The following is a 57,671-nucleotide window of genomic DNA, read 5'->3' as shown; positions in this document are numbered from 1 at the left end:
GAGGTGGGCGGCTATTGATTGGCGGGACAATACCCGGTTCTTATTCACCACCAGGTATAACAACAGCTCAAATTCCTTCCGGGTAATGTCCAGCACAATATCGTTCACCGTCGCTTCCAGCGTATCGGTATTTAAAGTGATCTCGTTAAAGGATACCATGTTGCTGCCGGCCAGCCTGTTACGGCGGTAAATGGCCCGCAGGCGTGCGTGCAGCTCCGGCAGGTGAAAGGGTTTGGTAATGTAATCGTCCGCACCGCCTTCCAGGCCGCTTATTTTATCATCCAGGGCGTCTTTGGCAGAAAGGATCAGCACGCTGCTTTGGATCTGTTCCTTTTTGATGAATTTTAACAGCTCCAGCCCGTTGCCATCCGGCAGCATAATGTCCAGCAGAATACAGTCATAGGTGAACAGCGCCAGCTTTTCCCTGGCTTCCTCGAAACCATAGGCCAGCTCACAGATGTACCCTTCTCTCGAAAGAAAATCCCGAATGCTCACGGCTATTTCCCGGCTGTCTTCTACTGCTAGTACTTTCATACGGTAGCGAAGGTAGGATGGAATTTTGAACCAATTTTGAAGTTTTGGGAAGCGGAAAGGAGAAAGGATAAAGCAGAAAGCTCCTAATGAGCTGAAAGCAGAAAGCGTAAAGCAGAAAGCTCCCAATGCAGCGTATAACAGGCATAGGTCCAGGCCCTCAGCATTTGGGGAAAGCAGAAAGCATAAAGCTGGGAATGCCCCAAATAGCTGGCCCTATCCGCTGCATTAGGCTTTATGCTTTCTGCTTTTTGCTTTCTGCTCACTCTTTAGCCAGCACCGGCGCAGTACTTGCCCACGCCCCCACATCAATCCTGTAAATAACCGCATCAGCCGCCGGTACTGTTACAGTCAGGTTGCCGCTAATGGAGCTGAGCGTACCGCTGAACAGTTCTTTCACGGCAGCATAGGTGCCTCCCCCATTAAGGCCAATACGGCCCAGATTCACCGTGTACGTTTTGGCGCCGGCGCCGTAATTAAGAATGGCCAGGTACTGGTAACCTCCAATGGTGGCGGTAAACAGCTCGTTAGGCTGGTTGCCGGTATTTCCTTCTACCGGGCGAAAAGCTTTGCCATTACCGTTTCTGGCAATATCCAGCAGGTCGGCATTTTGCAGCAGGGATTGGGCTGCGGTGGTCCAGGCGCCGGTGGCGGAATAATCGTCGCCGGTAATGAGTGTGCCGGTTACCAGCCCGGAGGTAAGCCGGGCGCGGTTTTCGCCAATGGGTTCCGTGCCAAATACAATATGGTCAGCGTCTATGTACTTGTACAAATTCTTCTGCCACCAGCCATAGGTGGTGCTGTTAAGGGTATAGCCCGTTTCGCTGATGTCCTTATAGGCATCACAGGCAATGCGGCGCATGTGCACATAACGGCCGGTGGCCAGGTTAGGGCTAATGGCTGCATAGGTGAGCATAGTGCCTGCCAGCTGGTCCACTACGTACTCCATGCCTTTGCGGAAAGCCTCCATACCGGTATGCACGCTGTTGTCATAATAGCTGTCGGCCTCCAGGGTAGCATGGCCCAGAAAATCCAGCTTGATCATCTGAAAACCACAGGCTTTGAACTTGCCTACCAGGTAAGCAATACGGCCGCGGGTGGCCGGGTGCGTAGGGTCCATGGCGCGGGCGCCGTCCAGGTCCATGGGTGATCCGTTCACTTTTGTCCAGCAGTCCTGGTATTGATAAGAAGTACCTTCTACCATGCCGGTTGCATTCTTGCCCCAGTCTACAAAAGGCGCCCAGTAAATGCCGGGTTTAAACCCTTTGCTTTTGCAGTAATTGGCAAAGCTGGTCAGTTGGCTGAAATCGCCTGTCCACCCGCCGGATGCGAGGTTATCCCAATAAGAGTCCAGGTCTATGTACAAGGTATTATCGCTGTTACGGAAACCGGTGCAGCTATTGGCGAAAAAGTCCACCACTGCATTGGCTTTAGCCAAAGTAAGGCTGGATTGTATAGCGCCCCAGCTGTTCCATCCAAAGGGAGTGCCGCCAGTGAAGCTGCTGATGTAACGCGGCTCTGCCAGCAGGTTTGCGCTGCCATAGGTTTCAAAAGCCGTGCGCCAGTCGCTTTCATAATCTACCAGTATCTTCGGTGATTTACAGGTACTGCCGCCCACATTTACCCAGCCATGCCCGCGACCATCATGTGTAAGGGTACCATCCGTATAACCACCGTAAGCAGAAAGAGTGGATAAGGTATTATTTCCATTAGCCGTTACCGTTATCCCGGTTTTCCAGTGCATATGTTCTACGGAGCCTATCACTAAACCATTGCGGCTGGTATTATCGTACAGGGCGGCCACCTCCGAACCGGTGAAATTGGCGGCGCTGAATGTTTGCGCATCATACCGGATCCAGGCATCATTATCAAACGGCACCTTTAACGCCCGCATATCCCCGGAGCCCGGCACCCAGGCGGTGCTGGTGGTTAAGGGCGACATACGGTAACAATTTGCGCCTGTACCATTCAGCAGCACTTCTGTAAAGAAATAATTTTTACCCGCATAGGTATAAAACACCTGCTGCATGGGTATTAAACCGCCGCCGCTGAGCGTAATGGTATGTTTGGTGCCGCTGCCAAAAGCATCGCTTACAGGCGTGGCAGCATATACACGGCTGGTATAACCTGTATGGCTATAGTAAATATTGTTGGAATTACAGCTGGCATAGGCATCGGTAATTACCAGGTTATTATTGAAATATACATTGTATTTACCGGTGGCCAGGTTGTAATAAATATAGTTGCCTGCGCCAAAAGTAATAGTGGTAGCGGGCTGCAGGGTTACTCTATCAATATTGGGGCCCCAGCCTCCGCTGCCGTTATCCAGCCGGATGGTGTTGCTGCCGGCGTTTAAGGATACATTGATACTGGTGCTGCCAACGGTTGTCCACCCGCCGGAGGGCGCGCAGTTAATACCGGTATAGTTACCATTATTAGGCGTTACATAAATTACCCGCGGATCTGCCGTGCAGTAATAAATAGTAAGGTTGTACATGCCGGCGCTGCTAACATTCACCGGCACTACTACCGTACCATTGGAAGGGCCGCCTAAGTTGCCCACCATGGCGCTGCCGGAACAGCCGCTGCAGCTTTGTATATTGGCGCCGCCGGTAAGGACGCCGCTTTCCGCTTCAACGGTTTGTGCTGCTGCAGAAAAAGTAAAAAACAGGCTAATGATACTGCTGAAAAATGTGACGTGGAGGGTTTTCATACGTGGAAGCTTTTAGTGGCATTAAGGGAATTAAAAATAGAGGGTTCGGATAAATGTAAAAATAGCATATCCTGTTTTTATGATGGATTATCCATTGATTTTAAAAAAAGAAAGATTAATTTCATTAACGTAAATCCCAAAAACATAACCCCATGCAACGTAGCTCCTTTGTAAAATTATTACTAACGGCAGGTGCTGCCATTACCTCTCCTGTTACATTAGCAGCTAAGTATCTTTCCGGCAAGCGTACCGGCAAAGGCTTTATGGTAGCCGCAGGCAAGGACCGTAACGATCACAGTATTTCCCTGATGGAAGGTGACACCTTTTTTACCAAGATCAGTACAGCCGATACCGGCGGAGGCATGTACCTGTTTGAATCCATCCGGGTAAAGGAAGGCGGTCCGGCACTGCACGTACATCCGGAGCAGGATGAATGGTGGTATGTGCTGTCCGGTGAGTTCCTGATCAAAGTTGGAGAGGAAACTTACACCGCCAAAGCAGGTGACAGCGTATTTGGCCCACGCGGCGTACCCCATGCCTTTACCAAAGTAGGCGAAGGAGAAGCCAGGCTACAGATCCTTTACCAGCCAGCCGGTAAAATGGAACATTACTTTAAAACCGTTAGCGAAGGAGCAATGACTAAAATGACACCCGCTGAGCAGGATGCTTACCGCGAAGCGCATGGCTTTAAACGGGTGGGCCCACCCATAGGACATTTAAAACAGTGAACCGTTTTGCCAGGATCAATGTTAATATTAGTAGCAGCAAACAGCTGCGCCATAGTAGATATCTAACCTATAAAACTTGCACAGGGGCTGGCCCGGAACTCTTCTGGCCGGCTCCTTCTTTTTATCTAGCTCCATTACTTTATGTCGTAAAATCCCCTGTAGATTGTCGTATTTATACCATTAATAATCCATTGGAGAATGTATATTTGCAATACAATGCAAAGAAAAATCTTCATCGCCATGAAAATTGCCAGAACCACCAGCAACGCCGCAAGGTAATGCACCACTTCTCCTGTTAGCACAACACAAGCCGGTGTTTACCTCAAGCCTGGGGCTGTTTATGCCCGCGGGGTAACTATCTTTTCCCTGATCCGTTTAATTATTGTTTTTTAAAAATTTCTGTATGTCGCAACAAACCGTGTCTACCAATAGGGTATCCTATATTTTTTCATTTATAAAACAGGCCATTAAGGGCGAGGAGATGGACTATACCACCGGCAGCCTGCGTAAAGCAGTGTTCCTGCTGGCCATTCCCATGATCCTGGAAATGTGCATGGAGTCTGTATTTGCCGTGGTGGACCTCTACTTTGTAGGGCACCTGCCGGATAGCAGCCACGCCATACAAACCGTGGGCCTTACAGAATCTGTGATTACCATTGTATACTCCCTAGCCATTGGTATTAGTATGGCAGCTACCGCGCTGGTAGCGCGCCGCGTGGGTGAAAAGAACCCCGATGCGGCTGCCTATGCCGGTGTGCAGGCCCTGTGGCTGGCCATTTTTGTAACCGCCGCAGTAAGCGTAACCGGGATGATCTTCGCCGCGGATATTTTACGCCTCATGGGTGCGGAACCTACTACCGTGGCAAAAGGTACAGCCTATACCCGCCTCATGATGGGTGGCAGCCTGGTGATCATGCTGCTGTTCCTGATCAACGGTATTTTCCGCGGGGCAGGTAATGCCGCCATGGCCATGAAAAGCCTGTGGCTGGCCAATATCTGCAACATTATCCTGTGCCCCATTTTCATTAACGGGCTGGGACCTATACCGGCCTTTGGCCTTACCGGGGCTGCAATGGCCACCACCATTGGCCGTGGCATTGGTGTGGTGTACCAGCTGTATCATTTATTCAACGGCAAAAGCCAGGTGAAAATTAAAAATCATCACCTGAAGATCGATTGGACTGTAATTAAATCGGTGATCAAAATTGCATCCCCGGGCACTTTCCAGTTTATTATCGGCTCCTGCAGCTGGATCTTCCTGGCCAGGCTGGTGGCTGAAACCGGGGGCGATCATGGCTCTGCCGGTTACCAGACAGCCATCCGTTTGCTGATCTTCTTTATTATGCCTGCCTGGGGCCTTAGTAATGCCGCCGCAACGCTTATTGGACAAAACCTGGGCGCGGGCCAGCCTGACCGGGCAGAGGAATCGGTACTGAAAACCGCCAAATACAATTTTATATTCATGGCCGTTGTAACCGTACTATTCCTCACCAGCGCAAAGTTCTTTATTTCCATGTTCACGCAGGACCCGCAGATCCAGGAAATTGCAGCCAATGCGCTGCGCATTATGAGCCTGGGATATGTTTTCTATGGCGTAGGCATGGTAATGATCAATGCCTTTAACGGCGCCGGTGATACCTGGACGCCCACCTGGATCAACTTCATTGGTTTCTGGCTGTTCCAGATCCCGCTGGCTTATACCCTGGCCAAAGCCCTGAACATGGGTCCCCTGGGTGTATTCATTGCTATTCCCGTGGCGGAAACTGCTATTTCTATTACTTCGTTTATCTTATTTAAACGGGGTAAGTGGAAGCAGGTGAAGATCTGATTAATAATGAAGAATGAATAATTAATAAAAGTGCAGCGATACTATTGTAGTATCGCTGCATTTCTTTTATAACAATCTGATAGTTGATCAATAGGTACATCAATAACAGGCACAACACAGATCACAAACAATACGCATCACCCCGACACAACACAATCTATTAATTATTAATTGCTGCCGGTGCGTTGCCTTTCTTCTTTAGTATGAGCGCGCTAATCAGCGCAACCGCCAGCCCAATCGGTAAGATCTCAAAATAGGTGAAGAGCACTACAAAAAGCGGGTTCTTATACATTTCGTGCATGCTGGTCAGCTGGCGGGTCTCCTTTTGAATTTCCTGCAAGCTGGCGCCACTGTCCTGTTTTACTTTGATCATGTGCGCGGTATATTTATCCATAAAGTCGGGGACAAACACATAATACTCCACCAGCCATACCAGCACATAAATGGTAGAGGCGATGAGCGTAATATACAGGCCTATCCTGAAAGCCTTTCCAAAGGATATTACGCCGCCGTTATATTTATCCCTGAAGTTTTTAATAGCTACAAAGATCGTAGAGAAAGCCAGGATCATGGAGGCATATCCCAGCACCATGTTACCTTCAAAATCGGGCTCACTATAACATCTGGCCACGGAATAGATCATCATGGCGGTTACAATCAGGCCGGATATCAGGCCAAAGATCCATACATTCTTTTTCATGCGGTAAGTTTTAGGTTTATACGCCAGGGGCGTGCCTTAGGTTGATGAGCACAAATTTGGGGGTTTAGGGGCAAACGGGCTTCATACTTTAGGATGATTTTTGCATTTTCCGGTTAAAGGATCATCACCTTAAGGTATGATCCGCAGGCGTTTAGCCTTTTCCACCGCCTGGGTACGGCGCTTTACATCCATTTTCTCGAACAGCCTGGAAGAATGGGTTTTGATGGTGTTTAAAGACACAAATAAACGGCCGGCAATTTCCTGGTTGCTCAGTCCAGCTGCCATTAGCTGCAGCACTTCCAGCTCCCGGTTGCTGAGGCCCAGCTGCTGCAGCTCCCGTTCGTTCGGGGTAAATTCACCTTCATGCTGAATGTATACCTCCTTCTCCACGATCACCGTTCTTACTTTTGGTTTGGTGAGCTTCAGCGCCAGCCAGATGCCTAATGCAGTGAAGATCACTGCAATGGCCCCAATGTATACCTCAAAAGCGTGGTTAATAATGATCAAACGCAGCTCCAGCCATTTTAGTAAAAATAGCAGCAAGGCCAGGCAAACGCCATACAGGATAATATGTTTGTGTTTTGACAGAAAGGAGGCTGCCATCAGTTATACAGTTGAGGTTTTATGTTAAGGCAAAAATAACATTTTAAATAAGTTTCGTTATCTTATATGATCATTTCAAATTCCTCAAACCCAAACTCAAATGCCATGAAAAAAGCCCTAGTATTGTCCACCCTGTTATGCCTTGTATTTTGCCTGTGCCATGTTAACGTAAGTCATTCTGCCAGTAAACCCATTGCCAAAGGAGCCGACAAAAGATGTGATTATTATGATAGCAGAGGTGATAAGTATTACTGCGTGGAAACCAGCGCCGCCTGTAATATTGCACATGCCTATGTAAGTGAGGCCGGCAGCACGGCCGCCCCTACCCTGGTGGTGCTTTCACTGTTCAGCACCTCCGGCAGCTGTAAAACGTATGAAGGCAGCCTTACATTGCCCTCCGGTAACATTATGGTGATCGATGTAATTACCTGCGACTGCGGCAATACCCTTACCACGCACGTGCGTTTTGTAAGAGACTAAACCACCGGCATTATCTAACTGCAAAACCCGCTCCTGTAGCGGGTTTTGTTTTCATAACCGGTTAACACAAATAAACCGGGCAAATGCCGGCCTTTTGCTAATTTAACTGCCAAACATTTCTACATGTTACGCAAAACGGCATTGTTGTTATTTATACTTTTCTGTGTACATACGGTAACCCATGCGCAAAAGCATATCCGGGTGCTGATTGTAGACGGCTTCAGTAACCACAACTGGCAGCAAACCACGCAGCTCACCAAAGCTATCCTGGAAGAAAGTAATTTGTTCGATGTATCGGTTTCCACCACGCCATCCACTGCCCATGATCCGCGCTGGGCACAGTGGCAGCCCAACTTTAAAAACTATGATGTGGTGATCCAGAACACCAATAACATCAATGATACCGCCATGCGCTGGCCACGCGCTGTTGAAATAGAGCTGGAGCAATATGTAAAGGCTGGCGGCGGCTTATACATCCTGCATTCCGGCAACAATGCATTCCCGCACTGGAAGGAGTATGATAAAATGATAGGCCTGGGATGGCGTCCTAAAACAACCGGCATTGCGCTCATTATTGATCCCAATGGTCATATACAGCGCCTGCCACCCGGCCAGGGAGATGCCACCAACCATGGCGACCGCTTTGATGCGGTGATCCACATTCTGCAACGCCATCCCATTAACAAAGGTTTTCCGGATGAATGGAAAACCGCTTCCATGGAGCTGTACCGCTACCCGCGCGGCCCTGCAGAGTACATTACCGTGCTCTCTGCTGCATACGATAGTATCAGCAACAAAACATGGCCGGTGGAGTGGGTGGTAAAGTATGGAAAAGGCCGGGTATATAATTCCAGCATGGGACATTTATGGAAGGGTGATGTGTACCCGCTCAGCTATCGCTGCATTGGCTTTGAAACCACTATGATCCGCGTGGCGGAATGGCTGGGCAGCGGTAAGGTTAGCTACCCGGTACCGGCTAATTTTCCCACTAAAAACGCCGTGAGCTTGCGGGAGCCTACAGATGTGCCCAGGGGGCGTTAAAAGAGGAAGGGCGGCTGAAGACAGCACGCCCTTGTTTATTAGAATACGCAATCGAGAGAGTTATTTTCTTTTCTTCAGCTTTACTTCCTGGGTAGCCGTCATAAGGGTGGTGAAAGTAATACCTGAAGCCTGTTGTGAGGAGGTATAGGCAATTGCGCTGTACAGGACCAGCGTATCACCTACCCAGGTCACTTTTGCCGTGTTAGGCGTAGTAGGTGCAGTACCCGAATTGTCCGGCAGACTAATGAAGCCCTTTTCAAAGTAAATAGAATCCGTTCCCTTCATTTTATAGGCAGCAGTACTGCCGGATGCCGGAGCCTTAAACATGAAAGGTATCTCAATGGTTTGCATTTCTTCTCCTTCTGTATAAATTTCGGCCTTAACGGTAGTATCAACGGTGTAGGCAAAATTGCTGGAAACCACTTTGCTGGCATCAAAAACAACCGTTCCCTGGTTTTCTTTACTGTTGTAAGAGCTATAGGTGATCGTTTTATCTGTTGAGGAATTATCCGTAGCGGTACTTTTGCTGGTAACCTTCATACCAACAAAATCATAAGTACCCAGGATCTCACCGGAATTGTTTCCACCTTCAGGCGTGGTTTCATCTTTACTACAGGCAACAAACGCAGCAGCCATGGCTGCGGACAAAAGGAGTTTTGAAAATTTCATAGCTATTTTAGTTCGTATAGGAATAGGCCTGCAAGTTACCACCGATAGCCGTAAAATACATAACATTTTAATGTCATATATTTATACGAAATGAAAAAGGGAGCCTCGCAGCTCCCCTTCCGGCGGAAGGATGGTACATTACAGTATATGGGTTACCGTTATTGACGGCGCAGCCACTGTTCCATATCAACAAGTTGTATCCCGTTCTGTGCGCGCAAGGCGGCCCGCACGCCATGGCAGTTCTCTATTCCTATTAATACCAGTATACGTTTGCCGGGGTGCGCGTTGGCCGCCTGCAGCGTTACATTTACAATGTTCTGCGTCCAGCGCCGGTCGCCGTCTATATCTACCGGCCCTATAAGCTGGTCTTCCAGCGCGCGTTTGCCCGCCAGCGCTTTATCGGTACGCTGCCCGTTCACATCAGCAGGTGTTTGCCATACTATTTTCAGTACATTAAACAGGCTGCCGGTATATTGTTGCAGTGAGCGGGAGGCATCAGCCCGGGTGCTGTCAAACTCTTTATGTGCTTTGATCACAGCCTGCACTATTTCCGTAAAAACAGGCTCCGGTGGCTCTGCAGCGTAAGCCGGGCGTTGCATTTCATTTACCAGCGGGAATATTACACCGGGATACTCTATCTTGGACGGATACACTTTCTGCTCCTTTAATTCCTTCGGGTTTACATCCAGCACAAATACCTGCGGATCAATGGCGCTAATGATTCTTTTCAGCGTATCCAGGTTATACACCGGTGTGCTGTTATGGCGGCGGTATAAGGTAGCCAGCACAAATACCTCGCTCTTATTATTCACCGGTGTTTCTTCCGGCAAAACCTGCGCAAGGAACAAGCTACCCAGTATAAATACCACTGGCAGAAAAGTATATTTCATACAGGTGATCATTTTACAAGGGGTTTAAAAATGTGTCAGTACATCCGGCATAAAGGCCGGCAGCTTTACTTTACAGCGGTACATGCCGCCATACACATCTTCCTCTTTCAAAAATTCATGCTCCTTTTTACTGATCCAGAAAGTTTGCGTATAGTCAACACCTTTATTGTTACCGGTGGTCACCAGCTTCCAGCAATCCACGCTTTTGTTATCCAGCGTGGTAAGCGCTTCGATGCCGCTTACTTTATAGATCACGAATTCAGGAAGGTCCAAACCGGCATCATAAAAGTTAATGGCAAATGTTTTACCCGCAGCTAATGGCAGCATTTCAAAAGTTTCCACATCCAGGTTCCAGTTAAAGTTGGGCCGGTCAAACTGCAGGGTAAATCCTTTCTTTGAATTATCTGCCACCGTATCTGCGCCGCTAATACCGGCTGTTCCCCAGTTATAGGCTGCCAGGCCACTTTTGGCTGTTTCCTGGTGGTAGACGGGTGTAAAATCCTTTGCGCTGTTCACAGAAAAGTAAGCCCGGTAACTGGTAGTATCAGCGCCATACCAGTGCTGGCTGATGGTGAATACCGGCTCCCCGTTACGGGTAGCTGTTTTAATATCGCGCAGCCAGTACCAGCACCGCAACATTTTAGGGGCTTGCGGATGCTGGTAATACACCAGGTACTGGCGCAGCCCGGGTTTCAGCAAACGGGTGTTCAGGATCCGGCTGCCCGGCGCCACCGTATCAGTAGCCTGCGCATCCAGCACCAGGGGCGCCAGTACACCGGCCATAATGGTGATCAATATTAAAATGCCGATAACAATGTTATTTTTCATAGCTGTTGTATTGGAATAATAAAACAAATGTCTGCCGCCGCTGCTGCTTATAAAAATCAATTCAATTATTCACGCACATACTTTAGCCGTACCCGCATAGCGTTCAATAACGGCAACGGTTGAATTTTACGGGTGAACGGTTGAAAACAGGTGGCAGGCAGCCTTAAAATCTTTGTACCTTTAATTATGAAGATATTTTCCGGCCAGGCTAGCCCCGTGCAGCTGCAATGGCTGCTCTGGGGTTTTGTGTTCCTGATCAATTTCATTTCCATGCTGCCAATGGATGGCGTGGTGCAGGCAGGCGCCTTTACCGCCATCAGCACTGCGTTCTATGCCATTATAATCTATGGCAACATCCATTTCCTGTTACCGGTGTTTTATAAAAGAGGACAGTTAATGCCTTATGTGCTGGCATCTGTTTTTTTTCTTGCGCTGATAGGCATTGCCCGCAGCTATCTTTCCCAATACATCTACAATCAATACTTTTCAAAAGAGTACCTGCCCATTACTACTAAAAGCATTATTTATGTAAGCGCCGCCTGTGTAGTGATCTATGTGCTGAGCTTTATATTCCGTTTTGCGCTGGACTATTTTAAGCTGAAACGGCAGGCAGAGGAAATGATTGCCGAAAAAAGCCTGGCAGAGCTGAACCTTCTGAAATCACAGGTGCAGCCGCATTTCCTGTTTAATACCCTTAACAACATTTATTACGAAGCCTATAAGGAAGCGCCCCGCACTGCCATGCTCATTGAACGCCTGTCAGAGATCATGCGGTACTTTGTGGATGAAAGCCCCCGGGAAGAAGTAACCCTGGGCACAGAGATCCAGTTCCTTGAAAATTATATTGCCCTGGAAAGGATCCGTATCCGGCACGAGATATCCATTACCTTTATTCAGAACTGCCGCAAAGAGGCCAGCATTCCGCCAATGTTATTAATGACCTTTGTAGAGAATATTTTCAAACACGGTATCGATAAATCCAATCCGGAAAATGCCGTTACCATTTCACTGGTACAGGAGAACGGGTACCTGCTTTTTCAAACCCAGAACCTGCTGCACGATAAACAAACCGTAACCGGGCAAAGTGGCTTTGGCATCCGCAACCTGCACAAAAGGCTGTCGTTATTATTTGGCAGCAATTATGAGCTCAGCGCCCAGCCGGCAGGTAAATATTTTAATGCATCCCTGAAAATTCCGTTACAATGAACCTGCGCTGTATTATTATAGACGATGAGCCCAATGCCGTGAACCTGCTGGAAATGTTCATTCGCCAAACCACAGAATGGCAGCTGCTGGCCAAGTGTTACGATGCGCTGGAAGCGCTGGCCTTTCTGAAAGAGCAAACCGTAGATTTTATTTTCCTGGACATTAACATGCCACAGCTTACCGGCATGGAGCTGGCCGGCCTGCTGCCCAAAACCACCCATATTGTATTCACCACCGCTTATTCAGAATATGCGGCAGACAGCTACGGATATACCACGCTGGATTACCTGCTGAAACCCATTACATTAAAACGTTTTTACGCTGCTGTACAAAAAATAGAAACCCATTTCCATTTAAAAGACCGGGGCGTAACCGTTCCCCCGTCCGCACCTGCAACAGAAGAATATTTTTTCATTAAATCCGGCAAAACATTTCACAAGCTGCTGCTGCACAACATTCTCTATTTTGAAGGCGAAAAAGAGTATGTACGGCTGGTAACCAGCAGCGAGCAATTGCTGGTGTACCGCCGCCTGAAAGATATTGAGGAACAGCTCTCCCACCCTTTCATACGCGTACACCATTCCTATATTGTGAACATTGCACAGCTGGACAAGATCCAGGACAATCATATTTTCATAGGCGACAAACAAATACCCGTAAGCGAAAAATTCCGGGAGCCTTTTATGGCTGCTATCCGCCAACGGATCTTTTAATTATATTTGTTGGCAATTATTTCATGCCCTATGAAAAGATCCCTTGCCGCTTTGTTTTGCGCATTCGCTTTTGCGGGTTGTTCCTCTGCTCCGGACAACGCCGGCACCACTACAGCCGATAACTCCGACAGCGCCACTTTTGTGCAGGCCGATACTGCTTACCGGACTTTTTCACCAGCCGGTAAAGAGAACCGCTCTGTTGAAATAGACAGCGCCATGCGCGAAAGATTAAGCTGGGCCGATGTGCTGGTTACACAATACATTTCCCTGACAGATAATACTGCCGTACAAAATGCCGCCAAAGACAGCTCCATTGCCTGGTTATGGGACCAGCTGCTGGATACCGACAGCGCAAAATACATGGTATGCCACCTGGGCCATGATTATGAAGATGATTATGGGAAACGCTTTATTACAGACGGCTGGTTGTACATAGATACGCTTACGCACCAGGTATATGAATATGATGTGCCGGACGACAGCTTAATTGTATGGAATCACTAACGTTAACACCAGTACGGCAATTATTCTGCGTCTGTAATATCCAGTATATCACCGGGTTTACATTTCAGGATCCTGCATAAGGCCTCCAGCGTGTCAAAACGGATCCCTTTTACCTTGCCGGTTTTCAGCAAAGACAGGTTCGTAAGGGAAATGTCTACTTTCTGTGCCAGCTCTGTTAAAGAGATCTTGTTCTTTGCCATCTGCACATCCAGGTTTATGATGATCGCCATTATACAAAAGATTCGTTATCCACTTTTAACTGGTAGCCTTTCCGGAAAACTTCTGACAGCACCAGGATAATAAGCCCTGTAATAACCGGCCAGAAACCCAGCACTATTTTTATATGGTAGATGCCTCCTGCCTGCTGCAGCTGAACTTTGAACAGTGCATTCTTTACAAACGCATCTATAAAATTGATAACCGCCATAGCAATTACAAACAGGCCAATATAACGCAGGCGCTTTACATTTTCCAGGTTAAAAGGCACTTCCGCTTTCAGCGATTGAAAAATACGGCGGGTGTTGTAAAGCACACTGCCGAACAGGAACATAGATAAAGAAAAGAACACAACCACGATAGCAGATAACAGCGGGGTAAGCTGCACTTTGAACTTCATTAAACCTTCTACATCCCGCAGGGAAGATACCTGCGCCTGCGCCGTATCCATACCCGTAACAGGCAGGTGTTTAGCGGCATTTATGGTAACAGGTACGTCCCATTCCAGCTTATGGGTGGTGAACATTTTAATGCAGATGCCAATAACAATAATAACCAGGAATACCCAGAACAGGTACCATACAATGTTGGTAAGGATATACAACCCGCGAATAATGATCCGGTTCATAAAGGATGAAATTTTGTTTCGATCCAAATGTACGCAAAACATTTAATTTTTTACGTAAAACATAAAATATTTTAAATAATAGGTAAATGGGCATTTTAATAACATCTCTGGTCTATTTTTTTATTTACCGTTTTATCACATTTTTGTCCCAGCTATGAAATATATACTATTTATCCTGCCCCTTTACCTCTTGGGCTGCCATGCGCCTGTTACCACAGATCATAAACAAACAGTGGATACCACCGCTGCCACGCCCCTTCCCGCCGTTCAACAAGCTTACACACAGCTTATACAGGCAATGCCGGATACCGCTATTGCTTATGACGATTTTAATGGCGATCAGATAATGGATACCGCCTACGGGGTATTATTTAAAGATCACAGCGACGAAGAAGATGGCCAGAATGAATACATTGTACGTTTTTCTTCAGATAGCATAACCCCGTTATACGCCAGCTATGGCGCAATGAGACTGATCAATGAAGGAGATCTGAATAAAGACGGCCGTGATGACATTTCCCTTTTTCAGGAACCACACCATGGCTGCACTTACCATATGAGCACCTGGACATATGCAAACAATAAGTGGAAAGAAATTGGAAAACCATGGCTGACATTAACTGGATGCGAGCGTGTAAGCGATGAAGACCTGCAAAAAAAGATTGTATTGGAAAATGATACTGTATATTATTATGAGGAAGATGTGAGTAATGATAGTTTTCAGCTGCAGAAAAAAGTGATGATATTGTACTAACCTTCCTGCATAGCTCCGCCACGCGGCTAACACAAACGGACGCCAACAGAACAACTAAAGAAGCATATACAGGACGGCGCCTGCAGAAAAAGGATCAAATTACCCGGGGCTGCCCTGCATTACCTTAATGATCCCTAACAAATCGTCCACTACTTTTTGCTTGGCCTGCAGCTCCTCCTGCAATAGCACAATAACATCCTGGCAAAATGGTAAAGCGCTGTCTTTTTCTTCAGGCTCCGTTTGATAGTTAAATAACAGGGGCAGCGGCGTATCTAAAATAGCCGCAATTTTCTGCAAGCGGTCAATAGTTAATTGAACCTGCCCGTTCTCAATCTTACAATAAGCATTCTGTGAAATGCCCAGCTCCAGGGCTACATACTCCTGGGTGAAACTTCGCTCCATACGGAGCTTTCTGATAGTGTCCGAGATCATGGGGTACAACAATTTTTGAGGTTAACAGTTAAAAAACAAACAAACTAAATCGTACAATAAAATTAGGAATAAATTAAACACGCACGCTATTGGCAGGAATAATTTTAATGTTCAACTTTACACCCGATCTACAGCAGATCTTTTGTTGTTCTGTTCTTCTTGTTACACCCCAAAAATCGCACTTACACAGAGGATCAGCCCAAACAGCATGAGCACACCTACTAACCGATTGCAGCAATGTCTGCCATTGCGCAACGCTAGTAACCCATTGTTGATTTCTTCATTTCAATAACCTCAAAAACTTAAACGTCATGATCCGCATTTTCAATGCAAAAACAGCCATTGTTGCCTGCCTGGCAGTTACTACTGTTACCCTGTCCAGTTTCAGCCACACCAGCGCACCTGCCTTATTAGGCAGCAACCAGGCCACTAACCTGCAGCTGGCCGATGCTCAGAATGTAAGCGGCGCAAAAGCTGCTGCTTACCTGACCCCGGTACCCACTATTTATGTAGTGCCCCTGCCGTACACCCGTCTTATTACAGCTACCCGTTACATTACCCAAACGGACCTGCTGACCGCTACTGCAAATGCTACCATTATCACCCAGCCGGGCGGAGGTATTCTGAAACCTGCACAGCAAGTGCAGAACAAATTGAACAGCCTCGATTAATCACAGTTTTAGTTAGTAGTGTAAACTTTGAAGGTTGAAGCAGAAGGCTGAAGAACCGGGCTGGGCAAGCTATGCCCGCTATTCAGCCTTCTCTTAACCCTTATATTTTACACTATCCCGCTTCAACCCTTCAAACCTTCAGCCATGAATATTTTACGCCCGATTATATACCTGGCATTCATCAGCTATTTTGCAGCCACCTTCTTATTCACCATGCCGGATAATTATGTAAGCCTGCAGTTCTATCACCAGCAGCAGGTGTTCCAGCAATGGCTGTTCCAGCGCTGGGGCTTCTTTGCACCGCCCCCTAATTATGATGAGCGCCTGTACTATGAGTTCCGTGATAAGCTTACGCGCCAAACCAAAACCTTTGAGGTAATGGAACCGATTGTAACCCTCAAACAACAGAAAGCGCCCTTTAACTGGCATGAGGATATTGTAGACTACCTGCTTTCCGGCAGCATGACCGGCATTGGCGATGACCTGCACGATATGCGCCAGGACCTCATCTACCGGAACAAACAAGCCGGGAAAAGCGCAACAGATACCAGCGGTGAGCATATACTGCGGGAAACCATCCAGCATGGCATCAGCTTTCAAACCCTGCGGAACTACGCAGCTATTGTAGCGCAAAAGAACCGGCTGGATACAGCCCGGCATGAAGTACGCCTCATCCTCTCCCACGTAATGCTACCCAAATTTGCCGACCGGTTCAGCACCAAACCCCGCCGCGAAGAAGCTTATTTTATCAGCGATTATGTTACCCTTAACCGCTAAAACCGTACACCATGGCACTGTTTAAATACCTGCTCAGTTTAGAGGAAAAGAACCGCTATTCCTTTTACCTCGCGGTATTCCGCATCTTTGTTTGTTTTCATTTAATTAAAACCATCCTTTTCCAGTGGGCCTACCTGGATATCCTGTATGGCGCCAATTCCTTTGTATCGCCGGTACCTACCTTTATTACAGAGCTGCTGGGCATCCCCACCCATTTTTTGCGGGAGCATTACCAGTGGTTCATTACCGCCTACCTGCTGATCATTGTATTATACCTGTTTGGTATAGGGAAACATTTTACCGCCCTGCTGCTGTTCCTTTGTTATGAAACCCTGCAGCGCATGTGCAACCTGGTGCTGAATGGCGGCGATAACCTGATGAAGTTTATTATGCTGTACATGGTTTTTGCCGACAGCTACCAGTACTTCAGCATCAAAGCCGGGCAGTTTAAGAACCAAACATTGCGGCAGCTGTCGAACCTAGGCAGCAACCTGTGTGTGCGGGCCATTACCCTGCACTTTTGTATGATCTATTTCTGGTCGGCCTGGCATAAGATCCATGCCGAGGTATGGTTCAATGGTGTGGCCACTTATTATACTTTTAGCATTGGCCGTTTCAAGGGTACGCCCTGGAACGATTTCCTGGCCAAGAACGGCGTATTCGTTACCATCTCCACATATTTTACCCTGATCGTGGAAGTGTACTTCCCTGTGCTGGTATGGTTTAAAAAGACCCGCCTTGCTGTAGTGCTCTGTGGCATTGCCCTGCACCTGGGTATTTATGTGTTTATGATGATCTATGGGTTCGAGATCATTTTCATCATGACCTATGGCTTCTTTTTTAAAGATGAGGAATGGCAGGCCTTCCTGAATAAGCTGATAAGCCGCATAAACCGGAAAGCCAAGTGGAAATTACCTACCTTTGCGGAATTTCATCCTGAACCGCAGGTATATGCAGGCAGATAAGATCATATTATTCGATGGGAGCTGTGCCTTTTGCAACGGCTTTATACGCTGGGTTATCCGCATGGACCGGGTACATTTCCGCCTCTGCGACCAGCAAAGCGCCTGTTTTCAGGCCCTGGCCCGGCAGCATGGGCTGCCCCTGGCCACCGGTACAGACGCCGGTACCATTTACCTGGTGCAGCATGGCAAAGCATATACCCGGACGGCTGCCATAGCCCGTATTCTGCGCGGGTGCCGGCAGCCGTTCGGCCTGGCCGGCTGGCTGCTAAGCTGCATTCCCGCTTTTATCAGCAACCCGGTATATAACTGGATAGCCCGGCGCCGCCACCAGCTGGTACGCAGGCAGGCCTGCGCCCTGCCCACCCTTGAAATGCGGGAGCGGCTGGTGTAATTGAATTACGAATTATTCAATTACGAATTGTTGGAAATGCTTCAAAATATTCTTAATTCGTAATACTTAAATATCCCTCTGCCCGATCCTTCGCTGCATTAATTCGTAATTCGTAATTGACAATTCGTAATTTTCCTATTTTTGCCCTGCACTTTTTTGGACAAGCATTATTCTTACAGCCAGGTTTTATTTTACAGCATGCAGATATTAATTAAAAAAGCAGTCGTTATCGCCCCGAATGATCCTTTCTCAGGGCAGCCGATGGACATTTTAGTAGCAGATGGCAGGGTGAGCAAGGTAGCCGCAGAAATTAAGGCGGATAATGTAACAATCATTACAGGCAATAACCTCCACGTATCTATGGGCTGGATGGACGTTTTTGCCCATTTCTGCGATCCCGGCCAGGAGCATAAGGAAGACCTGCAAACCGGTTCACTGGCAGCAGCCAGGGGCGGTTTTACCACGGTAATGATAGTGCCCAATACCCAGCCCGCCCTGCACACTAAACCGCAGATCAGCTATGTGCTCAGCAATACCAGCCGTGGCCCTGTACAGGTGCTGCCCATAGGCGCCATTACCAAAAACCTGGAAGGCACCTCTCTGGCGGAAATGTACGAGATGCAGGAAGCCGGCGCCGCTGCCTTTTCCGACGGTATTAAGCCCGTACAATCCCCCGGCCTGCTGCTGAAAGCCCTGCAATATGTAAAAGCCTTTGATGGCACCATTATACAGCTGCCGGATGATCAGAGCATCTCCGCCCATGGCCTTATGCACGAAGGCATCCACTCCACCCAGCTGGGCATGCCCGGCAAACCCGCCCTGGCCGAAGAGCTGATCATTCAGCGCGACCTCGAGCTGGCACGGTATACCGGTTCTAAGCTGCACATTACCGGCGTAAGCACTGCCAAAGGTATAGCGCTCATTGCCCAGGCAAAGGAAGAAGGTATAAAGGTTACCTGCTCCGTTACACCTTATCACCTCTCTTTTACAGACGCAGACCTCCGGAACTACGATACCCATCTTAAAGTAAACCCGCCCCTGCGCAGCGAAGAAGATGTTGCCGCGCTGAAAGAGGCCGTGGTGAATGGCGTGGTGGATTGTTTTGCCACCCACCACCAACCGCAGGACTGGGATGCCAAACAGCTGGAATTTGAATATGCAAAGAATGGAATGATAGGATTAGAGACCTGCTTTGGGGCGATCCGTAGACATATTCCCCAGCTGCCCCTGCCACAGCTTATACAAATGCTCACCATAAACCCACGCCGCATCTTTAACCTTCCCATACCGGAATTTAATAAAGGAGAGCTGGAAAACCTCACTGTATTTGAACCGGATACCAACTGGACGTTCACCAGCGCGGATATTGCTTCCCGGTCTAAAAATTCACCGTATATTGGCGCGGAGTTAACAGGCAAAGTGAAAGCGGTTATCAATAATAATCAGGTACTGTTTTCTTAATCCTTATAAACCTTACTACTATGCACAAAAGCAACCATCTTCAGTATGGATTGGTTATCAGCGCAATCCTTATTCTGTTATCTGTACTTTTTTATGTGCTGAACCTCAGCACAGAGAGTTGGGTAAAATGGGTAAGCACGGTTGTAATATTTGTTGGCGTTATTTTTACCTGCACCCAATTTGCAAAGCTGAATGACGGGAATGTGACCTTTGGCAACGTTTTTGCAAACGGGTTCAAAACCACGTCCCTTATAGCACTGGTTACCGTGCTGTTCTCCGTGGTGTTCATCCTTATTTTCCCGGATATTAAGGAAAAGGCGCTGGAGGAGGCCCGCAGGCAGATGGAAAAACAGGGACAGTCAGATGATGTGATAGAAAAAGCCATTGCCATGACCAGTAAGATGTTCATGGTATTTGTATTAGCCGGCGGTATTTTCGGTACCCTGTTCTTTGGCGCCATTGCATCCCTTATAGGTGCAGCCGTAGCCAAAAAGAACCCGAACGTACAACAGCCGCAGTTATAGGAATACGCTGAACGCTGAACGCCTGATGCTTAACGCTGATTATGTTATGTCCGGGTGCGGACCTACCGCCCCGCTGCATTAGCGTAAAGCATTCAGCATTCGGCGTTCAGCGTAATTAAAAAATATCCAGACTATGAGTTTAGACATATCCGTTATCGTTCCATTAAAAAACGAAGAAGAATCTTTGCCGGAACTTGTTGCCTGGATTGATCGTGTGATGCAGGAAAACAACTTCACCTACGACATATGGATGGTGGACGACGGTAGCACGGATAGCTCCTGGGAAGTGATACAGCGCCTGGCAGCCGCCGACCCGCAGCATATTAAAGCCATCCGCTTCCGCCGTAACTATGGCAAGTCCGCCGCCTTGAATGAAGGCTTCCGCGCAGCACAGGGCAATGTGATCATTACCATGGATGCCGACCTACAGGATAGCCCCGATGAAGTGCCGGAACTGTATCGCATGATAGTGGAGGATGGCTACGACCTGGTAAGCGGCTGGAAAAAGAAACGCTACGATAACGCACTCACCAAAAACCTGCCCAGTAAGCTCTATAACTGGACCACCACAAAAATGAGCGGAGTAGCGCTGCACGATATGAACTGCGGCCTGAAATCCTACCGCAAAAAAGTGGTGAAGTCTATTGAGGTGTATGGAGAAATGCACCGCTATATACCCGTGATCGCCAAATGGGCCGGCTTTAGCAAGATAGGCGAAAAGCCTGTAGAGCACCGCGCCCGCAAATACGGTGTTACCAAGTTTGGACTGGAACGTTTTATTAATGGTTTCCTGGACCTGGCCTCCATTATGTTCATCGGTAAGTTTGGGAAACGCCCTATGCACCTGTTTGGCGCGCTGGGCACCGTGTTCTTCCTCTTAGGTTTTGGGATTGCCTTTTACCTGGGCTTTGCCAAAATTGCTTTTGACCGGTACAACATGACGGACCGGCCTATCTTTTACCTGGCCATCCTGTTCATGATCATAGGTTCACAGCTCTTCCTCACCGGTTTTATTGGCGAGCTTGTAGCCCGCAATGCTCCGGAACGGAATACATACCTCATTGAAGAAAAAATTAGTTGAAAATAATTACGAATTGGGGCTGAATGCAAAATGCTGAACGCCGAACGCCAATGTAGCCGCCCGTATATCCGCGCTCAACAAACCTGACATAATCAGCGTTAAGCATTCGGCGTTAAGCGTAATTCGTAATTGATAATTGTAAGCTTTGAATAAATCGAAGATCCTCATACTCGGCACCGCCTACCCCTTCCGGGGCGGCCTGGCAGCTTATAACGAAAGGCTGGCCGAAGAGCTGCAGCAAACAGACGATGTAGATATCTGGACCTTCACCGTACAGTATCCTGGTTTCATGTTCCCCGGCAAAAGCCAGTATTCAACAGATCCTCCGCCCGCACACCTGCGGATCCGCCGTATCGTAAACTCTGTTAATCCGCTGAACTGGTGGATCACCGGCCGCAAAATACGCCGCTTCAATCCTGACATTATTATTGTAAGATACTGGCTGCCCATTATGGGGCCCTGCCTGGGCACTATATTACGCATCGCTAAAAAAGGCAGCAATATCCGTATAGTGGGTATGCTGGATAACGTAGTACCGCATGAAAAAAGGTTCGGCGATGTAGCCTTTACCCGCTACTTCCTGAAACCGGTGGATGTATTTGTAGCCATGAGCCAGTCTGTGATCAACGACCTGCGGCAGTTTGAGCCCGTAAAAAAGGCATCGCTCATCCCCCATCCTATTTACGACAGCTATGGGGAATTAATACCTAAATCCGCTGCCAGGGCTCACCTGAAGCTGGATGCCGGTAAACGGTACATCCTGTTCTTTGGCTTCATACGCCCCTACAAAGGGCTGGACCTTTTACTGCAGGCTATGGCAGATGAACGCCTGCGTAAGCTGGACATTCATTTAATAGTAGCCGGGGAGTTTTATGAAGATGCCGCCCCCTATCATCAGCTGATCGCACAACACCAGCTGGGCGATAAGGTGCTGCTGCATACCGACTTCATTCCCAACGACGATGTAAAGTATTATTTCCGTGCGGCCGACCTGGTGGTACAGCCGTATAAAAGCGCCACCCAGAGCGGCATTTCACAGATAGCCTACCACTTTGAAAAGCCCATGGTGGTGACCAATGTGGGCGGGCTGGCAGAAACCATCCCGGATGGCAAAGTAGGCTTCATTTGTGAGCCGGAACCGGCCTCCATTGCAGCTGCCGTAGAAAAGTATTATGTAGAGGACCGGGAAGCTGCTATGACAGCCGGCGTACAGGAAGAAAAACAAAAATACTCCTGGAGCCGCCTGGCCGCTGAAATACATGCACTTGCGGAAGGTGTAAAGCCGAAAGCATAAAGCGTAAAGCACAAAGCCGAAGGCTAAAAGCCTTAAGCATATGGAATAAAACAAACAGCATTAAGCTTTCAGCTTTGCGCTTTAGGCTTTTCCCAGGAACACATAACAAAAATACTGCACATAGCGTTAAACATACAGCAATTGAACAGAATGCAGGCAGCGTTAAACATTCAGCACATTACACATAAAACAAACGGCATTAAGCTTTTAGCTTTCTGCTTTAAGCTTTTTGCTCCATCAAACGGCATTAAGCTTTTTGCTTTCTGCTTTAAGCTTTTTGCTCAATCAGTTTGCCTCCTGCTAATAGGGCTCTTCACCTGTATAGCCGCAAAGGCGCAGCACCTGCGCCCGGCAGACAGTACCCTGCTCGCAAAACAGCAGGATTCCCTGCAGCGGGTAGCTGATACTATTTTAAACGGTAAAACAGAAGACATACGCCAGCGGGCCAGCGACCAGTTCATACCGCAGCTGGTGCGCGCGCTTAAAGCGCCCTACTCTTTTGAGTTCCCCTTTGATTCCCTGCAAAGCATCAGCATACAATACCCGCAGGATAGCACCTTCCGCATTTTTACCTGGGGCCTTGAGAACGATAATGGTTTTTACCGCCACTACGGCGCCATACAAATGAACAGTAAGAACGGGCAGCTGAAGCTGTTCCCTCTTTTTGATAATTCGGACTATACCTCCAATGTAGATACCGTAGGCGATAACAAAGCCTGGTACGGCTGCCTCTATTATAAAATAGTACAGCAGCATTTCTTTAACAGTGAATACTATACGTTATTTGGCTACGACGCCAATAACCTGCGCAGCACTAAAAAACTGGTGGATATGCTGCAGTTTAAGAACGGCAAACCCGTATTTGGCGGGCCTTTCTTTAGCTACGCAGAAGACACCGTCCCTAAGCCTACCCGCAAACGCTTCATTATAGAATACAGTAAAAAAGCCACCATCAGCCTCAGTTATAACCCCGAAATGGATATGATCGTATTTGATCATCTGGTATCGGCAACCAATGAGCCGGGAAAACCGTATACATATGTACCTGACCTGGATTATGAAGGGTTTAAATGGAAAGGAGGAAAATGGGTACATATAGAAAAAGTGTTTCACGACGCCCTGCCCCAGGGCAAGTTTCCGCTGCAGCAGCCGCAGGATCAGCGGAAAAAGAACCTGATGCGCCCACAAACCGCAGAAGAAATGGAAGCAGAAAAGGCGTCGAAGAAACGCAAAAACAAGTAACACGGTTTTTTTGTTATATTCATTCAGGGGCACTATTTGCCGTTTAATCAGAGCACAATGAAAAGATTTACTGTCACGCTGACGGCTGCAATATTTTTTGTAGCATCCGCCTTCACGTATGTTGCCACCAGCTGGAAAATTGCAGATGGCTACACCATTAAATTTGATGGCAAAGGCGCTTCGGGCACCTTCACAGGTTTAAAAGGGGACATTATTTTTGACGAGAATGACCTCCCGGGCTCAAAGTTTAATGTAACCGTGAGCACAGCCTCTATAAATACCGGCAACGGTTTAAAGAACAAACACGCCAAAGGCGAAAAATACCTGTATGCCGATAAGTTTCCCCTGATCCGCTTTACTTCCAGCGCTATTAAAAAATCTGACAAAGGGTATACGGCCACCGGCACCCTGGAAATACGCGGGGTTAAAAAAGAGATCAGTCTGCCCTTTAACTACAGCAAAACCGCCAGTGGCGGCCTGTTCACCGCAAACATAGAAGTGAACCGGGAAGACTATAAGGTAGGCGGTTCCAGTTTCATCCTGGGTAGCGATTTTAAAGTAGATATATCGGTACCCGTAAAAAAATAAGCGCCCTGCATGCTACAACCCTCCACAATACAATTGCTGCGTTTTCCTTTCTCCTACTTCCTCATGCCGGTGTACTGGTTTGCGCTGAGCTTTGTACCAGCTATTAACTGGCCCAAAGCCATCCTGATCTTTATACTGCTGCATGTGCTGTTATACCCCTCCAGTAATGGTTATAACAGCTATATGGACCGGGATGAAGGCAGCATTGGCGGTGTGGCCAAACCCATGCAGCCTACCCGGCAGCTGTTTTATGTAACAGTGTGGATGGATGTAGCAGCTTTTCTACTATCATTCCTCGTATCTCCCTGGTTTGCAGTGGCTTTAGGTTGTTATATCCTTTGCTCCCGGGCTTATAGTAACCGGCGCATCCGTTTAAAACGTTTCCCGGTCATCGGTTACCTGACCGTGATTCTGAACCAGGGCGCACTGGTATTCTGTATGGTGTATTATGGTTCCGCAGTGAACAGTGATCTGCCCTTTCCCTGGATACCGGCCATAGCAGCAGCCTTCCTCATAGGCGGCTTCTATCCCATTACACAGGTGTACCAGCATGAGGCAGATGCAAAGGACCAGGTAACCACCTTAAGCATGAAGCTGGGCAGGCGTGGCACTTTTTTGTTCTGCGCCGGCATGTATGCCATTGCCTTTGGCCTGTTGTTTGTTCATTATCAACAACAACAGCAGCTTCGTCACTTTGTGATATTGCAGCTATTTTTCATCCCCGTTATCCTCTTTTTCATACGCTGGCTCATACAGGTGTGGAAGGATGCTTCCAGGGCGGACTTTAAGCGTACCATGCAAATGAACGTATTGGCAGGTACCTGTACTAACATGGCTTTCATTGTATTACTAATTCTGCATCATTTTGGCTGAAATCATTTCCATAGGCACAGCGGTACCCGCTTATCGTCACCAGCAGGATGACATCCTGCGTTTTATGCAACAGGTACACCAGCTGGATGAAACCGATAAGCGTAAGCTGTCTTTTTTATACCGGCACAGCGGTATTCAAACCCGCTATTCCGTATTACCGGATTATAGCCTGCCGGAGGAAGAATGGACCGTTACCCAAACCGCTGCTGTTAGCGCCAACGGCACCTTACTGACGGTAGATAAGCGTATGGCCCTGTATAAACAGGAGGCCCTGCCCCTGTCACTGCAAGCCATAGAACAGTGTATGGAAGGGGTTATGGAGGTAACAGCCGTTACCCATCTTATTACCGTAAGCTGTACCGGCATGAGCGCACCCGGCCTGGACCTTGAGATCATAGAAGCGCTGCAGCTGTCGCCCGGTATTTTTCGTACATCCGTAAACTTTATGGGCTGCTACGCCGCCGTACATGCGTTAAAGTTAGGGAAGATGATCTGCGATACGGAACCGCAGGCCAAAGTAATGATCGTAGCTACAGAGCTGTGTACCCTGCATTTTCAGCAGGACTATACGCCGGATAATGCTGCCAGCGCCCTGCTGTTTGCCGATGGCAGCGCAGCGGTGCTGATGGCTAACCAGCCTGCGGGTACTGCCACAGGCAGCAAACCAGCGCTGAGCATTGATGGCTTTTGCGCCAACATAGCCTTTAAAGGCAAGCTGGATATGGCCTGGGGCATCAGCAACAAAGGTTTCCTGATGTCGCTGAGCAGCTATATCCCGCATCTTATTAAAGAAGATATCAGCGGGCTGGTACAGGAAGCCCTGCAAAAGAGCAACATTAACCAGCAGGATATTACCCATTGGTGCGTACACCCCGGCGGCCGTAAGATCCTGGACGAAATTGAGCACCAGCTGGAGCTGGACGCCAATGACCTGTGCTTTTCCCGTAAAGTGCTGGAAGATTATGGTAACATGTCATCCGCAACTATTTTATTTATACTAAAGGATATATTAGCAGAGCTGCAGCATACCCCCCAACCGGCAAAGATCTTTGGAGTGGCATTTGGCCCGGGGCTTACAATGGAAACATTTATCGCTTCCGTAAAATGAACCTCGCACAACGTTCATACAAACCGGAATTACTGGATGGTGACAACATTCCGTTCAAAGATATTGAGCAGAACCTGCGGGAGCTGGATAACATCAACCGCTGGCTGGGCGGGCACCGTATTACCATCCGCGGCCTGCAGCAGCTGCTGAACGGCCGCACCCGCATTCATGTATGTGAAATAGGCTGTGGCGGCGGCGATAACCTGGCAGCCTTGCTGCAATGGTGCAAACGCAAGCACATCAGCGTAACCTTTACCGGTATTGACATAAAGGATACCTGTATTGAATATGCAGAGCAAAAGCAAATATTGCAATCCCACACCCGCTGGATTGTGAATGATTACCGGGAAGTAACGTTTACGGATAAACCGGATGTAATTTTTTCCAGCCTTTTCTGCCACCACTTTACTGATGCCGCTTTAATTGAACAGCTGCAATGGATGCAGCAGCACTGCAGCACCGGCTTTTTTATTAATGATCTGCACCGGCACTGGCTGGCATACCACTCCATACGTGTGCTCACTAAATTGTTTTCCCGCTCTTACCTGGTAAAGAATGATGCGCCGCTAAGTGTGGCCAGGGGTTTTAAAAAGCGGGAATGGCAGGGTTTACTGGCACAGGCCGGGTTACCGCCGGCCGGCGTGCAATGGCAATGGGCTTTTCGTCACCTGGTTACTTTTAAGCACCATGAATGATAACCGGTACGATATTGCTGTGATAGGGGGCGGCCTTGCGGGGCTAAGCCTGGCTATTCAGTGTGCCGGCGCGGGATATACCGTGGTGCTGCTGGAAAAAGAGCAATACCCTTTTCATAAAGTATGCGGGGAATACATTAGCCTGGAAAGCCGGGGCTTCCTGGAAAGGCTGGGCGTTCCGGTAGGAAATATGAACCTGCCGCAGATCCGGAAGCTGCTCCTCTCCGACCCGCACGGCCAGGCCTATACGACTGATCTGCCTTTAGGCGGGTTTGGCATTAGCCGTTACCTGCTGGATAATGCCTTGTATGAAATTGCTCAGAAGAAAGGCGTACATGTGCTTACCCAAACCAAAGTGCAGGACGTACAGTTCAGGAACAACCGCTTTGTCATTAATGCCGATCAGGGAAGGCGTATTACAGCCTTCATTGCAGCAGGCGCCTTTGGCAAGCGCAGCAACCTGGATGTAAAGTGGAAACGGCCTTTTGTACAACAGCCGCCCGGCAAGCTTAATAACTATATTGGTATTAAATACCACATTCAATACGATCACCCTGAAGGGCTGATAGCCCTGCATAATTTTGACGATGGCTACTGTGGTATTGCCCGTATTGAAGATGGTAAATGCTGTCTTTGTTACCTGACCACCGCCGCTAACCTGCAAAAGCATAACAACAGCATTCCGCAAATGGAGCGGGAAATATTATACCGCAACCCGCACCTGAAAAAGATCTTTACGGAAGCCACTTTCCTGTATGAGCAGCCGCTGGCCATTTCCCAGATCAGCTTTTCCAAAAAGGCCGCTGTAGAGAACCATATCTTAATGGTGGGCGATGCCGCTGGCATGATCACTCCCCTTTGCGGCAACGGCATGAGCATGGCCATGCACGGCGCCAAGCTGGCCTTTGACCAGATCCATGAGCTGCTGCAGCAAAAGATCACCCGTAAGGAAATGGAACGTTGTTACCGGCACCACTGGCGCAAGCATTTCACCTCCCGCCTGTTCATGGGCCGTGTCCTCCAGGCCTTCCTGGGTACAGAAAGCCGGGCCACTTTTTTGGTTGGCTTAATGCGGTATATGCCGGGGTTAGCGAAGCAGATCATAAGATCTACGCATGGGAAACCGTTTTAATTACGAATTATCAATTACGAATTACGAATTATTTGAAATACTTCACCATCAATCATAATTCATAATATGCACAAATACAAAAGCGAAAGGTTTGAAGCAGGCATTATAACCTTTAACTTCAAACCTTCCGCTTTTATTAATATTCTCAATTACAGCTATCAATTCATCCAATCAAACTCAATCTCCGCTGCATTCCAATTCGTAATTGATAATTCGTAATTAAAACAACTCTCCCTGCACATTCTCTTCCGGGTCCGGATCCTCATCTTCAGACAGGAGCTCCACACTTACCAGGTCTTCCCCGGCAATACGTGTACCTACTGTTTTCCAGCCGGTTATTTCCACAAACTCACCCAGGTTCACTTCCTCTTCTTCCGGGTTGCGTTTTTTGCCCGTTTTCAGCAGCACAATAGGATCGGAGTGCGTAGTGGCCAGCTCCAGGTAGTTACCGGCGCCTTCTTTAATGAACAGGAACTTGTTGTTCATTGTTTGCGTTTCAATCTTAAAACGTTTAGCGTTGAACTGTTTCTTATCTGCATCAAAGTAAATGGCGGTCACTATCTTTTCCGGGTTGAACTTTTCGATGTAAATCACATCATCCGGCTCATAGCGGTTGGTAAGCTCAAAGTTGGTAAGTACGTAAGTTCCGTTCTTATACACCACAAAGATCTTATCTTCTCCTTCAAAGCTGCCAATGTACACGCCGCGTTCTTCGGTGTTCAGGCGGCCTACGGCAACATCATACCAGATCTTCTGGCCGGCCAGGGTAGATACGCCTTTCTCCTTAAACTTCACGCTGCGGATGGGGTATTTGGTTACCTGGTTGCCCTGCGAGTTACGGCCTTTAATGGCAATAGTTTCAAAGAACAGGTCAAACTCCTTGTTACGCGCCGGGCAGTTGGGGCTCAGCTTAATGGTTACCACTTCTGCCTCGCCATTGGCGTTGGCGGTAAAGTAATGCACCTTGGAGTTCTTTTCTCCTTTAATGGTCAGGTCATATTCCTTATCGCGGGTAATACCGGTTACGTTAAAGCGTTTGGCATAGCTGATACCGCTTTTGCCATCCACGTAGATCATGTTGTACGTGGTGCGCTCATCGCCCTTACGGAAAATATCCACATGAATAATATCCTTACCTACAAAGGTTTTATCAGATACTTTGGTGATCAGCATCTTACCATCCCTGCGGAATACGATAATGTTATCCAGGTCAGAGCAGTCTGCTACAAATTCATCTTTCTTCAGAGAGGTACCAATGAAACCATCTGCACGGTTCACGTAGATCTTGGTATTGGCAATAGCCACCTGCTGCACCTGTATGGTATCAAAAGTTTTGATCTCTGTGAGCCTTTCGCGGCCTTTACCGTATTTCTTCAGCAGGTTCTCATAATAACCCACGGTATAATCCACCAGGTGGTCCAGGTCGTATTTTACCTGTTTAATATCCGCATCAATTGCTTTAATCTGTTCATTCAGCTCATTGATATCCAGGCGGTAAATACGGCGTACGGGCTTCTCCGTTAGCTTCACAATATCTTCCCGGCTGATCTCCCGCTTCAGCTGTTTCTTATACGGGCCAAAGCCTTTGTCAATGGCTACCAGCACGGCTTCCCAGTCCTTATGTTTTTGTTCCAGCTCCTTGTAGATACCTTTTTCAAAGAAGATCTTTTCCAGGGAGGTATAGTGCCATTTATCTTCCAGCTCCGACAGCTTTATTTCCAGCTCTTTTTTCAGGAGCTCGCGGGTAAAGTTGGCTGAATGCCGCAGCAAGTCTGATACCGTTACAAACTGCGGTTTATCTTCTACAATGATACAGGCGTTGGGCGAAATGGATATTTCACAATCCGTAAAGGCATACAGCGCATCAATAGTAATATCAGGTGAAATGCCGGGCGCCAGCTGCACTTCTATCTCCACATCCTTGGCCGTATTATCTACCACCTTCTTCACCTTGATCTTACCGCTGTCGTTGGCCTTTACAATAGATTCCATCAGCTGCGTAGTGGTAATGCCATAAGGCACATCCTTGATCAGCAGCGTTTTTTTATCCTTTTCTTCAATATGTGCACGTACGCGTACTTTGCCACCGCGCTTACCATCGTTATACCCCGCTACATCTATCATACCGCCGGTCATAAAGTCGGGGTACAGCTCAAACTTTTTGCCCCGCAGGTATTTAATGGAAGCATCTATAAGCTCGCAGAAGTTATGCGGTAATATTTTGGTGGAAAGGCCCACGGCAATACCTTCCGCGCCCTGTGCCAGCAGCAGCGGGAACTTCATGGGCAGGGTAAGCGGCTCGTTCTTACGGCCATCATAGCTCAGCTGCCAGGTAGTGGTTTTGGCATTAAAGGCTATTTCCAGCGCAAACTTTGAAAGGCGCGCCTCAATGTAACGGGCCGCCGCCGCATCGTCGCCGGTGCGTACATCGCCCCAGTTACCCTGGGTTTCTATCAACAGCTCTTTTTGTCCCAGGTTCACGATTGCATCGCTGATGGAGGCATCCCCGTGCGGGTGGTACTGCATGGTTTGCCCTATTACGTTGGCCACCTTGTTAAAACGGCCATCGTCCATTTCCTTCATGGCGTGCAGAATGCGGCGCTGTACCGGTTTTAATCCGTCTTCCACACTGGGTACCGCACGCTCCAGTATTACATAGGAAGCGTAGTCCAGGAACCAGTTTTGATACATCCCACCTACGTGAATGATGTTGTGGAGGGATTCTTCGTTTGGCAGATTATCTTGAATATCACTCATAACCTTTATTTCTTAGCTCTTAGTCTTTAGCTTTTAGCCTTTAACCTTTAGCTTTTAGCCTTTAACCTTTAGCTTTTAGCTTTTGGCCTTTAGCTTTTAGCTTTTAATGATGTCTTTGCATTAAGCGTTTAGCGTTACGCCTTCAGCCTTCAGCTTTATGCTTTCAGCTTTACGCTTTCAGCATTCTCTCAAATTCCTCCCGCCAGATCCTTACAGAATCCTGCTGCACATCAGCAATGGAGTTCATTTCTATCAACGCACAATCCGTAACCGCTATCAGCTGGTGCCAGATGTTGATGGCTACTACCACCTTTGCCGGCGCTGTGATGGACGTTACACGTATCTCTTTTTCACCCAGCGGGCACCAGTGCAGCTCTGCCTGCCCCGTCATTACAAATAATATCTCCGGGTTCTTGTAAGCGCTTTTGCCTTCATGGTAATGCTGGCCGCTGCTGCTGCCGGCTTTGCGGAAGCACATCATAAAATCACCGGTACGGTCAGAGCTCCAGATATAATTGGCGCCCCGCTCATCCTGCCCTAATAATTCCAAAGGTGTTACCGTTACCATAAATATATTATATGTGGGCTGACTAAAAAGGCTACCCTTCCCGGGTAAGAACCGCGTTTACACGGTCCTAAGCGCCTCCTTTTTACGATTTAGCCGGCCCCTATTATTCTATTCTGCTGCCGGTTCCGCCGGTTGTTCCGCTGACGCTTCTTCCCCGCCACCCGGCAATTTCACTTCAAAATCCTTCATCGTCTTCAGCTCTCCCCTGCTTTCCAGCTGCCCTTCTTTGATCAGCTCTTTCAGGCGCCAGGCAAGGTACTGATCCAGCACCGGGTATTTTAATTTACCGGTTACCTGTCCTACTACTTTGGCGGCTTTCTGAAATTCTTTGGTGCTTTGCTGCAGCAGCTCTTTATCATAATGTACCGCAGGTTCACCTTTTATTTTTTTGCCCCCTTCCAGCAGGCGTATGCCGGCATTCTCGTTCATTAAACGGTGCCATTCATCGCCATCCAGCTCAAACTCCGCCAGGGATACCGGGCGGGCCAGCTTTTTAGCTTTCAGGAATTCTTTGGGTAATATCTGGTGCAGGTGGGTAGGATAAAACACTGCATTCTTCTCATTCAGGAAAGGCAGGTTGTTCAGGTAAATAATGTGTATGCGGCCTGCAAAATCATACAGCTGGCTTACCAGCCAGTAATACCCACACACATCGCGGGCATTTTGCCCGGCCCATATCCATACTTCCTGCTCCGGTTCTGCTTTTAAAAGGGCTTTTAACTGCTTCGCCAGTTCTGCATCTGCCCAGGGCTCTTCTTCTGCCGGCGGTGCTGTTTCCTCTGCAGCGGCAGCTACCGGCTGTGGTTGTAAGCCGGCCAGCTGTTGCCACCATTGGTGGCGGTTCGACTGCCCATCTTTAGTATCCAGTATAAATAAAGGGCCCACAGAAAGGTCATCCTCGAAACAAAGTATTTCCCCGCTTAATTTTTCGTCCAGTTCAAAAGCGGCTGCCAGCACCGGTTTGGAGGCCTGTCCGAATACGATATGTAATAACATTAATTAAAAATTTGTTTAAGAATTAATAATCAAGGTTCATTCTTCATTATTAATTACCTACTCGGCAACCAGATCCTTCTCGTATCTCAGATTGCTGATAATAAACTCCTGCCGCGTTTGCGTATTCTTACCCATGTAATATTCCAGCAGCTTTTGAATGTGCACGTCTTTGGATAAGATGATCGGTTCCACCTTCATATCTTCTCCAATGAAACGGCCAAACTCCTGCGGTGATATTTCACCCAATCCTTTAAAGCGGGTGATCTCCGGTTTGCTGCCCAGCTTTTTCACTGCCTTTTGCTTTTCTTCCTCGCTGTAACAGTAAATGGTTTCCTGTTTATTCCGCACACGGAACAAGGGTGTTTCCAGGATGTACACATGCCCGTTCTTCACCAGGTCGGGGAAGAACTGCAAAAAGAAAGTAAGCAGCAGTAAGCGGATGTGCATACCATCAACATCAGCATCGGTAGCTACCACAATTTTGTTATAGCGCAGGCCTTCCAGGCCCTCTTCAATATTCAGTGCATGCTGCAGCAGGTTAAATTCTTCATTCTCATACACGATCTTTTTGGTAAGGCCAAAGCTGTTCAGCGGTTTACCACGCAGGCTGAATACCGCCTGTGTTTCCACGTTGCGGGATTTGGTAATGGAGCCGCTGGCGGAATCACCTTCCGTTATAAAGATCACCGTATCCAGGCGCCGGGCTTCCTGCTCAATTTTTTCTTTACCGGTCAGCTCATCATTCAGGTGAAAACGGCAATCGCGCAGCTTACGGTTGTGCAGGTTGGCTTTTTTAGCCCGTTCATTGGCCAGCTTTTTAATTCCGGCCAGCTCCTTACGTTCCCGCTCGCTTTGCTCAATACGTTTTTTCATGGCCTCTGCTACCGTTGGGTTACGGTGCAGGTAATCATCCAGGTGTTTGCTTAAAAAATCCAGTACAAACGCCTTCATGGAAGGGCCATTCTCAAATACGGTCAGTGAGCCCAGCTTGGTTTTTGTCTGGGATTCAAATACCGGCTCCTGCACCCTTACAGATATAGCGGCGCAAATAGAGGCACGTATATCCGTAGCATCATAATCCTTTTTATAAAAATCACGTACAGTTTTTACAAAGGCTTCGCGGAAGGCTGCCAGGTGCGTACCGCCCTGGGTGGTGTGCTGCCCGTTCACAAAGGAATAATATTCCTCACCATATTGGTTTTCATGTGTTAAGGCTATTTCTATATCCTCCCCCTTCAGGTGAATGATAGGATAACGCAGATCGTCGGCATTGGTTTTACGCTGCAGCAGGTCCAGCAAACCGTTTTTGGAAATGTATTTCTGCCCGTTAAAATTGATGGTGAGCCCTGCGTTCAGAAAGCAGTAGTTCCAGATCTGGTTTTCCAGGAACTCCGGTATATAATGATAGTTCTTAAAAACCGTATCATCCGGCGTAAAGGTTACCAGCGTACCATTGCTTTCATTGGTAGGGGCTTCCTTATGCTCTTTGGTAAGCACGCCGCGTTCAAACTCCGCTACTTTCATGCGGCCGTCGCGTATTGCGGTTACTTTAAAATAGCTGCTCAGGGCATTCACCGCTTTAGTACCTACCCCGTTCAAACCTACCGACTTCTGGAAAGCTTTACTATCGTATTTGGCGCCGGTATTGATCTTGCTCACTACATCCACTACTTTGCCCAGCGGTATGCCGCGGCCATAGTCACGCACCGTTACACTGTGCTCAGATACCTTAATGTCTACCTGCTTGCCAAAGCCCATGGTATGTTCGTCAATACAGTTATCTACCACCTCTTTAATAAGGATGTAAATACCGTCGTCCATACTGGTGCCATCCCCCAGTTTACCAATATACATACCCGGCCGCAGGCGGATGTGCTCACGCCAATCCAGCGAACGGATAGAGTCTTCCGTATAGGCCGCAAAAAGATCTTTATTGTCCTTTTCCGATTTGTCTGTAACTGCCATATATATATTAAAACATTTTCTACGTAAGGTTGCCGCAACGTTACTAAATCTTTTAGCAAAACCCGGTTACTGGCAAAAATAAAGGATTCAGGCTATCATCCCAAGTATAAAGTTATTCACCGTGGATTTCTTTTCGTCCCTAAATTTTTTTTTATGCAAACTATACTTTATATGAGAATTTAAATTATATTTACAGTCGTAGGGTCACAAGTACAAAACAAACGTCCTAATCTATGAAAACGCTATGCCTAATGCTGCTAATAGTAGTGCTGTCTGTGGCACTATTAGTAACGTTCCTGGTGAATCGGGAACAACGTTCCATGACTCGTTTGGGAGATACCTTCACAAAATTGCTTCGAAAATTTGATTCCTGGCAAATGATGCGGTAAGCTTATTGTGATTTTTTTTTAGCGCGTGTGCTAAATCCAATTAGCCAACCATTATTATTAAAATCGAGAGAGTAACTGGCTGACCGCTAACCGTTAGTGTTCCAGTCAAAAAACCATAACTTCTTTAAAACCTATACCTATGAAAACCGGTCTACTATTCAAATTGGCGTGTCTGCTTATTGCTTCCATGGTTTTGTTGGCACATCTGGTAAACCAGAAGCTGCAAAAAATGGAACGTGTGCGGGTGAGAAGAAAGTAGCAGCAGCGTCAAGCTATCCAATCTTAAACGAGCTGGGGCGGAAAGCCGGGGGTTCAGTCGGACTAACTCCTGTCTTTCCGCAACACTTTTTTAGGGAGGCGATGTAAAGAGCTGTATATCAATCCCCACAAAATTCCCGCATCAACATCACATAAGCACTAAGCTAGTAAGCCCGTACTCATCTCTGCTCCGCAAAGATGTCACCGCAATAATACTGCATTATATAACCACAGTAACTTAACGCAGTGTTACCTTAATAGCATACACTTACCTTAAGCAGCTGTTAACCATCTTTTTATTACTGGAAATACCGGGTACTACCGGTTGTAATACTTGTTCACCGCATCTGTACGGCTTCTTACGTGCAGCTTCTCATAAATGTTATGCACGTGCCTTCTTACCGTTTCAATACTGATATACAGATTGCTGGCTATTTCCTTGTACAGGAAACCTTTGGAGAGCTGATCCAGGATCTCTTTTTCCCGGGAGGTTAGTGCTTCCAGCGCAGGGTTGGGTTTGGCCTGTTTCTGGAAATAGGCTACCACACGCCGGGCTATTTGTGAGCTCATGGGAGAACCGCCTTCATGTACATCGCGGATAGCTTCCAGCAGCTCGCCGGGTGAGGTTTTTTTGAGGATATAACCACTGGCGCCTGCTTCCAGGGCCTGGAATATTTTATCGTCATCTTCGTACACCGTCAGCATCATAAACTGCATATCAGGGTACTCTGTTTTCAGGCGCGCTATGCACTCAATCCCATTCATACCGCCAGGCAGGTTAAAATCCATCAGCGCAACATTGGGCAGTAAATTGGGGATCTGCTCCAGCGCGGTTTCAGCATTATTAAAGGTACCTACGCAGGCATAACCATCAGAACCGTTAATCAGTAATTCCATAGCAGTACGGATATCGTGGTTATCCTCCACAATAGCTACCGAAATGATGTCCATACTGTCCTGAGATTTCTTTTTTGAGTACACAGTTATTGAGTTTTACTTAGCGAATACGATACGATTACTTAACACGAAAATGTGATACCAAAGGTAGATCAATTTAACGGGATATCGAGAAAAACTATGGTTCCGTTGTTGGAGGTTATATCTGCATGGCCGCCTACAGACTGCATGCGTTTCTGGATATTCTTTAATCCATTACCGAATAACCGTACTTTTTCCTGGTCAAACCCTTTACCGTTATCTTTTATCAATATGGTCATGTGTTGCTGCATCTCAATTTCTATGATCACTTCTGTTGCCTTGGCGTGCTTTACCACGTTGTGCAACGATTCTTTTACCGCTAAATAAATATTACGGCGCGTGCCACCGCTGAGCTTAATATTGGGTATGCTTTCCGGTATGTAAAACTGCTGCGTGATGTGTGCGTGCTCCAGGAAATCTGCTGCAAAGCTGCGCATGTAGGCGATCAGGTTTTCAAGAGAATCATTGGATGAGTTCATAGCCCAGATGATCTCACTCATCTTATCTATCATTTCACCGGCTGCGTCCGAAATCCGCTCTATCTCATTGGTTTGCGCAGGGTCTTGTATCTTCCTTTTTGCAATTTCACTTAACAGGCGTATCGTGGATAGCCCGGAACCGAGGTCATCATGCATATCGCTTGAAATGCGCGCCCGCTCCTGGTCTACAGCCTGCTCTTTTTCCAGCTTCAGTTTTTCATGACGTATTTTATAATCAAGATACAAAGTAGAAAAATAATAAGCAATGCCTAACAATAGTAATAACAATAAAAATCTGAACCATAAAGATTGCCAGAAAGGTATGCGTATCACTATTTCCAGCGTAGTGGGCGCTGTATTCCAGATATCATCATTGTTAGAAGCCCTAACATTAAAAGTATAAGTGCCCGGGCGCAGGTTGGTATACCTGGCCATACGGAATGTACCGGCCGATACCCACTCCTCATCCGCCCCTTCCAGCTTATACTGCACCTTGTTCTTCAGGGGGTTGGTATATTCCAGCGGCACAAATTCTATGGCTATGGTGTTCTGGTTATAAGGCAGCTCAATATGGTGCAGCAGGGAAATGGCTGTGTCTGATTCATAAGGCCGGTCCAATACCTCCATACGTTTAATAACCACCTTGGGTACAAACGGATTAGGCCGGAAATTGCGCGGGTAAAACCCGTTCACCCCGCGTATGCCGCCAAAGAACAGCTCACCGTCAACCGATTTAAAATAGGCGCCGGTATTGAACTCATTGGATTGCAGGCCATCTTCATGATTAAACGTGGTGATCTCATTGGTCACCGGGTTTATCTGCGATAAACCTTTGTTATGGCTTACCCATATACGGTCCCGGTCATCTAACAGCACCCCGTAAAAGAAATCATTCACCAGCACCGGAAAATCATAGCTGTTGTAATGCTGTATCTGCTGGTAATTGGCATCCAGTATAAACAAACCACGGCTGGTGGCTACCAGCAGCTGTTTATGCGCATTCTTGTTGATCCCTTTTACAATAGTGCCTGCAGGTAAGGGTACTATGCGCCAGTGGGTGTTGCCTACATCTTTAACGTACAGATTAGCCTGTGTACCAACGTATTGGTTACCCAGGTAATCTTCAAAATAACAGTTCAGGATCTCATTCGGGAACTGGTGCACCAGCGAGGCGTGGTATTTATTATTCCCCCGCTCATCGGGGCTAATGGATAGCAGGTATTCCCCGTAGGGGAAATACACTTCACCATTCACCCGGCGGAACATAAAGGGTGTATAGTTCTCCTTCTGCGGGGGCAGGCCCAGTGAATCTACCACAGAGGTCAGGTTCTCAAACTTTTTGGTTTGCACATTTAGCAGCCCCAGGTAGCGGCCCTCAAAATGGATCCACAGGTATTTATAGTTCTCCCTGCAAATAGCATTTACGGTATTGGCCGGGAACACCGTATGCCCCTCTGTATTGGAAATGCGTTCTATAAAACGGCCGCCTTCCTCGTAAATATCCAGCCCGTCGCGCCACAAGCCTATGTATAGCTTGCCATCATCATGCTTGTAAATAGACCGCACCATGTTATGCGATATAAAGGGAGAGCGGTACAGGTTAAATACCTTTTTATGCGGAGAGTATTTTTTTATGCCGTCCCCATTGGTGCCTACCCACATATTATCGGCCGCATCGCGGTACAGGTAGCGCACACTGTTCAGGGAGCGGGTTTCAAAGGTGTTAAAGGTAGTAATATGCTGTATCACCTCATTGCGGCGAATGGTGTATATCAATACGCCGTCAGTGCCGCCTATCCATACATTACCATTATGGTCCAGCTCCATAACCACCGGCTCAAACTGCACACCTTTATCATCGTACTCATTGATTAACAGGTCGGTGTACTTGTGCTGCTTTTTATTGAACATCACAATATGGCCGGCGCTGGCAATGATCATGGAATCTGCATTCAGGTTGCGCAGCACCGGTGTTTGGCCTATACCCGGCAGGCAGTAGGTGGAAAGGCGCAGATCGCGTGTGTTTAAGGACATCAGCTCACCCGGCTCAAAGTTCATCCATATCAGGTGGCCATCCATTAACAGGTCAGTGGGGGTCAGTCCCCGTTTTGCAAATTGCGGCGGGTACAGGATAATACGCTTGATGGTGTAAGAGCGGCTGTCCAGCACATACACTCCTTTCAGGGGGCGCCACACCCATAGCTGGTGTGTAGCAGTATCCTCCCCCAGGATCTTAAATTTCAGGGCATTGTCGCGTTCCTGCTCATTCACATAGCTGGTATCTTCCATTACCTGCTGAAAGGTGTTGCGGTAAGGGTCGTATAAGCTAATGCCGTTATTATGCGCCAGCAGCAGCTGCCCCCGGCTGTTCTTATAAAAGCCGTATCCTTTGTAACCCTTCAGATCAAACCGGTTAATAACCGCACGTACCCCGCTGGAGCTGCTGGCTACCAGGTTACCCTTCCCCTCCCCTGCCTTGTTCTGCTCGCTGGTTTTGTAACGGTATTCATTAAACACATAACCATCAAAGCGGTTCACCCCATCACGGTTGGCAATCCACATAAACCCCTGGTTATCTTGTATTATGTCGCTTACATAGCTTTGAGAAAGGCCTTCATTTACGCTGTAGGCATCAAATATATACCTCCCTTCCTGCGCAAACAGAGTTTTCATTACAAAAACGAATAAGGCAAGTAGCTGCAGTTTCTTTTTTATCTGGGATGGTAAATAGCGCACTGATGCAGGTTAGTTGTTTGCAAATATATAAATCTGCATCACACTTTTGAATGATTTTGTAATTTTCTTGCTCACTAAGGTATTGTAAATAAATGTCAAAGATATTCTGCTATATATGCTTATGGTGCTGCTGCACTGTTTTAGCGGCCAGGGGCCAGCAAAAAAATTCCCTGCAACTATTGACCCATGGCCCGCTTAAAAGCATCCGGGGCCTGTGCGTGCTAACGGATAGTTTACTATGGGCATCCGGTACCGGCGGTATGGTAGGTAAAAGCACCAATGGTGGCAAGCAATGGCAATGGACCCGGGTAAGCGGTTGCGACAGCTGCGACTGGCGCGCTATTAATGCCTTTAATGAGAAAGAAGCCGTAGTGGTAAATGCCGGTGAGCCGGCGCATATCTACCGCACACAGGATGGTGGCGCCACCTGGCAGCGGGTATATTATAATAATACCAAAGGCATTTTCTTTGACGATATGGATTTTGGAAACACCCGGGAAGGTATGGCCATTGGCGATCCCCTGCAGGATCATTTTATGCTGCTGCACACACGGGACGGGGGAAAACATTGGGATACCCTGCCGCTAAAACACCGCCCTGCTGCATTACCGGGCGAAGCCATATTTGCCGCCAGCGCCAGTAACCTGCAAACCCTGCCGGGGCAGCAGGCCTGGTTTATAACCGGGGGCAGCACCGCGCGCAGCATCCGTTTACAGAAAGGACAGTGGCAGGCCGCTCCCCTTCCCATTATACAGGGCGCTGCCACACAAGGCGCTTTTTCCATAGCGGTATTGAATGCGCAAAAGGCTATTGTAGTGGGGGGCGATTACCGCAACGATACCCTGCGTGAACGCAACTGCCTGCTAACGGCAGATGGGGGCAAAACCTGGACCCAGCCTGCAATACCACCGGGGGGATTCCGATCCTGCGTTGTTTATATTAATGCCCGCACCGCCATTGCCACCGGCACTTCGGGAACAGATATTTCTTTTGATGGCGGCCGGCACTGGCAGCCCATCAGCAAAGAAGGGTTTCATGTAGTACAGGCCGCTAAAAAAGGGAAGGCTGTATTCCTGGCAGGGAGCGATGGCCGTATTGCACAGCTGGTAACAGAATAACCAATACTATGGCAGAGCACGCATGCTGGTTAATATTAACAATACAACGCAAGTATTATGCTTTGTTCAGGATTCATTACTAAGTTTAATCCATGAAAAAAGTGCACCTGGAAAAAGTGCACTCTAAAGGAACAAATAGGTTAAAGCAAAAAGTACGTTCGATAAATTGAATTTACCAAGTATTTAATATTTTTCATGACCGATTTAGCCAATACATTAATTTAACAGGTGAACGATGGATTAACCACCTCAACCGCGGAAATAATAATCTTCACATGATTTTTTTTTAATTTAGATGAGTGGTTGGGTCTAAAGAGGAAGGATTGGATTTTTAAAAGCAAACTATGCAAGTAACAAGCTCGTCGAGTAAGTATTCTGTAAAACACTACCCTGATAATATCAGGAAATGGCAAAAAGAAGGAAACTACTTCTATTTCTATACATCGGAAACCATACTGGAGGTAAGGATCATTTCAGACAAGATCGTGCGGTTCCGCTACGCGGCAGATGGTAAATTTCAACGCGACTTCTCTTACGCAACCAGCGAGCGGCTGGAAGAATCGCCCGTAAATTTTGGGATACGCGAGTTTGAGGAGGTGTTTGAAATTTATACGGATATGATCCGCATCTGGATAGCGCGCGATAACCTGCGCCTTACCATTACCGATACGGAAGGCCGCATTATTAACCAGGACGAAATGGGCTTTCACTGGCAGCACTACCTGCAAAAAGGCGGCAAAATAGTGTACTGCAGCAAACAGATACAGGAAGGCGAATGCTTTTTTGGCCTGGGCGATAAGCCTACCGACCTGAACCTGCGCGGCAAACGCCTGGAAAATTATGGTACGGATGCCTACGGCTTTCAGAAAGATACCGATCCCCTGTACCGCAACATTCCCTTTTATTACGGCCTGCACCATGGCATAGGATACGGTATTTTCTTTGACAATACCTTCCGCACCCTGTTCGACTTTGGCCATGAGCGGGAGGAGGTATGCAGCTTTTGGGCCCGCGGCGGGGAAATGAACTATTATTTCATTTACGGCCCTGCCCTGTTGCAGGTAGCAGAAGCTTATACCAAAATAACCGGTACAGCCGAGCTGCCGCCCCTGTGGGCCCTGGGCTACCAGCAATGCCGCTGGAGCTACTTCCCTGAAAAACGCGTGCGCGAAATAGCCGCAGAGTTCCGCAAACGCCAGATCCCCTGCGATGTTATTCACCTGGATATTGACTATATGGAAGGGTTCCGCTGCTTTACCTGGAGCAAGGAATACTTCCCCGACCCTGCCGGCTTAATAAAAGACCTGGCCGCAGAAGGTTTTAAAGTAGTGGTGATCATTGACCCCGGTATTAAGGCCGACCCTGATTATGATATTTACAAGGAGGGTATGGAAAAAGACTACTTCTGTAAACGTGCCGACGGCGCTTTTATGGAAGGGGATGTATGGCCCGGCAAATGCGTGTTCCCGGATTACACGGATCCAAAAGTGCGCGACTGGTGGAGCAGCCTGTTCAAAGACCTGCTGGATACCGGCGTACGCGGGGTGTGGAATGATATGAACGAACCCGCCGTATTTGAAATGGGCACCTTCCCGGAAGATGTGCGCCATGACTATGACGGCGAGGATGTGAGCCACCGCAAAGCGCATAATATTTACGGCCACCTGATGAGCAAGGCCACCGCAGCTGGTTTAAAGAAGTACCTGATGCCCAACCGGCCTTTTGTGATCACCCGGTCCTGTTACGCCGGCGCACAGCGCTGGGCCTCTGTATGGACGGGCGACAACGTATCAGAATGGGACCACCTGTGGCTGGCAAGCGTACAGTGCCAGCGCTTATCCGTATCCGGTATTTCCTTTGCCGGCAGTGATATTGGTGGTTTTATTGGCGAACCGGACGGAGAGCTATATACCCGCTGGATCCAGCTGGCCACTTTTCACCCCTTAATGCGCACCCACTCTGCCAGTAACGAAACCGGCTTTAACCAGGAGCCCTGGAGCTTTGGCAGCAAGTACGAGTTTATAGTTAAGCGCTTTATACAAATGCGTTACCGCCTGCTACCTTACCTGTACACCACCTTTTGGCAGTACAGCCATTACGGTACGCCTATGCTGCGCCCCCTGGCCTTTGTAGCGCAGAACGATGAGCACACGTATAACCGCTCCCACGAGTTTATGCTGGGCGATGCGCTGCTGATCAGCCATGTGGAAGCCGCAGGCATGAAGGAAAAAGAAATATACCTGCCCGCAGGCCAGTGGTATTACTTCTTTAACGATAAGCTGTATGAAGGCGGGCAAACCGTAACAATAGCTACTCCGCTGGAAGAAATGCCGCTGTTTATAAAAGCCGGCGCCGTAGTGCCCAATTATCCCAACATACAGTATGTGGATGAGAAGCTGATAGATGAAATGATCCTGAACGTGTATTACAGCGAGCAGCCCACCCGCAGCACCCTGTATGAAGATGCCGGCGACCACTATGGTTATAAGAACGGCCAGTCCAATACCATTAGCTTTAAGCAGGTATCTGATAAACAGCAGTTCCGTTTAAAAAAGAAATTCTTTGGCCAGTATGAAGCCGGTTATAAAAAACACCGGGTGCTGATACACGGCCTGCCGTTTAAGGCTACCGAGTATGTGGTGGATGGAAAAGTGTTTAAGCTGAACGCGCGCAATTTTGCAGTAGGCGTAGTGAAAGTAGCGCTGGAAAGAAAATTTGAAGAGCTGATCATACGCTAAGGGGTTAACATTAAGTTCATATTCGTTAACGATCCGTTATTGGTGGCTGGTTGTTGGTTTTAGTGTATTAGCTTTACATACAGCGATACATACTTAACTAACACCTAGCCACTTTTGTTGTAAAAAAAAGGGCACTAATAGATGGATATCTTAGTGCCTTTTCATAACCTATGCCAACTTTAGAGTTTATTCAAAAGTAAGCTGATTCGCCCTACAGGCAAAGTTTTCAGCCGCTCAAAAGGCACAATGAACAAAATGAACAGCTTTGAGCGGAGTGAACATTCAAGGCAAATTGATCAATAAGGACTCCTTACTTTCTTCCTTTTTCATACCGCAGATACAGTTTATAACAATGATGTGATGGCTGTATCACTGATCAGTGGCCTTCTCCGGGTCAACATAGCTCCCTGCTGATTTATCTTCACGGGAATGCTTTTTATTCTTTACGGGAATGCTCAAAAGGTTTCAACGCATAAGCTACGTCACTGAGCTGCAACTAACGTTAACGGGCATACGCTCATACTGTTGTCTTACCGCACTCCGTATTTCCATTTTTATTCCCCCATTCAGGTGTTTGCGTTCCACCTTCAGTATTTAACTTTCAACTTTCACATTATTAAGCTTCAGGATTTTAGCATTAATATAGTTTCGGTGCCATCAAAGCTGCGCATTTCTTGTTGCGGCATGCATCCGCTTCACCGCATTAATGCTTCAGTAAGGTTACCCGCCTTTGCATACTCTTCTGCTTTAATCAGGATGGCTTCCGCATGTTCCATATTCAGCCTCAGCATTTACATTTAGCATCCTGCATTAGCGTTCTGCATTCAGTATTTAGTATGAGCGCCCGGCATTCAGTATTAGCATGCGGCACGCTGCATTCAGCATTTATATTCAGTTAAGCATTTGGCATTGCGCTTTATGCCTTACACTTTGCCTTTTTACCTTCTCCTTTACGCTTTATGCTTTCTGCTTTCCGCTTTCCGCCTTATGCTTTCCGCTTTCCGCCCCTCCACTGTGTAGCAGCCTCCTCACTATTCTCCCCAATCCAACACATAATAAAAATTTTAATTGTTCAAAATAACTAATATCAAACTGTATAATCATGCGCCTAAAGTGTGGCTATTTTCCTTATACTGTAGAACCGGTTACCCGGCATTTGCAGGATAACGATTTCCGCTATAAGTCCATAAAAACCATCTCTATATATTATATTACCACAAATGGGCCCAATCCGCATCCACGGCCCGGCATGGCACAGTCCTTGTTCCCCCTTACCCTGTAAGCGCGCGTTTATAGCTTCGAGAGAAAAACGGAAACCTATTTCAAACCACTTAAATCTGATGTTATGACAATGCAAAGCAGTCACTCCCAGGAAGAGAACTGGCAGAATGTTAACCGTGAACACCCACAAATGGAAGACAGCACACCAGTTGAAAACGACAATAACAATAGAGACGAACGTAAAACAGGTAAAGCCTTACGTGGATTTGCGGCTATGGATATGGAAAAACAAAGGGCCATTGCCAGCATGGGCGGCCGCGCTGCACACCAGCAAGGCGTAGCACATGAATTTTCATCTGAAGAGGCCCGCGCTGCCGGCCGTAAAGGTGGAGAAGCCGTAAGCCAGAACCGGGAACATATGGCTGCCATCGGCAAAAAAGGCGGTGAAGCCGCACATGGCCGCAGACGCCAACGCCAGCAGGAAACGCAGCAGCGTTAATAAGCATAACTAAGGCTAAAAACTTATTGACCGGAAGGTAACGGGAAAGGTAAATATGTGTTTACCGGTACTGTAACCTTCCGGTTTTTTTTATTTATGCTTTATGCATAAAGCGTTAAATAACAAACTGAAAATAACGCACAGAAAATAAAGAAAGTGAACAGGAGCCTGTATAATACATCGGTATAGAAGGGTTCTTCCGTCACGTGTTTTCTAACATGTTGCATACTAAAAAAAGATTTTTACGGGTTACCAATTTGGGTTACAAATGGGTGTTAACATATTTGATTCGATAAATATACTATAAAAATTAAAATTGGCAAGCTTATCCTTGAAGAATGGCGCTAAAAAAAGATATGAGGCACGCAACAGATAAGTTCTGCTACGTACCTCATACTAAATTATTGAAACGATGGAAAACTTCTTACATTATTTCTTCAGCACAATCTTACTGGTAGTCGTTAGTTTATTACGCTCTACTGTAATACCCGTAAGGGTTGTATCCCTGTAACCATTGGATGCATTTACAAACAGATTGTAGCTACCGGGTTTCAGGCCGCGTACCAAAAAGTTACCGTTAAACCAGGGCAGCGCAAAAGCAGTATCCGTATTGTTGTATACTGTGATCACCGGCCATGCGGCACTTGGCGTTACCTGCCCGCCTATGCTGCCGGTTAGCTTCAGTGTGTACACAGTAATCACCGGCTTCAGGATAAACTTGCCATCCCATACTTTAACAATAGAACGGTTCAGATCAAAGTCCAGCCACAGGCGGAAGTTGCCGGATGCTATTTCGTCCCAGTCATCGCTGCGCAGTTTAACAATGATCTTCACCTGACCACCGGGAGATTTCAGCGGGTATTTAACGCTGTCTTTTACCAGGGAGTTATTGCTACCCAGTGTAATACGGATCTTTTTTACCTTGCCTTTGGCAACAATACCACCGGCCAGCAATGTATCCGCACCATTCCTTAAAGAAAGGATGTCGTATACGCCGGGTTTAATACCCAGGGAATCCCATACATCGCATTTATCCTTATCGTCACGGCGGTCCTCATCCCACCAGCAACGGTCGCGCCAGTCCCAGTTACGGTCATCATCATCACTGTTCTTGGTGCAGGTATCTATCAGCACTTCCACCTTGCGGATATCAAGAAATACATTGTCAAAGAAACCCGGATCATCAGACATGTAAATGTTCAGCTTTTGCTGGTTAGGGCCCGGGCCTGGTTCTGTAGCATTATCTTTCTTACAGGCATAAGCCACCACAGCTACCAGGGCCAATAATACCACCGGCCACCGCAGGTTGCGGAGATTCTTCATAAATAAATGGTTTTAAGTGATTGTGTTGTTTTGTTTTCTTGAACTTGAAACTTGATATGGATGTTTTTCGTTTACATATGGTTTTAGCCTATCTACACGTGCAGTATTCTATAAACGTCTTTTTTAGATGGAAAGTGTTAAAGAAAGTTTAAAGGGAAAGAAAAAATTTTCCGGGCATAGTGTTTCCCAGTCATTAACAGTTGATAATTAATGATTATTGAACGGTAGTAATATAAGGATCAGATTTTTTTACTGTACCCCTTTAAAAACAGCTGCACCCAGGGGCGGTACCCGCAGCGTGAGCGTATAATCCTTGCCGTTATAAGGCTGCTGCACGGTTTTTACCGGTGAGGTATTTAATACCCCACTGCCGTAATAGCGCGGGTCATCGCTGTTCAGTATTTCCTGCCAGGTACCTGCTGCAGACAGGGCTATCATATAATGTTCATGCGTGGCCGGGGTAAGGTTTAATACTACCAGCAGGGTATCCTTAGGGTCTTCACTTTTACGCAGGTAGGCCAGCACACTGTTATCATAGTCAGATACGTTCACCCATTCAAAACTATCATAGGAAAATTGCAGCTGGTACAGGGCAGGCTGCGAGGTATACAGGCGGTTCACATCTTTTACAAACTGCTGTAAACCTTTGTGCGTGGGGTGCTCCAGCAAATGCCAGTTCAGCTCTGAACGGAAGTTCCATTCCTGCGTTTGCCCTATCTCATCGCCCATGAACAGCAGCTTGGTGCCGGGGTGGGTGAACATATAGCCGTATAACAGGCGCAGGTTTGCAAACTTCTGCCAGTCATCCCCCGGCATTTTATAGATCATGGGCGATTTGCCATGCACCACCTCATCATGGCTTAAAGGCAGCATAAAATTTTCGCTGAAGGCATAGGCAATGCTAAACGTAAATTCATCCTGGTGCCATTTGCGGTGCATCGGATCGCGCTTAAAGAAAGTAAGCGTATCATTCATCCAGCCCATCATCCATTTCATACCAAAACCTAAACCACCTAAAAATACCGGGCGGGATACGCCGTAAAAAGAGGTGGATTCTTCTGCAATGGTTTGTGTGTCCGGATGCAGATGGTAGATCCTTTCATTCAGATGTTTCAGGAACGTAATGGCTTCCAGGTTTTCCCGGCCGCCTTCTTCATTGGGCGCCCAGGCGCCGGTATTGCGGGAGTAGTCCAGGTGTATCATAGAGGCCACCGCATCTACCCGCAGCCCGTCTATATGATATTTATCCAGCCAGTACAGGGCATTGCTCAGTAAAAAGCTTCTTACCTCGTTCCGCTTATAATTAAATATATAGCTGTTCCAGTCCGGGTGATACCCTTTACGCATATCCGCATATTCATACGTATGGGATCCGTCAAAACGGAACAGGCCATGCGCATCATATGGGAAATGGGAAGGCACCCAGTCCAGTATAACACCAATACCTGCATGGTGAAAAGCATCCACAAAGGCCATAAAGTCCTGCGGGGTGCCGTAACGGGAGGTGGGTGCATAGTAACCGGTTTGCTGGTAGCCCCAGGATCCGTCAAAGGGGTGCTCCCCTACCGGCATCAGTTCCACATGCGTAAAACCCATATCTTTTACGTATGGCACCAGGCGGTCGGCTATTTCTTTGTAAGAGTAAAATACTTCGTGGTTATTGGGATCAGGCCGGCGCCAGGATCCCAGGTGCACCTCGTATACAGTAAAGGGGCTTTGCAGGCTGTTATGCGCATGCCGGCGCTCCATCCATTGCTTATCCTTCCACTGGTAATCCAGGTTCCAGGTAATGGATGCGGTATTGGGGCGCAGCTCCCAGTGAAAGGCATAGGGATCGCCCTTATACAGCTCCTCGCCGGTGCGGGAGCGGATGAAGTATTTATATAAGCTGCCTTTTTTTACTTTCGGAATAAACCCCTCCCATATGCCGGAATGGTCCCAGCGTGGGTACAGGGTATGCGTGTAGCGGTCCCAGTTATTGAACTCGCCTATTACTGAAATATAAGCTGCATTGGGAGCCCATACGGCAAAGTAAGTGCCGGCCTCCCCTTCATACTCCACGGCATGTGCGCCAAACCTTTCATACAGGCGTTCATGCAGGCCTGCCTGGAACAGCTCCACATCTTTTGCGGAGAAAAGGGAAAAGGGGGCTACTGCGGGTAATGTGCTGTTGGATTCTTTTGACATCGGGCTGCTGTATTTCAGTTTTTCGGGGAATTGCTTCCCGTAAAGTAATAAAAAAAGTCCTCCTCCGCTTACGGAGAAGGACTTTTATTTTCTATTGCGCAATTAGATTAATATCTGCGTTTAAAGCCAGGTTTAGCAGAACTGGTCCTTCTGCCTTCCTCTCCCTCACGACGGGGCGGACGGCTGCTGCCACCACCGCCACTGCGGCGTTTATCACCATCCTGCGACATTTCGATCCGTACGCTGCGGCCATTGTATTCTGCTTTTTTAAATACTTGTACAAACTTCTCCACCACATCGTTCTCCACTTCAAAGAAAGAGTATACCCCTTTCAGGTCTATACGGCCGATCTTATTGCCCCTTACCCCGCTGGTATCGCACAGGTAACGTAACATATCCCCACGGGTAAAATCATCTACTGAACCCAGGTTAATGAACAGGCGTGTAAATTTACCAGTGCCACGGAAACTCATGCCGGAAGAAGAAGCTCCGCTGCCGCTTTCGCCATACGTTCTTTTTTCTTCCTTCACATTCAGGTCCGGCGCATCCTGGTAGTATGCCAGGAACTCGTTAAACTCCAGGGAAGCAAAGCGCTTGATCAGCTCTTCCTTGCTCATATTGGCAAATTCTTCGTATATGCGATCCAGGTAGGGGTCTATCTGCTCATCGTTCACGGTTACATTGTGCACTTTATGCACTAATGCAAACAGCTGTTTTTCACAAACGGCAAAACCATCCGGCACTTCAGCCTTAATGAACTTCTTACCACCCAGCACCCTTTCTATCTGGCGTATCTTGCCAATATCACGGCTACTGATAATAGCAATTGATATGCCTGATTTACCGGCGCGCGCGGTACGGCCGCTCCGGTGCGTGTAGTTCTCTACATCATCCGGCAGCTCGTAGTTAATTACGTGCGTAACGTTGTCCACATCAATACCGCGGGCAGCCACATCGGTTGCTACCAGCATCTGTATGGATCTTTCGCGGAAACGCTTCATTACCTTATCCCTTTGCTGCTGGGTCAGATCGCCGTGCAGGGCATCAGCATTATAACCGTCGCGGATGAGGGATTCGGCTATTTCCTGTGATTCTATTTTAGTACGGGTAAAGATGATACCGAATATTTCAGGATTATAATCCACAATGCGTTTCAGCGCTGCGTATTTTTCGCGCGGGCGTACCACATAGTATTCGTGCTCAATATTAACGTTACCGCTGTTCTTATTACCTACCGTCAGCTCAAAGGGGTTGGTCATATATTGCTGTGCAATACGGCGAACCTCCTGCGGCATGGTGGCGGAAAACAGCCAGGTAGTTTTAGTGCTGGGTGTTTTAGAAAGAATGTTGTTGATGTCTTCCTGGAAACCCATGTTCAGCATTTCATCTGCTTCATCCAGTACGGCATAACGTACATTCTCAAAGTTAACCGCACCGCGGTCTATAATATCCAGCAGGCGGCCGGGGGTAGCTACTACCACATGGGCGCCTCTTTTCAGCTCACGTAACTGCTGTACAATGCTGGCGCCACCGTAAACGGCTACTACGCTCAGATCACCCAGGTGTTTGCTGAAGTTCTTCAGATCGTTGGTTATTTGCAGGCACAGCTCACGGGTAGGACATAAGATCAGTCCCTGTGGTTGCCGGCGTTTAATATCCAGTTGTTGTAATAAGGGCAGGCCAAATGCTGCCGTTTTTCCGGTTCCTGTTTGCGCCAGTCCTACAAAGTCCCGGTCGCCGGTCAATAATACAGGAATGGCTTTTTCCTGTATGGGAGTAGGTGCAATAAATCCCAGGTCCTGGATTCCTTTTAAAATGGGCTCCTGTAAGCCCAGTGACTCAAATGTTATCATTGATTTGCTTTAACAAGCTCCGTCCGGAGCTATTATTTAATACGCAGTATGCTCAACGCATAGTGCTAAACGCTTTATGCGTGGTACTGCAAGTAATATTGATTCTAAACTTATGATATGCTGCATTTACTGCTAAAAGCAGGATTTTTTCCGGGTGCTGCATTCCGCTTTATGCTTTCTGCTTTTAGCTTTCTGCCTTTAGCTTTCAGCTTATGCCTCCACCAATTCCCCTTCCAGGTCGTAGTCAAACGCTTTGGTGATCTTTACGTGCACAAAATCGCCCGGTTTCAGGCGCTTGCTGGTGTTGATGATCACTTCATTATCTACTTCCACGGAATCAAATTCGGTGCGCGCCAGGTAGCGGCCGGATTCTTTCTTGTCCACTATTACTCTAAATACCTGGCCTATTTTTTCCTGGTTCTTTTCGTAAGAGATCTCCTGCTGCAGCTCCATAATTTCCTGGGCCCTCCGCTCCTTCTCTTCTGCGGGGATATTGTCCTCCAGGTCATAGGCGCTGGTGCCTTCTTCATGACTGTAGGTAAAAATACCTACGCGGTCAAAACGCATATCTTCCAGGAAACGCTTCATTTCCTCCACGTCTTCCAGGGTCTCGCCCGGAAAGCCGGTAATGAGGGTGGTACGCAGGCAAATGCCGGGCACCTTTTCGCGGATAGCTGCCACCAGGTCCTGCATTTCTGTACGCGTGATCTGCCTTTTCATAGCTTTCAGCATGTTATCTGCTGCGTGCTGCAAAGGCATATCCAGGTAGTTGCAAATGTTGGGAAACTCGTTCATTACGTCCAGCACATCCATCGGGAATTTGTGCGGGTAAGCGTAATGCAGCCGTATCCATTCCAGTCCCGGTACCGCGGCCAGCGCCCTTAACAGGTCGGCCAGGCGGCGTTGTTTATACAGATCTAAACCGTAATACGTTAATTCCTGCGCTATCAGCATCACCTCTTTTACACCAAAGCGCACCAGCTTTTCAGCTTCTGCTACTATGGCCTCAATAGGTTTGGATACATGTGTGCCCCTCATAAGAGGAATAGCGCAAAAAGAGCAGGTGCGGTTACAGCCTTCTGCTATTTTCAGGTAAGCGTAATGTGAGGGGGTGCTCAGCAAGCGCTCACCCAGCAGCTCCGCTTTATAATCGGCGTCAAATTTCTTCAGGATCAGTGGCAGCTCCATGGTGCCAAACCAGGCATCTACCCCGGGGATCTCCGTTTCCAGGTCACCGCGGTAGCGTTCACTTAAACAGCCGGTTACATATACTTTATCCAGCCGGCCCTTCTGCTTCAGCTCTACCTGTTCCAGTATGGTGTTTATGGATTCTTCCTTGGCCTTGTCAATAAAACCACAGGTGTTCACTACTACAATGTTATGGTCTTTTTTGGCGTTCTCGTGCACTACGTCAATTGCATTGGCCTGCAATTGCCCGCTAAGCACTTCAGAATCAACCATGTTCTTTGAACACCCTAATGTAATAATATTAACTTTGTCTTTCTTTAATGTTCTATTCTTCATTATGTTCTAGTCTTCATTGCCGGTTTATTACCGCCACGAAGACATTCAGACACGAACAAATAAAAACAGCAGACTTACTGTGTGTGACCTTGCCTTAGTGGGGGTGGTGTGTTGGAAGTTGCAAAGGTAATAAAAAGAAAGGACATTTTACACCCCTTGTCATAATTACGAATTAGTTAATTATGAACAAAGTAGTTCTGGAGGGCTATTTCTTTAGAAAAAATGCGGCACATTATTGTTAAATTAATTGCCAGCCATCCACTTAAACCCATCATAATTACTTTTCAATGGAATGGCCCCGCTTCAGGCCGGGGCATAACTAATTAATCTGTAATTATACAACGCTTTGCAATAAGCTTATTATCAGTCATTTATGCTAAATAGTGAATCTACAAATTCTGTTTTATTAAATACCTGCAGATCCTCCATTTTTTCACCAATACCAATGTATTTCACGGGGATCTTAAACTGGTTGGCAATGGCCAGCACTACACCGCCTTTTGCAGTACCATCCAGCTTGGTAATGGCCAGGGCGGTAACTTCTGTAGCTGCGGTGAACTGGCGGGCCTGTTCCAGCGCATTTTGCCCGGTAGAGCCATCCAGCACCAGCAGCACCTCATGCGGCGCTTCCGGCAGCACCTTTTTCATTACCCGCTTTATTTTGCTCAGCTCCTCCATCAGGTAAACCTTATTATGCAGGCGGCCGGCGGTGTCTATAATAATTACATCCACATTACGGGCGGCCCCGCTTTGCACGGTATCAAAGGCTACTGCACCGGGGTCGGAGCCCATTTGCTGTTTTACAATAGGTACGCCTACCCGGTCGCTCCAGATAGTGAGCTGGTCCACGGCAGCGGCCCGGAAGGTATCTGCAGCGCCTAACAGCACTGTTTTACCGGCTTTTTTAAAGTTATAGGCCAGCTTACCAATGGTGGTGGTTTTGCCTACCCCGTTCACCCCTACTACCATGATCACGTAGGGCTTTTTATCGGCCGGTACATCAAAATCACGGAAGCCACTGTCCGGCGCTTCCACCAGCAGGGCTGCAATTTCTTCTTGCAGTATCTTGTTCAATTCACTGGTTCCCAGGTATTTATCTTTTGATACGCGCTGCTCTATACGATTGATGATCTGCACGGTAGTATCTACGCCTACGTCGGCAGATACCAGGGCTTCTTCCAGGTTATCCAGCACCTCTGTATCAACGGAGGATTTACCGGCAATGGCCCGGCCTAGTTTGGTGAGGAAACTATCTTTGGTCTTCTGTAATCCCTGATCCAGGCTTTCCTTCTTTTCCCGGGAAAATAGTTTATTGAAAAAGCTCATAGTGGTTGTTTTAGTCCACAGACCATGGTCCATGATCCATAGCACATTTCCTTTTTTCAGTGATGAAATTAAGATAAAGGAGCTGCAATTTACGATATTATCTACGTGGAAAATCCGCGGATGATGGACTATGGACCATCAGGCCATGGACTGACCACAAACGCAAAAAGCTGTCCGTAGAATACGGGACAGCTTCTGTGCAGTATGATTGGTAAAGCCGAATTACTTTTGGTTAATATACTCCTGGACTTTGTCCTTGTGTATAATTGCCTCTTTAAAAGTATAGGCGCCGGATTTCGGAGAACGTACCGCTCTGATCACTTTCGTCCACACTTTAGCTTCAGCAGCAGCCTTCGCATCCTTCTTGATAGCGGTTTTAGCTTGTTTTGCCATTGGTTATTGTTTTTAGTGTTAGGCTGGTTGTATGGTCGGGAACAGTTATGCTGTTACACAACCATTCAGCCACACAAACAATTCAACAAATTATTTAATTTCTTTGTGTACAGTCACTTTCCGCAGAATAGGATTGTACTTCTTCAGCTCCAGACGCTCCGGAGTGTTCTTTTTGTTCTTGTTGGTGATATAACGGGAAGTACCCGGCTGACCTGAGTTCTTATGCTCGGTACATTCCAGTATTACCTGCACCCTGTTACCTTTCTTTGCCATTGTTATATACAATTAGTGGATTGCACAATTAGATTTCCTGCCCGGCCGCACGCAATTCCTTAACTACTGCATACAAACCTCTTTTGTTAATAGTGCGTAAGCCGTCCGAAGATACCTTTAAAGATATCCAGCGGTCTTCTTCCGCCAGGAAAAAACGCTTTTTCTGCAGGTTAGGCAGAAATCTTCTCTTTGTTTTGATATTAGAGAAGGAAACATGGTGACCTGTTATCGGCTTCTTTCCTGTCACCTGACATACTCTTGCCATGATCGAAAAAATTTTGGACTGCAAAAGTCCACCTTTTTTATTGATTTTACAAACATTGTTTGTGAATTTTATTCACAGCCTTGGAAATTGTGCGAATGTGTATATCCGCATTCAGATATATGAGCTGAAAATGAATGGTTTACCTGATCAGGACCGGAAGATATCCACATTTTTAAATATCCGTTTATTCATCTCCTATTATCCATTTTCCCTCCGGATATCTCCAAAATCCGCCTATTTCCAGCCTGCCCATCTTCCCATCTACGCATTTTCATCTACCCCACAACGGCACATCAGCACATTCCCTCACCGGCACATTTACAGCAGCACTACCAGGCTTCTCAGCACAGCGCCCAGCCTTACCGCTTCCAGGATGCGCTGCTGCTCCGTACCATGTTTCAGCAGGGCCTCTTCATGGGAGGTTACGCACATTTCACAGCCGTTCAGGGCAGACACCACCAGGCTTAACAGCTCAAAGAACTCCTTCCCTATCACCGGGTTAGCCATAATGCTCATTCGGATGCCGGCGGGCGTGTTGGTATAATACTCCTTGTTCACGAAATGGCGGAAACGGTAAAACACGTTATTGGCATTCATGAGGGAGGTGCAGCTGATCACTTCCGCAATTTCCTTTTCGGTAGCGCCTTGTTCCTGGGCCAGCTTTTCAAAGGCAGCCTGCAGGGTGGATTGCTTTTCATTTACTGCCACGGCCAGGCCTATGAGGTAAGCTTCTTTTTTATTGAGGGTACCTGCGTCCAGCGCGTTGCTTACATTGATCTTCAGATCTTTCAGGTAACGGGCATCGGTAGCTACCAGCGCGTTCAGGTGTTTGGATAAAGCCGCATCGGTTAAACCTACTGCCTGTAACAGCTGGATGGCTGTATCTTGATTTGTAGTAGCGAACATGATTGTTGTTGTTTTAAGTCCATGGTCCATGGTCGATAGTCCATTGCCTGGTTCAATAATGCAGGTGCTGCAAGAAGACGCAGGACTATTTTCCCGGATGAACGTATGATAATTTAAAAGTCCATGGAAGATGGTAGATCGCTTGTATCGCAATAGTTCGCTTGCGGGTTACAGGCTATGGACCATCGACCATGGACTATCAGTTATTCAGAAAATTAAGCGGTCAGCGTAGCTTCACCCTTCTGCCAGTTGCAGGGGCACAGCTCGTCTGTTTGCAGGGCATCCAGCACGCGGAGTACTTCTTTCACGTTACGGCCTACATTCAGGTCGTACAGGGAAACCCAGCGTACAATACCTTCCTGGTCAACGATGAAGGTAGCACGGTAAGCCACTTTCTCATTAGCTTCCAGGATGCCCAGCTCTTCTGCCAGTGATTTGGAAGTATCAGCCAGCATAGGGAATTGCAGACCGCGCAGGTCATCATGATCCCTTCTCCAGGCAGCATGTACAAATTCGCTATCAGTAGATGCACCGATCAAAACGGCATCACGGTCAGCAAAATCCTGGTAGTGTTTGTTAAACTCAGCAATTTCAGTAGGGCACACGAAGGTAAAATCCTTGGGCCACCAGAACATCACCATCCATTTACCGGAATTCCGGATCTCTTCGGATGAAATGTCATAAAATTCTTTGCCTTTCTCGAGAGATACTACAGCCGTTTTTTTGAACTCGGGGAACTTTGAGCCTACGGACAGGATAACATTTTTCATGTGTATTACTGTTTATTTAGTTTAGTGATTCTTTTGCCTCTCTTTGCGTAAGTGCTACGCATTTTAAAACAGGTGCAAAGGTCATTGTCCGCGTATTAAAAATCAAATCGATTTTGGAAATGTGGTATTGATATTATCTATACTTACCATCCCCTTCCATAAATAGAGCCTATGGCGCCCCGCCAGCCTGCGATCCGGCGCGGACATGGCCTAACGAGCCTTTGGCGCTGCCCGGTTTGGTTCCCCAAACTGTAACAATTTGGCACGTTATTTAGTTATACATACATGAACTTGAAAAAATATTAAAATGGCAAGTATGAAGCTAAAGCATGTACTCTTGGTGATTATTACGGTGGGCCTTGCATTGATCCCGTTTATTAAAAACGCCATCAACAGACAGGATGAATTTGATGCTACTCAAGATCTGTTCATCTAATTTGCCCAGCGGGTACCATATCCGTTCCTTCTATCAAAACTGCCCCACACCGGGGTCGGGAACCCGTTTGTCCCTACGCTCGTAATAGTTCCATATCGTCCTGGCCACCTGCCGTAACAGCTGCCAGGCCTCATTATTCCGCTCCCAACCTTGATCCAGGTTATTTTTAGTATAAATACTGTAGACAAAGTCTCCATGTGCTGCGCTTACCATTACCACTTCTGAGCGCGATCCATCCACTGCACCATTCTTAGAAGCTGTTCTTACCTCCTTCGGAAATTCCAGCAACCCTTCCTGGTCCCAGTAATTACGGGTAAGATTGCGGTACATACGCTCACTGGCAGCCTTGCTCACTACCTCTCCCTTATAGATCATTTCCATTAAACGGGCCATTTCCCGGGGCGATGTTTGCCCCCAGCCCAATGCAGTACGATTAGCTTCCCGGCCCGGCGTACGGCTGTTCACCCGTGTATTTACAAAACCATGGGCTTCCAGCCAGGCATTGATCTGCTGCCCCCCTCCTGCCAGGGATTGCAGCCACAGGCTGGCGGTATTATCGCTCATGGTCAGCATCAGCATCATAACCTTATCCAGCGTTATCTGCTCCCCGCTTTTAAAGGAGCCCAGTATGTCCTCCCCGGCATATAACAGGGAATCCTTATATACTAAGGGCTGATGGTACTGCAGCTCCCCTTTGGCTATTTTATCAAATATGCCCACCATAATAGTCATTTTAATGGTGCTGGCCGTAGGGAACAGGGTATCTGCATTAATGGCCACATACTTATCTTTTTTCAGGTGATGCACGTAAATGCCGGCCACGCCATGGTGTTTTTCAAGATAAGGGCGCAGCAGGGCTGTTAGCTGTTTATCTTCTTTTTGGGCAAAGGCGGTGGCGCTAATAAGCAGTAGCAGTAAGGTGCAGGAAACCAGGTATTTCATACAGGCAAAATACGGGTTCCGGGATAGATAACATAATTGTGCCTGTTCTGTTAACCCAATAACAATACAATAATACCCTGATAGTAAGCCATATGTCACGTCCTGAAAAAGGTTTACACATAAAAAGTGTAAGACATGCAAAAAACAAACAATTTAGGGCAAAACAGGAAAGGCAAGGGAGGCCGTTCGTTCCAATATTCCCACGCTTTTATGCGCAAAGTAGTAGCAGACTATCTGTCAGGTAGCCAAAGTATGGCAGAGGTAGCGGCTCGCTATAGCGTAAAAGCTAATCAGATAGGCCACTGGAAATCGCTGTTTTCTTCGGAACTTGAGCAACGAACCATCTTACCTACCGTCATGACCGAAGAGGAACAAAAGGAATTGGACGCCCTCAAAAAGCAAAATGAAGCGTTGTTGAAGAAACTGGAATATGCCAATCTGCAGGTGTTCGGGTTGCAGACGATGATAGACATTGCGGAAGAACAGTTTAAAATAGAGATCAGAA

General features: G+C 47.4%; 54 protein-coding genes (1 of these 54 running past the window's edge). 27 read left to right on the top strand and 27 right to left on the bottom strand.

Features of this window, described 5'->3' with window-relative positions; all coding sequences use genetic code 11:
• Nucleotides 1–534: the 5' portion of a response regulator transcription factor gene (locus BMZ54_RS25005; RefSeq protein ID WP_089918629.1), read on the bottom strand. 150 nt of this gene lie to the left of the window's left edge; the window shows 534 of its 684 coding nt (coding positions 1–534); the start codon lies at nt 532–534; its stop codon lies beyond the left edge, outside the window.
• Nucleotides 535–793: 259 nt separating this feature from the next.
• Nucleotides 794–3,244 (bottom strand): CBM35 domain-containing protein, encoded by a 2,451-nt coding sequence (locus BMZ54_RS24995; RefSeq protein ID WP_089918625.1) that lies wholly within the window; start codon nt 3,242–3,244, stop codon nt 794–796.
• Nucleotides 3,245–3,396: 152 nt separating this feature from the next.
• Here BMZ54_RS24995 and BMZ54_RS24985 point away from each other — a divergent pair, with 152 nt between their 5' ends.
• Nucleotides 3,397–3,972, top strand: coding sequence for a cupin domain-containing protein (locus BMZ54_RS24985; RefSeq protein WP_089918621.1), 576 nt, complete (start codon nt 3,397–3,399; stop codon nt 3,970–3,972).
• A 403-nt stretch (nt 3,973–4,375) separates the two neighbouring features.
• The gene (locus tag BMZ54_RS24980; RefSeq protein ID WP_089918619.1) at nt 4,376–5,800 is read left to right on the top strand and encodes an MATE family efflux transporter; all 1,425 of its coding nucleotides are present in this window, start codon (nt 4,376–4,378) and stop codon (nt 5,798–5,800) included.
• Nucleotides 5,801–5,960: 160 nt separating this feature from the next.
• Here the strand turns inward: BMZ54_RS24980 and BMZ54_RS24975 are convergent, their stop codons facing one another.
• On the bottom strand, nt 5,961–6,500 hold the full coding sequence (locus BMZ54_RS24975) for a DUF4199 domain-containing protein (RefSeq protein ID WP_089918617.1): 540 nt from the start codon (nt 6,498–6,500) through the stop codon (nt 5,961–5,963).
• A 129-nt stretch (nt 6,501–6,629) separates the two neighbouring features.
• Nucleotides 6,630–7,103, bottom strand: coding sequence for a response regulator transcription factor (locus BMZ54_RS24970; protein WP_089918616.1), 474 nt, complete (start codon nt 7,101–7,103; stop codon nt 6,630–6,632).
• A gap of 105 nt (nt 7,104–7,208) precedes the next feature.
• Here BMZ54_RS24970 and BMZ54_RS24965 point away from each other — a divergent pair, with 105 nt between their 5' ends.
• Both BMZ54_RS24965 and BMZ54_RS24960 read left to right on the top strand, forming a co-directional pair.
• Nucleotides 7,209–7,583, top strand: a complete 375-nt coding sequence (locus BMZ54_RS24965; RefSeq protein WP_089918614.1) for a hypothetical protein — start codon at nt 7,209–7,211, stop codon at nt 7,581–7,583.
• 123 nt (nt 7,584–7,706) lie between these two features.
• A complete protein-coding gene (locus BMZ54_RS24960; protein ID WP_089918613.1) occupies nt 7,707–8,624 on the top strand; it encodes a ThuA domain-containing protein in 918 nt (305 codons plus the stop codon).
• Nucleotides 8,625–8,684: 60 nt separating this feature from the next.
• Here BMZ54_RS24960 and BMZ54_RS24955 read toward each other — a convergent pair whose 3' ends face one another.
• The 3 genes from BMZ54_RS24955 to BMZ54_RS24945 all read right to left on the bottom strand — a co-directional run bounded on the left by BMZ54_RS24955 (nt 8,685) and on the right by BMZ54_RS24945 (nt 11,011).
• Nucleotides 8,685–9,293: a hypothetical protein gene (locus BMZ54_RS24955; RefSeq protein WP_143081128.1), complete on the bottom strand. Its 609-nt coding sequence runs from the start codon at nt 9,291–9,293 to the stop codon at nt 8,685–8,687.
• Nucleotides 9,294–9,451: 158 nt separating this feature from the next.
• Nucleotides 9,452–10,183 carry a hypothetical protein gene (locus tag BMZ54_RS24950; protein WP_143081127.1) on the bottom strand — a complete coding sequence of 244 codons (732 nt, stop codon included), beginning with the start codon at nt 10,181–10,183 and terminating at the stop codon, nt 9,452–9,454.
• 24 nt (nt 10,184–10,207) lie between these two features.
• On the bottom strand, nt 10,208–11,011 hold the full coding sequence (locus BMZ54_RS24945) for a DUF3108 domain-containing protein (RefSeq protein ID WP_143081126.1): 804 nt from the start codon (nt 11,009–11,011) through the stop codon (nt 10,208–10,210).
• Between the two features lie 186 nt (nt 11,012–11,197).
• Between BMZ54_RS24945 and BMZ54_RS24940 the strand changes: the two genes are divergently transcribed.
• Genes BMZ54_RS24940 through BMZ54_RS24930 form a run of 3 tightly spaced genes read left to right on the top strand, consistent with a single transcriptional unit; the run spans nt 11,198 to nt 13,434 of the window.
• Nucleotides 11,198–12,217, top strand: coding sequence for a sensor histidine kinase (locus BMZ54_RS24940; RefSeq protein ID WP_143081125.1), 1,020 nt, complete (start codon nt 11,198–11,200; stop codon nt 12,215–12,217).
• Entirely contained in the window at nt 12,214–12,930 is a 717-nt protein-coding gene (locus tag BMZ54_RS24935) for a LytR/AlgR family response regulator transcription factor (protein WP_089918605.1), read from the top strand. The genes BMZ54_RS24940 and BMZ54_RS24935 overlap by 4 nt, the downstream gene beginning before the upstream one ends.
• A gap of 30 nt (nt 12,931–12,960) precedes the next feature.
• Nucleotides 12,961–13,434, top strand: a complete 474-nt coding sequence (locus tag BMZ54_RS24930) for a hypothetical protein (RefSeq protein WP_089918603.1) — start codon at nt 12,961–12,963, stop codon at nt 13,432–13,434.
• Nucleotides 13,435–13,454: 20 nt separating this feature from the next.
• On the opposite strand, the gene BMZ54_RS24925 is transcribed toward BMZ54_RS24930, so the two are convergent.
• Both BMZ54_RS24925 and BMZ54_RS24920 read right to left on the bottom strand, forming a co-directional pair.
• Complete coding sequence (locus BMZ54_RS24925; RefSeq protein WP_089918602.1) at nt 13,455–13,664, bottom strand: helix-turn-helix domain-containing protein; 210 nt, start codon at nt 13,662–13,664, stop codon at nt 13,455–13,457.
• The gene (locus BMZ54_RS24920) at nt 13,664–14,278 is read right to left on the bottom strand and encodes a DUF2975 domain-containing protein (protein WP_162277661.1); all 615 of its coding nucleotides are present in this window, start codon (nt 14,276–14,278) and stop codon (nt 13,664–13,666) included. Before BMZ54_RS24920 ends, BMZ54_RS24925 begins: the two co-directional genes overlap by 1 nt.
• Nucleotides 14,279–14,432: 154 nt before the next feature.
• Between BMZ54_RS24920 and BMZ54_RS24915 the strand changes: the two genes are divergently transcribed.
• A complete protein-coding gene (locus tag BMZ54_RS24915; protein WP_089918599.1) occupies nt 14,433–15,032 on the top strand; it encodes a hypothetical protein in 600 nt (199 codons plus the stop codon).
• A gap of 99 nt (nt 15,033–15,131) precedes the next feature.
• Here the strand turns inward: BMZ54_RS24915 and BMZ54_RS24910 are convergent, their stop codons facing one another.
• Complete coding sequence (locus BMZ54_RS24910; protein ID WP_089918597.1) at nt 15,132–15,464, bottom strand: helix-turn-helix domain-containing protein; 333 nt, start codon at nt 15,462–15,464, stop codon at nt 15,132–15,134.
• Between the two features lie 311 nt (nt 15,465–15,775).
• Between BMZ54_RS24910 and BMZ54_RS24905 the strand changes: the two genes are divergently transcribed.
• From BMZ54_RS24905 to BMZ54_RS24840, 14 genes are all read left to right on the top strand, one after another.
• Nucleotides 15,776–16,135 carry a hypothetical protein gene (locus BMZ54_RS24905; protein WP_089918596.1) on the top strand — a complete coding sequence of 120 codons (360 nt, stop codon included), beginning with the start codon at nt 15,776–15,778 and terminating at the stop codon, nt 16,133–16,135.
• Nucleotides 16,136–16,279: 144 nt separating this feature from the next.
• Complete coding sequence (locus tag BMZ54_RS24900) at nt 16,280–16,912, top strand: hypothetical protein (protein ID WP_089918594.1); 633 nt, start codon at nt 16,280–16,282, stop codon at nt 16,910–16,912.
• 11 nt (nt 16,913–16,923) lie between these two features.
• Nucleotides 16,924–17,877, top strand: a complete 954-nt coding sequence (locus BMZ54_RS24895; RefSeq protein WP_089918591.1) for a hypothetical protein — start codon at nt 16,924–16,926, stop codon at nt 17,875–17,877.
• The gene (locus tag BMZ54_RS24890) at nt 17,834–18,268 is read left to right on the top strand and encodes a thiol-disulfide oxidoreductase DCC family protein (protein ID WP_143081124.1); all 435 of its coding nucleotides are present in this window, start codon (nt 17,834–17,836) and stop codon (nt 18,266–18,268) included. The genes BMZ54_RS24895 and BMZ54_RS24890 overlap by 44 nt, the downstream gene beginning before the upstream one ends.
• A gap of 198 nt (nt 18,269–18,466) precedes the next feature.
• Entirely contained in the window at nt 18,467–19,729 is a 1,263-nt protein-coding gene (locus tag BMZ54_RS24885; RefSeq protein WP_089919002.1) for a dihydroorotase, read from the top strand.
• A 20-nt stretch (nt 19,730–19,749) separates the two neighbouring features.
• Complete coding sequence (locus tag BMZ54_RS24880) at nt 19,750–20,253, top strand: DUF4199 domain-containing protein (RefSeq protein ID WP_089918587.1); 504 nt, start codon at nt 19,750–19,752, stop codon at nt 20,251–20,253.
• 133 nt (nt 20,254–20,386) lie between these two features.
• Nucleotides 20,387–21,334, top strand: coding sequence for a glycosyltransferase family 2 protein (locus tag BMZ54_RS24875; RefSeq protein ID WP_089918586.1), 948 nt, complete (start codon nt 20,387–20,389; stop codon nt 21,332–21,334).
• A 145-nt stretch (nt 21,335–21,479) separates the two neighbouring features.
• A complete protein-coding gene (locus BMZ54_RS24870) occupies nt 21,480–22,628 on the top strand; it encodes a glycosyltransferase (protein WP_089918584.1) in 1,149 nt (382 codons plus the stop codon).
• 141 nt (nt 22,629–22,769) lie between these two features.
• Nucleotides 22,770–23,870 carry a hypothetical protein gene (locus BMZ54_RS24865; protein WP_143081123.1) on the top strand — a complete coding sequence of 367 codons (1,101 nt, stop codon included), beginning with the start codon at nt 22,770–22,772 and terminating at the stop codon, nt 23,868–23,870.
• A gap of 57 nt (nt 23,871–23,927) precedes the next feature.
• Nucleotides 23,928–24,458, top strand: a complete 531-nt coding sequence (locus BMZ54_RS24860; protein WP_089918580.1) for a YceI family protein — start codon at nt 23,928–23,930, stop codon at nt 24,456–24,458.
• A gap of 9 nt (nt 24,459–24,467) precedes the next feature.
• Nucleotides 24,468–25,331, top strand: a complete 864-nt coding sequence (locus BMZ54_RS24855) for a UbiA family prenyltransferase (protein ID WP_238386688.1) — start codon at nt 24,468–24,470, stop codon at nt 25,329–25,331.
• On the top strand, nt 25,324–26,439 hold the full coding sequence (locus BMZ54_RS24850; RefSeq protein ID WP_089918579.1) for a type III polyketide synthase: 1,116 nt from the start codon (nt 25,324–25,326) through the stop codon (nt 26,437–26,439). The genes BMZ54_RS24855 and BMZ54_RS24850 overlap by 8 nt, the downstream gene beginning before the upstream one ends.
• Nucleotides 26,436–27,134 carry a methyltransferase domain-containing protein gene (locus BMZ54_RS24845; protein WP_089918576.1) on the top strand — a complete coding sequence of 233 codons (699 nt, stop codon included), beginning with the start codon at nt 26,436–26,438 and terminating at the stop codon, nt 27,132–27,134. The genes BMZ54_RS24850 and BMZ54_RS24845 overlap by 4 nt, the downstream gene beginning before the upstream one ends.
• Nucleotides 27,127–28,266: an NAD(P)/FAD-dependent oxidoreductase gene (locus BMZ54_RS24840; protein ID WP_089918574.1), complete on the top strand. Its 1,140-nt coding sequence runs from the start codon at nt 27,127–27,129 to the stop codon at nt 28,264–28,266. Before BMZ54_RS24845 ends, BMZ54_RS24840 begins: the two co-directional genes overlap by 8 nt.
• A gap of 219 nt (nt 28,267–28,485) precedes the next feature.
• Here the strand turns inward: BMZ54_RS24840 and BMZ54_RS24835 are convergent, their stop codons facing one another.
• From BMZ54_RS24835 to BMZ54_RS24810, 6 genes are all read right to left on the bottom strand, one after another.
• On the bottom strand, nt 28,486–31,023 hold the full coding sequence (locus tag BMZ54_RS24835; protein ID WP_089918572.1) for a DNA gyrase/topoisomerase IV subunit A: 2,538 nt from the start codon (nt 31,021–31,023) through the stop codon (nt 28,486–28,488).
• A gap of 169 nt (nt 31,024–31,192) precedes the next feature.
• Nucleotides 31,193–31,591, bottom strand: coding sequence for a hypothetical protein (locus tag BMZ54_RS24830; protein WP_089918570.1), 399 nt, complete (start codon nt 31,589–31,591; stop codon nt 31,193–31,195).
• 108 nt (nt 31,592–31,699) lie between these two features.
• On the bottom strand, nt 31,700–32,587 hold the full coding sequence (locus tag BMZ54_RS24825) for a DUF1835 domain-containing protein (protein ID WP_089918567.1): 888 nt from the start codon (nt 32,585–32,587) through the stop codon (nt 31,700–31,702).
• Between the two features lie 57 nt (nt 32,588–32,644).
• Entirely contained in the window at nt 32,645–34,552 is a 1,908-nt protein-coding gene (locus BMZ54_RS24820; protein ID WP_089918564.1) for a DNA topoisomerase IV subunit B, read from the bottom strand.
• A 965-nt stretch (nt 34,553–35,517) separates the two neighbouring features.
• Nucleotides 35,518–36,150, bottom strand: a complete 633-nt coding sequence (locus BMZ54_RS24815; RefSeq protein ID WP_238386687.1) for a response regulator transcription factor — start codon at nt 36,148–36,150, stop codon at nt 35,518–35,520.
• Nucleotides 36,151–36,248: 98 nt separating this feature from the next.
• Nucleotides 36,249–39,329 (bottom strand): ligand-binding sensor domain-containing protein, encoded by a 3,081-nt coding sequence (locus BMZ54_RS24810; RefSeq protein ID WP_089918560.1) that lies wholly within the window; start codon nt 39,327–39,329, stop codon nt 36,249–36,251.
• 155 nt (nt 39,330–39,484) lie between these two features.
• Between BMZ54_RS24810 and BMZ54_RS24805 the strand changes: the two genes are divergently transcribed.
• The 4 genes from BMZ54_RS24805 to BMZ54_RS24790 all read left to right on the top strand — a co-directional run bounded on the left by BMZ54_RS24805 (nt 39,485) and on the right by BMZ54_RS24790 (nt 44,968).
• On the top strand, nt 39,485–40,510 hold the full coding sequence (locus BMZ54_RS24805; protein WP_089918558.1) for a WD40/YVTN/BNR-like repeat-containing protein: 1,026 nt from the start codon (nt 39,485–39,487) through the stop codon (nt 40,508–40,510).
• Nucleotides 40,511–40,854: 344 nt separating this feature from the next.
• Nucleotides 40,855–43,248 (top strand): glycoside hydrolase family 31 protein, encoded by a 2,394-nt coding sequence (locus BMZ54_RS24800; protein ID WP_089918556.1) that lies wholly within the window; start codon nt 40,855–40,857, stop codon nt 43,246–43,248.
• A 1,102-nt stretch (nt 43,249–44,350) separates the two neighbouring features.
• Nucleotides 44,351–44,530: a hypothetical protein gene (locus tag BMZ54_RS24795; protein ID WP_089918554.1), complete on the top strand. Its 180-nt coding sequence runs from the start codon at nt 44,351–44,353 to the stop codon at nt 44,528–44,530.
• A gap of 63 nt (nt 44,531–44,593) precedes the next feature.
• Nucleotides 44,594–44,968, top strand: coding sequence for a KGG domain-containing protein (locus BMZ54_RS24790; protein ID WP_202909353.1), 375 nt, complete (start codon nt 44,594–44,596; stop codon nt 44,966–44,968).
• Nucleotides 44,969–45,397: 429 nt separating this feature from the next.
• On the opposite strand, the gene BMZ54_RS24785 is transcribed toward BMZ54_RS24790, so the two are convergent.
• From BMZ54_RS24785 to BMZ54_RS24735, 11 genes are all read right to left on the bottom strand, one after another.
• Nucleotides 45,398–46,291: a DUF4382 domain-containing protein gene (locus BMZ54_RS24785; RefSeq protein WP_089918552.1), complete on the bottom strand. Its 894-nt coding sequence runs from the start codon at nt 46,289–46,291 to the stop codon at nt 45,398–45,400.
• Between the two features lie 249 nt (nt 46,292–46,540).
• A complete protein-coding gene (gene glgB / locus BMZ54_RS24780; protein ID WP_089918550.1) occupies nt 46,541–48,478 on the bottom strand; it encodes a 1,4-alpha-glucan branching protein GlgB in 1,938 nt (645 codons plus the stop codon).
• A 107-nt stretch (nt 48,479–48,585) separates the two neighbouring features.
• A complete protein-coding gene (locus BMZ54_RS24775; RefSeq protein WP_089918547.1) occupies nt 48,586–50,331 on the bottom strand; it encodes a DEAD/DEAH box helicase in 1,746 nt (581 codons plus the stop codon).
• Nucleotides 50,332–50,541: 210 nt separating this feature from the next.
• Nucleotides 50,542–51,855 carry a 30S ribosomal protein S12 methylthiotransferase RimO gene (rimO, locus tag BMZ54_RS24770; protein WP_089918545.1) on the bottom strand — a complete coding sequence of 438 codons (1,314 nt, stop codon included), beginning with the start codon at nt 51,853–51,855 and terminating at the stop codon, nt 50,542–50,544.
• A gap of 363 nt (nt 51,856–52,218) precedes the next feature.
• Nucleotides 52,219–53,181: a signal recognition particle-docking protein FtsY gene (ftsY, locus tag BMZ54_RS24765; RefSeq protein ID WP_089918543.1), complete on the bottom strand. Its 963-nt coding sequence runs from the start codon at nt 53,179–53,181 to the stop codon at nt 52,219–52,221.
• Between the two features lie 222 nt (nt 53,182–53,403).
• Nucleotides 53,404–53,574 (bottom strand): DUF4295 domain-containing protein, encoded by a 171-nt coding sequence (locus BMZ54_RS24760; RefSeq protein WP_089918541.1) that lies wholly within the window; start codon nt 53,572–53,574, stop codon nt 53,404–53,406.
• A gap of 90 nt (nt 53,575–53,664) precedes the next feature.
• Nucleotides 53,665–53,847 (bottom strand): 50S ribosomal protein L33, encoded by a 183-nt coding sequence (gene rpmG, locus BMZ54_RS24755; protein WP_089918539.1) that lies wholly within the window; start codon nt 53,845–53,847, stop codon nt 53,665–53,667.
• 28 nt (nt 53,848–53,875) lie between these two features.
• Nucleotides 53,876–54,112 carry a 50S ribosomal protein L28 gene (rpmB, locus tag BMZ54_RS24750; RefSeq protein ID WP_089918538.1) on the bottom strand — a complete coding sequence of 79 codons (237 nt, stop codon included), beginning with the start codon at nt 54,110–54,112 and terminating at the stop codon, nt 53,876–53,878.
• A 318-nt stretch (nt 54,113–54,430) separates the two neighbouring features.
• Entirely contained in the window at nt 54,431–55,018 is a 588-nt protein-coding gene (locus BMZ54_RS24745) for a carboxymuconolactone decarboxylase family protein (RefSeq protein ID WP_089918536.1), read from the bottom strand.
• A gap of 215 nt (nt 55,019–55,233) precedes the next feature.
• On the bottom strand, nt 55,234–55,788 hold the full coding sequence (locus BMZ54_RS24740) for a peroxiredoxin (RefSeq protein ID WP_089918534.1): 555 nt from the start codon (nt 55,786–55,788) through the stop codon (nt 55,234–55,236).
• A gap of 469 nt (nt 55,789–56,257) precedes the next feature.
• On the bottom strand, nt 56,258–57,166 hold the full coding sequence (locus BMZ54_RS24735; protein ID WP_089918532.1) for a serine hydrolase: 909 nt from the start codon (nt 57,164–57,166) through the stop codon (nt 56,258–56,260).
• A 135-nt stretch (nt 57,167–57,301) separates the two neighbouring features.
• Between BMZ54_RS24735 and BMZ54_RS24730 the strand changes: the two genes are divergently transcribed.
• A partial coding sequence (locus tag BMZ54_RS24730; protein WP_089918530.1) for a transposase occupies nt 57,302–57,671 on the top strand: 370 nt, incomplete at its 3' end.

The organism is Chitinophaga rupis (assembly GCF_900109685.1).
Classification (GTDB): Bacteria; Bacteroidota; Bacteroidia; order Chitinophagales; family Chitinophagaceae; genus Chitinophaga; species Chitinophaga rupis.
This window is presented reverse-complemented; position numbering and strand designations above follow the sequence as displayed.

Bases quoted from the DNA above. Each gene is read 5' to 3' on its own strand.
- BMZ54_RS24995 (WP_089918625.1), bottom strand. From the start codon at position 3,244: ATGAAAACCCTCCACGTCACATTTTTCAGCAGTATCATTAGCCTGTTT.
- BMZ54_RS24985 (WP_089918621.1), top strand. From the start codon at position 3,397: ATGCAACGTAGCTCCTTTGTAAAATTATTACTAACGGCAGGTGCTGCC.
- BMZ54_RS24980 (WP_089918619.1), top strand. From the start codon at position 4,376: ATGTCGCAACAAACCGTGTCTACCAATAGGGTATCCTATATTTTTTCA.
- BMZ54_RS24975 (WP_089918617.1), bottom strand. From the start codon at position 6,500: ATGAAAAAGAATGTATGGATCTTTGGCCTGATATCCGGCCTGATTGTA.
- BMZ54_RS24970 (WP_089918616.1), bottom strand. From the start codon at position 7,103: ATGGCAGCCTCCTTTCTGTCAAAACACAAACATATTATCCTGTATGGC.
- BMZ54_RS24965 (WP_089918614.1), top strand. From the start codon at position 7,209: ATGAAAAAAGCCCTAGTATTGTCCACCCTGTTATGCCTTGTATTTTGC.
- BMZ54_RS24960 (WP_089918613.1), top strand. From the start codon at position 7,707: ATGTTACGCAAAACGGCATTGTTGTTATTTATACTTTTCTGTGTACAT.
- BMZ54_RS24955 (WP_143081128.1), bottom strand. From the start codon at position 9,293: ATGAAATTTTCAAAACTCCTTTTGTCCGCAGCCATGGCTGCTGCGTTT.
- BMZ54_RS24950 (WP_143081127.1), bottom strand. From the start codon at position 10,183: ATGAAATATACTTTTCTGCCAGTGGTATTTATACTGGGTAGCTTGTTC.
- BMZ54_RS24945 (WP_143081126.1), bottom strand. From the start codon at position 11,011: ATGAAAAATAACATTGTTATCGGCATTTTAATATTGATCACCATTATG.
- BMZ54_RS24940 (WP_143081125.1), top strand. From the start codon at position 11,198: ATGAAGATATTTTCCGGCCAGGCTAGCCCCGTGCAGCTGCAATGGCTG.
- BMZ54_RS24935 (WP_089918605.1), top strand. From the start codon at position 12,214: ATGAACCTGCGCTGTATTATTATAGACGATGAGCCCAATGCCGTGAAC.
- BMZ54_RS24930 (WP_089918603.1), top strand. From the start codon at position 12,961: ATGAAAAGATCCCTTGCCGCTTTGTTTTGCGCATTCGCTTTTGCGGGT.
- BMZ54_RS24925 (WP_089918602.1), bottom strand. From the start codon at position 13,664: ATGGCGATCATCATAAACCTGGATGTGCAGATGGCAAAGAACAAGATC.
- BMZ54_RS24920 (WP_162277661.1), bottom strand. From the start codon at position 14,278: ATGAACCGGATCATTATTCGCGGGTTGTATATCCTTACCAACATTGTA.
- BMZ54_RS24915 (WP_089918599.1), top strand. From the start codon at position 14,433: ATGAAATATATACTATTTATCCTGCCCCTTTACCTCTTGGGCTGCCAT.
- BMZ54_RS24910 (WP_089918597.1), bottom strand. From the start codon at position 15,464: ATGATCTCGGACACTATCAGAAAGCTCCGTATGGAGCGAAGTTTCACC.
- BMZ54_RS24905 (WP_089918596.1), top strand. From the start codon at position 15,776: ATGATCCGCATTTTCAATGCAAAAACAGCCATTGTTGCCTGCCTGGCA.
- BMZ54_RS24900 (WP_089918594.1), top strand. From the start codon at position 16,280: ATGAATATTTTACGCCCGATTATATACCTGGCATTCATCAGCTATTTT.
- BMZ54_RS24895 (WP_089918591.1), top strand. From the start codon at position 16,924: ATGGCACTGTTTAAATACCTGCTCAGTTTAGAGGAAAAGAACCGCTAT.
- BMZ54_RS24885 (WP_089919002.1), top strand. From the start codon at position 18,467: ATGCAGATATTAATTAAAAAAGCAGTCGTTATCGCCCCGAATGATCCT.
- BMZ54_RS24880 (WP_089918587.1), top strand. From the start codon at position 19,750: ATGCACAAAAGCAACCATCTTCAGTATGGATTGGTTATCAGCGCAATC.
- BMZ54_RS24875 (WP_089918586.1), top strand. From the start codon at position 20,387: ATGAGTTTAGACATATCCGTTATCGTTCCATTAAAAAACGAAGAAGAA.
- BMZ54_RS24860 (WP_089918580.1), top strand. From the start codon at position 23,928: ATGAAAAGATTTACTGTCACGCTGACGGCTGCAATATTTTTTGTAGCA.
- BMZ54_RS24855 (WP_238386688.1), top strand. From the start codon at position 24,468: ATGCTACAACCCTCCACAATACAATTGCTGCGTTTTCCTTTCTCCTAC.
- BMZ54_RS24845 (WP_089918576.1), top strand. From the start codon at position 26,436: ATGAACCTCGCACAACGTTCATACAAACCGGAATTACTGGATGGTGAC.
- BMZ54_RS24840 (WP_089918574.1), top strand. From the start codon at position 27,127: ATGAATGATAACCGGTACGATATTGCTGTGATAGGGGGCGGCCTTGCG.
- BMZ54_RS24835 (WP_089918572.1), bottom strand. From the start codon at position 31,023: ATGAGTGATATTCAAGATAATCTGCCAAACGAAGAATCCCTCCACAAC.
- BMZ54_RS24830 (WP_089918570.1), bottom strand. From the start codon at position 31,591: ATGGTAACGGTAACACCTTTGGAATTATTAGGGCAGGATGAGCGGGGC.
- BMZ54_RS24825 (WP_089918567.1), bottom strand. From the start codon at position 32,587: ATGTTATTACATATCGTATTCGGACAGGCCTCCAAACCGGTGCTGGCA.
- BMZ54_RS24820 (WP_089918564.1), bottom strand. From the start codon at position 34,552: ATGGCAGTTACAGACAAATCGGAAAAGGACAATAAAGATCTTTTTGCG.
- BMZ54_RS24815 (WP_238386687.1), bottom strand. From the start codon at position 36,150: ATGGACATCATTTCGGTAGCTATTGTGGAGGATAACCACGATATCCGT.
- BMZ54_RS24810 (WP_089918560.1), bottom strand. From the start codon at position 39,329: ATGAAAACTCTGTTTGCGCAGGAAGGGAGGTATATATTTGATGCCTAC.
- BMZ54_RS24805 (WP_089918558.1), top strand. From the start codon at position 39,485: ATGTCAAAGATATTCTGCTATATATGCTTATGGTGCTGCTGCACTGTT.
- BMZ54_RS24800 (WP_089918556.1), top strand. From the start codon at position 40,855: ATGCAAGTAACAAGCTCGTCGAGTAAGTATTCTGTAAAACACTACCCT.
- BMZ54_RS24795 (WP_089918554.1), top strand. From the start codon at position 44,351: ATGCGCCTAAAGTGTGGCTATTTTCCTTATACTGTAGAACCGGTTACC.
- BMZ54_RS24790 (WP_202909353.1), top strand. From the start codon at position 44,594: ATGACAATGCAAAGCAGTCACTCCCAGGAAGAGAACTGGCAGAATGTT.
- BMZ54_RS24785 (WP_089918552.1), bottom strand. From the start codon at position 46,291: ATGAAGAATCTCCGCAACCTGCGGTGGCCGGTGGTATTATTGGCCCTG.
- glgB (WP_089918550.1), bottom strand. From the start codon at position 48,478: ATGTCAAAAGAATCCAACAGCACATTACCCGCAGTAGCCCCCTTTTCC.
- BMZ54_RS24775 (WP_089918547.1), bottom strand. From the start codon at position 50,331: ATGATAACATTTGAGTCACTGGGCTTACAGGAGCCCATTTTAAAAGGA.
- rimO (WP_089918545.1), bottom strand. From the start codon at position 51,855: ATGAAGAATAGAACATTAAAGAAAGACAAAGTTAATATTATTACATTA.
- ftsY (WP_089918543.1), bottom strand. From the start codon at position 53,181: ATGAGCTTTTTCAATAAACTATTTTCCCGGGAAAAGAAGGAAAGCCTG.
- BMZ54_RS24760 (WP_089918541.1), bottom strand. From the start codon at position 53,574: ATGGCAAAACAAGCTAAAACCGCTATCAAGAAGGATGCGAAGGCTGCT.
- rpmG (WP_089918539.1), bottom strand. From the start codon at position 53,847: ATGGCAAAGAAAGGTAACAGGGTGCAGGTAATACTGGAATGTACCGAG.
- rpmB (WP_089918538.1), bottom strand. From the start codon at position 54,112: ATGGCAAGAGTATGTCAGGTGACAGGAAAGAAGCCGATAACAGGTCAC.
- BMZ54_RS24745 (WP_089918536.1), bottom strand. From the start codon at position 55,018: ATGTTCGCTACTACAAATCAAGATACAGCCATCCAGCTGTTACAGGCA.
- BMZ54_RS24740 (WP_089918534.1), bottom strand. From the start codon at position 55,788: ATGAAAAATGTTATCCTGTCCGTAGGCTCAAAGTTCCCCGAGTTCAAA.
- BMZ54_RS24735 (WP_089918532.1), bottom strand. From the start codon at position 57,166: ATGAAATACCTGGTTTCCTGCACCTTACTGCTACTGCTTATTAGCGCC.